The organism is Serratia sp. LTN-2 (assembly GCF_059740205.1).
The window spans coordinates 459,629-514,447 of sequence record NZ_JCAXDO010000003.1 but is presented as its reverse complement, the minus strand read 5'-3'; the positions used below and the strand labels follow the sequence as shown (position 1 = coordinate 514,447).

Here is a 54,819-nt window from a genome sequence, read left to right as displayed (position 1 = left end):
CGCCGGCCCGGTGCAGCGGCAGACGATGAATTCTCCGAACGGGAACGGCAGCGCCTGGCGGCGCTGTTGCAAGAGACTGACAGGAAGAAACCCTAATGGCTTTTTGGCTGATTATTTGCGTGTTGCTGGCCGGCGCCGCCGCGCTGCTGGTGGTGCCGGCGATGCACCGCGGCAAGCAGAGCGCCGCCACGCGCGATGCGTTGAACAAGGCGTTTTATCAGGATCGCCTCAGCGAACTGGAGCAGGATGAGCAGCAGGGCGTAGTGGCCGAGCGCCCGGAGCTGGTGAAAGAGCTGCAGCAGAACCTGTTGTACGACATTCCCGCCGAGCAGCAAGCGCTGCAGGCGAAGCCGATCAACCGCTGGGCGCTGGTGCCGGGCGTGCTGTTATTGTTGGTGGTGACGGTTGGCTTTTATCTGAAAACCGGCGGGCTGGCGCAGGTGTTGGATTGGCATCTGGTGCAGGCGCAAATGCCGGAATTGCGCGAGCGCGTCGCCAATGAGCGCGCCAAACCGCTGAGCATGGAAGAGATCGCCCGTCTTGGGCTAGGGCTGCGCACCGAGCTGCAGCAGGACGATCGCAACATCAACGACTGGATGATACTGGGGCGCGTCGGCATGGCGCTGAACAACGCCACCACCGCCACGCAGGCGTTTGCCCATGCTTATCAATTGGATCCGAATAGTCTGGAAGTGCGGCTCGGCTATGCCGAGGTCTTGACTCGCTCCAACGATCCGGAGGATAACAAGCAGGCGACGCAGCTGTTGCGGCGCATGATCGCGGAAAATCACAGCGATCCGCGGGTGCTGAGCCTGCTGGCGTTCAATGCCTTCGAACAGGGCGATTTCAAGCAGGCGATCGGCGCCTGGCAGGTGATGTTGCAGCTTCTGCCGGCCAACGATCCGCGCGCGGAAGTGATAAAGCGCAGCATTGCACAAGCAAAAGCCCAGGCAGGCGGAGAAACTGTTAAACTGAATGTGACCGTTTCGCTGTCACCGCAGGCGGCGAAAGCCATGTCGCCGCAGGGCACGCTGGTCATCTCGGTTACCGACGGCGTCAGCCCGGTGCCGGTGGCGGTAAAACAATTGCCGCTGAGCCGTTTTCCGCTGTCTTTCTCTCTGGATGACAGCAACGCCATGATGCCCGAGCGTCTACTCTCGGCGCAGCATCAGGTGCAGGTGCGTGTGCGCCTCTCACAGGACGGATTGGCCACGCCGCAGCCGGGAGACTGGTTCGGCGAAAGCTCGCTGCAGACATTCAGCGGTAAAGAGCAGGTTAGCGTTCAGATAAACAAGCAGGTCCCTGAAAAATAAGACCGAACGTGTTTTTATGGAGAAAAATATGAATTTTCGCCTGACTGGGGTGGCATTCGCAACGGTATTACTGGTGGGCTGTGCCAGCGCGCCAGACAACGAGCCGCAAGGGCGTTCCGATCCGCTGGAAGGATTTAACCGGACGATGTTCGACTTCAACTACAACGTCCTGGATCCTTATATCCTGCGCCCGGTCGCGGTGGCGTGGCGCGACTATGTGCCGATGCCGGCGCGTAACGGCATCAGCAACTTCACCTCCAACCTGGAAGAACCGGCCAGCATGGTCAACGCCTTCCTGAAGGGCGATCCTTACCGTGGGATGATCCACTTCAACCGTTTCTTCCTGAATACCCTGCTTGGCATGGGCGGCCTGATCGACGTGGCCGGCATGGCCAACCCGAAACTGGCGCGCGAAGAGCCGAACCGTTTCGGCAGCACCTTGGGCCATTACGATGTGGGTTACGGTCCGTATGTGATGTTGCCTGGCTACGGCAGCTTCACGCTGCGTGAAGACGGCGGTGATTTTGCGGATACGCTGTATCCGATGCTGAGCTACCTGACCTTCTGGATGTCGGCGGGCAAATGGGTGGTCGAGGGTATCGAAACTCGCGCCCAACTGCTGGATTCCGACGGCCTGCTGCGCAACTCCTCCGATCCTTATGTCATGGTGCGCGAGGCTTACTTCCAGCGCCACGATTTCATCGCCAACGGCGGTTCGCTCAAGCCGGAAGAGAACCCGAACGCCAAGGCGATTCAGGGCGAGTTGGACGAGATCGACTCGCAGTAATCTCTGGCCTTATGCCAAAGAAAACCCGCCATCAGGCGGGTTTTTTTATGCCGACGGCGAGCCGCGGGCAAAGAAAAAGCGCCCCGTGGGGCGCTTTGGCATATTTCTCAAGCGAGATTAGAAGCGGTAGTTGAAGTTGGCGCCGTACAGCCAGGCCTTGCCCACAGAGTTGAAGGTGTAAGGGCCTTCGTTGATGGTGACTTTCTGGCCGTGCATGTAGGACACGCCGACGTCAACCGAAGCGTCTTTGTTGAACGCATAAGAGGTACCTGCACTGACCCAGAAGCGGTCCTGATCCGGAATGGAGATGGAACGGTTCTGTGCCGGCACCGGGCTGTCATCGAAGGCAACGCCGCCGCGGAAGGTCCAGTTGTCGTCGTAGAAGTAAGTGGTACCCAGCGCGATGCGGTAAGCGTCGCGGAAGCCTTCATGCTTCTGGAACAGCGTTTGACCGTTGCTGCCGGTGGCTCTCAGCTCCTGGAACTGACTCCAGCTGGTGTAGGCCAGGCTGTAGTGGATGGCCCACTGCGGTGCCACTTTGTTGTAACCGGACAGTTCCCACATTTCCGGCAGGTTCAGATCCAGAGAACCTGGGATGGTGCTGCCGCTGGTGCCCCACGGTAAGCCCACGCCCAGCGCCTGGGTAATTGGGTTGTACTGTGCCGGCAGGCTGCTCTTGTAGTCACCGTCGAACTTGATTTTCACTTCAGAGCGATAGGTGAAGCCGTAACGGTTGTTTTCATCCACTTCGTACAGCAGGCCGGCGTTCCAGCCGAAGCCCCATTTATCGCCTTTCAGGTGAGAAATCTGGGTGTCGCCAGGGATTTGAGCAATCATCCCGGCTTGCTGAGGCGTTAATTTACCGGTTTGCAGGCCTTGACCGGCAAGCAGCTTCGGCAATTCACCAGCGTAGCGTTCCAGTTTGGCTCTGGCGTAGACGGCATCAAAGCCCAGGCCGAAGCTGAAATGTTGATCCAGGCGGTAAGCGCCGCTCAGGTTCAGGTTCAGGGTTTCCAGATCGGTTTTACCGCCGTAAGCGCCCGCGGTGTAGCCGTCGTTGAATTCGGTCGCCAGGCCGTAGTTGCTGGTGACAGAGCCGCCTACGGCGAACTGATCGTTAATCGGGTGAACGTAATGCAGGTTCGGCACCCAGGCGGTTGGCGCGATGTTTTTCGCATCCAGGCTGGCGCCGGAAGGAGATTTGCCGGTGATGTCTACGTCTGGATCGATGAAGACCGCGCCGATGGAGAGTTCCGGGCGGGTATACATCATCAACAATGCCGGGTTGCGGCTCGCGGAGGCCGCCGTATCCGCCATGGCGCCTTCGCCAGAATACGAACGTCCTAAACCAGCTGCTGAGAACTCGTTCAGCTGGAATCCTGCGGCAGACACGTTTGAAGAAATAATTGCCACTGCAGCTGCGAGAGCTGATTTAGTCAATAGGTTTTTCTGGCTCATGACCAAAACCTCATTATGTGTTTATTATTTAAACTATTGTTACACGAAGTAACAAGGAGCGCGGGATTGTAGGGTCCGTTATCGTTCAGACAAATCAGACCAGTGGCTGAAGTATAGGTCTGACCTGTGAAGATGTTGCAAGTTTGTTTTTGAAATATTTCTAACCTGATATCAAAAAAGAGATCCGCTTAACAAAAAGCCAGCGGTAAATAACAAAATTCTTACTATTCCTTAGCAGACGCTCATTTTTATTTGTGATTTCCATCACTTAAAACACCCAGTAAAAGTAAGTGCTAGTGATTGCCTGCGCGGAGGAGTAAAATACCCGCAGAATTTTGTGGCTTTGTGCCGGTGAGTAAAACGGCAATTTGGGCTGATAACAGAGGCCCTTGAGGAGAACCAATCATGTCAGATGCAATTAATAAATGCAGCGCCCAGGAAACCGCAGCCTGCTGCTGTGTGGATGTCGGCACCGTGATGGATAATACCGATTGCACCGCATCCTACAGCCAAGTGTTCAGCAATCAACAAGATGCGGAGGCGATGTTGGCGGCCCTGAGCGAAAAGGCGCGCGCGGTCGAATCCGACCCTTGTGACATCAGCAGTAGCATTAAACCGGTTGACGGCGGCGTGCAGTTGGAGGCCGATTTCACCTTCGCCTGCCAGGCGGAAACCCTGATCTTCCAGCTCGGCCTGCGTTAATCCCGCTTTACCCCCGGCGCCGCCTGTTGCGCGCCGGGGATTTCCTTTCCCGTATCCCTCCTGTAGAAAGTGCGCCTGCTCGCAGTTTTGATCTCTGCCGGTTTGCCAAATGTAACCGTTTGGTTAACAATGACCTCATCAGGTCAGACCTCTTTCTGCCCATTGCGCTGACGTTATTTTCTTCAGGAGCATTTATGAGTAAGGCACTGCCGTTGGTGACCCGTCATGGTGACCGCATTGCGATTGTGAATGGACTGCGTACCCCTTTTGCCAAACAGGCGACCGCCTATCACGGCATTCCGGCGGTGGACTTAGGGAAAACGGCGGTGAGCGAGCTGTTGGCGCGCAGCGGTATCGATCCGCAGCTTATCGAGCAACTGGTGTTCGGCCAGGTGGTACAAATGCCCGAGGCGCCGAACATCGCGCGTGAAATCGTGCTCGGCACCGGCATGAGCGTCCACACCGACGCCTACAGCGTGTCGCGCGCCTGCGCCACCAGTTTCCAGGCGATCGCCAACGTGGCGGAGAGCATCATGGCCGGCAGCATCAGCGTCGGCATCGCCGGCGGGGCCGACTCTTCTTCCGTCTTGCCGATCGGCGTCAGCAAAGCGCTGGCGCGCACGTTGGTGGACGTCAACAAGGCGCGCACGCTGTCGCAGCGCCTCAAGCTGTTCAGCCGGCTTAAATTCCGCGATCTGATGCCGGTGCCGCCGGCGGTGGCGGAGTATTCCACCGGCCTGCGCATGGGCGATACCGCCGAACAGATGGCGAAAAGCCACGGCATCACCCGTGAAGCGCAGGATGCGCTGGCGCACCGTTCCCACGAGCTGGCGGCCAAGGCCTGGCGAGAGGGCTGGCTGCGCGACGAGGTGATGACCGCCTACGTGCCGCCTTACCGCGCGCCGCTTTCTGAAGACAACAACATCCGCAAAGACTCCAGCCTGGCTTCCTACGCCAAGCTGAAGCCGGCGTTCGATCGCAAGCATGGCAGCGTCACCGCGGCCAACAGTACGCCGCTGACCGACGGCGCGGCGGCGGTATTGATGATGAGCGAATCGCGCGCCAAAGAGCTGGGGCTGCAGCCGCTGGGCTATTTGCGCAGCTTCGCCTTCGCCGCCATCGACGTGTGGGAAGACATGCTGCTGGGGCCCTCCTACGCCACGCCGCTGGCGCTGGATCGCGCCGGCATCGGTCTGGCGGATCTGACGCTCATCGACATGCATGAAGCCTTCGCCGCGCAAACGCTGGCTAACCTGAAGATGTTCGCCAGCGAAGCGTTCGCTCGCGAGAAGCTTGGCCGCAGCCAGGCGATCGGTGAGGTGGACATGGACAAATTCAACGTGTTGGGCGGTTCTATCGCCTATGGCCACCCGTTCGCCGCCACCGGCGCGCGGATGATCACCCAGACGCTGCATGAGCTGAAACGTCGCGGCGGCGGGCTGGGCCTGACCACCGCCTGCGCCGCCGGCGGGTTAGGGGCCGCGATGATCGTGGAGGTGGAATAATGAGCTTCGAGAACGCATTGCACGAACAGCGCGCCACGCCGTCGGCTTTTCAGCTGACGATTCGCCCCGACAACATCGGCGTGATCACCATCGACGTGCCGGGTGACAAGGTCAATACGCTCAAGGCCGAGTTCGTCGAACAGGTCAACGACGTGCTGATCCGGGCGCAGCAGCATACCGCGCTGGAAGGGCTGGTGATCGTTTCCGGCAAGCCGGACTCGTTTATCGCCGGCGCCGACATCACCATGATCGCCGCCTGCGCCAGCGCCAAAGAGGCGGAGACGCTGGCCAAAAAAGGGCAGAGCACGCTGGCGCAGATCGCCGCTTTTCCAGTGCCGGTGGTGGCGGCCATTCACGGCGCCTGCCTGGGCGGCGGCCTGGAGCTGGCGCTGGCCTGCCACGGCCGCGTCTGTTCGCTGGATGACAAAACCGCGCTCGGTCTGCCGGAAGTGCAGCTGGGTCTGCTGCCGGGCTCCGGCGGCACTCAACGTCTGCCGCGTCTGATCGGCGCCGCCAAGGCGCTGGATATGATCCTGACCGGCAAGCACATTCGCGCCCGCCAGGCGCTGCGCATGGGGCTGGTGGACGACGCCGTGCCGCCGTCGATTTTGTTGCAGACCGCTATCGAGCGGGTGAAGCAGGGCTGGAAGCATCAGCGCGAGCTGTCGTGGCAGGATCGCCTGCTCAACGGCCCGCTGGGCAGAAACCTGCTGTTCAGCATCGTGCGCAAGAAAACGTTGGCGAAAACGCATGGCAACTACCCGGCGGCGGAGCGCATCATTCAGGTGGTGCGCACCGGGCTGGATCACGGCAGCGCCAGCGGCTATGAGGCCGAAGCGCGCGCCTTCGGCGAATTGGCGATGACGCCGCAGTCGGCGGCGCTGCGCAGCCTGTTCTTCGCTTCCACCGCGCTGAAAAAAGAGCGGGGCGGCAATGCCAGGCCGCACGCCTTGCATCGCGTCGGCATTCTCGGCGGCGGCCTGATGGGCGGCGGCATCGCCTGCGTTACCGCCACGCGCGGCGGGTTGCCGGTACGCATCAGAGACATCAATGAAACCGGCATCAATCACGCGCTGAAATACAGCTGGGATGTGCTCGGCAAGCGGGTGCGCAGCAAGCGCATGCGTCCGGCGGAGCGGCAAAAGCAGATGATGCTGATCTCCGGCTCTACCGATTACACCGGCTTTGAGCAGGCGGATATCGTGGTCGAGGCGGTGTTTGAGGATCTGGCGCTGAAGCAGCAGATGGTGGCCGAAGTCGAAGCGCACTGTGCGCCGCATACCGTATTCGCCTCCAATACCTCCTCGCTGCCTATCGGCCTCATCGCCGAGAAAGCCCAGCGGCCGCAGCAGGTGATCGGTCTGCACTACTTCAGTCCGGTGGACAAAATGCCGCTGGTGGAAGTGATCCCGCATGCCGGTACCAGTGAAGAGACCATCGCCACCACCGTGGCGTTGGCGCACAAGCAGGGCAAGACCGCCATCGTGGTGGGCGACAGCGCCGGTTTTTATGTCAACCGCATCCTGGCGCCGTACATCAACGAAGCGGCGCGCTGCCTGCTGGAAGGCGAGCCGATGGAATCGCTGGACAAGGCACTGGTGGATTTCGGTTTCCCGGTCGGCCCGATCACGTTGTTGGACGAAGTGGGCATCGACGTCGGCACCAAAATCATTCCGGTACTGGTCGAGGCGCTGGGACCACGTTTCGCCGCACCGGCCGCGTTCGATGCGGTGCTGAAAGACGGGCGCAAAGGGCGTAAGAACGGCCGCGGCTTCTATCTCTACCCGAGCGAGGGGCAGCAGCGGCAGCGGCGTAAACGTGCGGATACCTCTTTGTATTCGCTGCTCGGCGTCACGCCGAAGGCGCATATGCTGCCGGCGACCATCGCCCAGCGCTGCGTGATGATGATGCTGAATGAAGCGGCGCGCTGCCTGGAGGAAGGCGTGATCCGCAGCGCGCGCGATGGCGACATCGGTGCGGTGTTCGGCATTGGCTTCCCGCCGTTCCTCGGCGGCCCGTTCCGCTATATGGACGAGCTCGGCGCCGAGAAGGTGGTGAAGACGCTGGAATACCTGCGCCAGCAGCACGGCGAGCACTTTACTCCGTGTGAACGCCTGCAGCGCATGGCGCAGCAGGGCGAGCGTTGTTACCCGTTGGGGAGCTGAACGCAGGGCGGCCCGATTTGCACTATAGTTGCAACAGGGCCGCGTTGTGATCGCCATCACTCCTTGCAACAGCGTCAGCCGGTGAGGCTGTACAGCATGGCTGCGGCAGCGGTAAGTTAGCTTGACCGCCATCAATAAATTTCATGGCGGCGAGGTTAAAATTTAACCCGTTGAATTGATTGTTCTGTGAGCAATCAGGGTTTGCCAGGGGAGGGTTGCTGTAAAAAACAGCATTTTCTTTAGGCAAACTTTCAGGCAAAATGCCCGGCCGCCATAAAGAGACGGCGCGTTATCGTTTTAAAGCTTTGGCTTTGGGGTTGTAAAACTCGGCGGTACAGCACGCACGGCGTTTCTGTATAGCGTTACTTTGTCAACAACAGCGGTGCAATATGCAAGTTTTGATTATGCGTCACGGAGAGGCGGCGCTCGAGGCAGCCAGCGATGCGGTAAGGCCCCTTACCCTGTGCGGCCGCGACGAGTCCCGTCAGATGGCGGCCTGGTTGAACACCAAGTCTGTGGATATTGAACGCGTGCTGGTCAGCCCTTATCTGCGGGCCGAACAGACGCTGGCGACGGTGCGTGAAGCCTTGACGCTGCCGGAGGGCGAAGAAGTGCTGCCCGAGCTGACCCCGGGCGGCAACGCCGAACAGGTCGGCAGCTATCTGCAGGCGCTGGCGATGCAAGGGGTGAGCTCGGTGCTTATCGTGTCGCACCTGCCGTTGGTGGGGTATCTGGTGGCCGAACTGTGCCCGGGCGAGTGCCCGCCGATGTTCGCGACCTCGGCGATCGCCAACGTCGATCTGCCGGCGGACGGCAGCTACGGCAAGTTTGAATGGCAAGTCAGCCCGTCGCAGGTAATGGCCAAGGTCTGAGCCGCGCGGTGCGAAAATAAACTCAGGGCGATGTCTGACATCGCCCTGAGTCGTTTCTGCGCAACGCTATTCCGCCAGCTCCACCAGCAGCAGGATGGCGGCATTGCCGCCCCATTCCTTCGGCGCCTGATGGAACGCCAGCACGTCGGGGTGCTGCGCCAGCCACAGCGGCGTTTGCTGTTTGAGGATGTGTTTGCCGTGCCCGTGCATCACACAGGCGCAGTGCACGTGCTCGCGTTTGCAGGCGGCGATCAGCGCCCCCAGTTCCTGCTTGGCCTGCAGCTGGGTCAGGCCGTGCAAATCCAGAAACAGCTCCGGCGAATAATCGCCGCGTCGCAGCTTCTTCAGCTCATACGGGCTGCTGCCGGGGCGCACGTAGCGCGTCGGGCCTTCCTCTTCCAGCTGCGGCTGGTATTCATCTGAAAAATAATAGCTGGCATCGACCTGCTCCTGCAGCAGCCGCTGCGGCGCAATCTGTTTGATCTTGGGCTTCGGCGGGCGGTGGACGATGGTGTCCTGGCGCAGTTTTTTTGCGCCCGCCACCGACTCTCTGAAGAGCTGTTGTTCGTCTTTGCTCAGAGGGGGCTTGTTCTTCATGCTTCATTCACCGGAAATCGTTTATTTCGCTAGTTTACCTTGTGAATGAGCGCTGTCGACGCAAAACTCGGGCCAGAGTGAAAAGCGCGAGGGGCGAGCGTGATTTGTCGCGGGCTTCATGGCAAACTATGCGGCTAAATCATGAAACACAGCGCCTGCCGGAGGGCAAATTGGACAAAATTTTCGTCGACGAAGCAGTGAACGAACTGCACACCATTCAAGATATGCTGCGCTGGACGGTAAGCCGCTTCAACGCCGCCAATATCTATTATGGTCACGGAACCGACAATCCGTGGGACGAAGCGGTGCAATTGGTGCTGCCAAGCCTGTTCCTGCCGTTGGACATTCCGGAGGACATGCACACCGCCCGCCTGACCTCCAGCGAGCGCCATCGCATCGTTGAGCGCGTGATCCGCCGCGTCAACGAGCGCATTCCGGTCGCCTATCTGACCAACAAGGCCTGGTTCTGCGGCATGGAATTTTACGTCGACGAGCGCGTGCTGGTGCCGCGTTCGCCGATCGGTGAGTTGATCAACGATCGTTTCAGCGCGCTGATCTCGCATCCGCCGCGCCATATTCTCGACATGTGCACCGGCAGCGGCTGCATCGCCATCGCCTGCGGCTACGCTTTCCCGGAAGCGGAAGTGGACGCGGTGGACATCTCCAGCGAGGTGCTGGCGGTGACCGAGCGCAATATTCAGGCGCACGGCGTCGAGCACCAGGTGATCCCGATCCGTTCCGATCTGTTCCGCGACGTTCCCGCGATCCAGTACGATCTGATCGTCACCAACCCGCCGTACGTCGATGCGGAAGACATGTCCGATCTGCCGCAAGAGTTCCGCTTCGAGCCGGAACTGGGTCTGGCTGCAGGCAGCGACGGCCTGAAACTGGTGCGCCGCATTCTGGCCTGCGCGCCGGACTACCTGACCGACGACGGCGTGCTGATTTGTGAAGTGGGCAACAGCATGGTACATCTGATGGAACAATATCCGGACATTCCGTTCACCTGGCTGGAGTTCGAAAACGGCGGCGACGGCGTGTTCATGCTGACCAAACAGCAGCTGGTGGATTGCAAGGATCACTTCAGCCTCTATCGCAGCTAAGCCGCATTTCCAGGCCCGCACGGCGGGCCTCATAAAGATAAAAGACTAACGGTAAGGAGCCGTGATGGCAGGAAACAGTATTGGGCAGATTTTCCGCGTCACCACCTTCGGTGAATCTCACGGGGTGGCGCTGGGTTGTATCGTCGATGGCGTGCCGCCCGGCATTCCGCTCACCGAAGCCGATTTGCAGCACGATCTGGACCGCCGTCGTCCGGGCACCTCGCGTTACACCACCCAGCGCCGCGAACCGGATCAGGTGCGCATTCTCTCCGGCGTATTCGAAGGCGTGACCACCGGCACCAGCATCGGTCTGATCATTGAGAACACCGATCAGCGCTCGCAAGACTACAGCGCCATCAAAGACGTGTTCCGTCCAGGGCATGCCGACTACACCTACGAACAGAAATACGGTCTGCGCGACTATCGCGGCGGCGGCCGTTCTTCGGCGCGTGAAACCGCCATGCGCGTCGCGGCGGGCGCTATCGCCAAGAAATACCTGCAGCAGAAATTCGGCGTGCAGGTGCGCGGCTATCTGGCGCAGATCGGCGACGTGACCTGCGAGCTGAAAGATTGGGAGCAGGTCGAACAGAACCCGTTCTTCTGCCCGGATCCGGACAAGCTGGAAGCGCTGGACGAACTGATGCGCGCGCTGAAAAAAGAGGGCGACTCCATCGGTGCCAAGGTCAGCGTGATTGCCGAAAATGTGCCGGTTGGCCTGGGCGAGCCGGTGTTTGACCGCCTCGACGCCGATCTGGCGCACGCGCTGATGAGCATCAACGCGGTGAAAGGCGTGGAGATCGGCGACGGGTTCGCCGTGGTGACCAAGCGCGGCAGCGAAAACCGCGATGAAATCACCCCGGAAGGCTTCCAGAGCAACCACGCCGGCGGCATTCTCGGCGGTATCAGCAGCGGCCAACCGGTGATCGCGCATCTGGCGCTGAAGCCGACCTCCAGCATCATGGTGCCGGGTCGCACTATCAATCGCCAGGGCGAAGCGGTGGAAATGGTCACCCGTGGCCGCCACGATCCGTGCGTGGGCATCCGCGCCGTGCCGATCGCCGAAGCGATGATGGCGATCGTATTGATGGATCACCTGCTGCGCCAGCGCGCGCAAAACGGTGATGTGGTTTCTGACGTGCCTCGCTGGTAATCACCATGAAAAACTGGATGTTGGGTCTGCTGGCCCTGACGGCCTCCGCTTCCGCCATGGCGCTGACGCCGTGGCAGAAAATCGACCATCCGGTGGCCGGCGCGCCACAGGCGGTGGGCGGTTTCGCCAACGGCTGCATCATCGGCGCGCAGCCTCTGCCGCTGAATTCACCGAACTACCAGGTGATGCGTACCGACCAACGCCGTTATTTCGGTCACCCGGATCTGCTGGCGTTCATTCAGCGCCTCAGCAGCCAGGCGAACCAGAAAGCGCTGGGCACGGTGCTGATCGGTGACATGGCGATGCCGGCCGGCGGGCGCTTCAGCAGCGGCCATGCCAGCCATCAGTCGGGGCTCGACGTCGACATTTGGCTGCAGCTGCCGCGCCAACGCTGGAGCGCGCAGCAATTGCTGAAACCGCAGCCGATCGACCTGGTGTCAGGCGATGGCAAGCAGGTGGTGGCGAGCCAATGGCAGCCGCAGATTGAGTCGTTGATCAAGCTGGCGGCGCAGGATGCGGAGGTGACGCGCATCTTCGTCAACCCGGCGATCAAGCAGCGTCTGTGCCTGGATGCCGGTGCCGATCGCGCCTGGCTGCACAAGGTGCGGCCGTGGTTCGGCCATCGCGCGCACATGCATGTGCGCCTGCGTTGTCCGGCCGGCAGCCTAGAGTGCCAGGAGCAGGATACGCCGCCGCCGGGCGACGGCTGCGGCGCTGAACTGGCGAGCTGGTTCGTGCCGCATCAGCCGAACGCGAAGCCGGGCAAATCCGTGCCGCCGCCGTTACCGCCGACCTGTCAGGCATTGCTGGATCACCATTTCTCAGCGGAATAACACATGGACTGGTTCGTCATCGGCCCCGAGATGCTCGGGGTGTTGTTTGCGGTAGCGCTGCTGGCGGGGTTTATCGACTCCATCGCCGGCGGCGGCGGGTTGCTGACGGTGCCGGCCTTGCTGGCGGTGGGGGTTCCTCCGGCGCAGGCGCTGGCGACCAATAAACTGCAGTCGGTCGGCGGTTCTTTCTCCGCCAGCCTGTACTTTATTCGCCGGCGTGCGGTGAACCTCAATGACCAGAAGCTGACGATATTTCTGACGCTGATCGGTTCGATCGTCGGCGCGATTCTGGTGCAGCATATGCGCGCCGATCTGCTGCGGCAGATGCTGCCGCTGCTGGTGATCGGCATCGGTCTCTATTTCCTGCTGATGCCACGATTGGGTGAGGAAGATCGTCAACGCCGCCTCGGCGCCTTGCCGTTCGGGCTGGTGGCCGGCGGTTGCGTCGGATTCTACGATGGCTTTTTCGGCCCCGGCGCCGGATCGTTCTACGCGCTGGCCTATGTGACGCTGTGCGGCTTTAACCTCGCCAAGTCTACGGCGCACGCCAAGGTGCTGAACTTCACCTCCAACGTCGGCGGGCTGACGCTGTTCATCATCGGTGGCAAGGTGGTGTGGAGCATCGGTTTGGTGATGCTGGTGGGGCAGGTGCTGGGGGCGCGTTTGGGCGCGCACATGGTGCTGACCCGCGGGCAGAAACTGATTCGGCCGATGATCGTGATCGTCTCGCTGGTGATGAGCCTCAAGCTGCTGTACGACAACCACGGCGCGGAGATTCAGCAGTGGTTGACTGCCTTCACGCACGGTTGACGATGAAAATGGGCGTCTGTTATGCGCCCATATCCCCCCGCCGGTTATCAGGTATAATGGCCTCTTTATTTTTGTGGTTATAGAGTTTTTTATGTCAGACACGCAGACCCGTCATCACTATGAACAGCTGATCGAGATCTTCAATCGGTGTTTCAGCGATGATTACAACACTCGCCTGGTGAAGGGCGACGACGAGCCTATCTACCTGCCGGCTGACGACGAACTGCCGTATCACCGCATCGTTTTCGCCCACGGCTTTTACGCCAGCGGCCTGCACGAAATCTCGCACTGGTGCATCGCCGGCGAAGCGCGCCGCCAATTGGTGGACTTCGGTTACTGGTATTGCCCGGACGGGCGCGACGCGCAAACCCAGAGTGAATTCGAAGCGGTGGAGATCAAACCGCAGGCGTTGGAATGGATGTTTTGCATGGCGGCCGGTTTCCCGTTCAACGTCAGCTGCGACAACCTGAACGGCGACTGCGAGCCGGACCGCATCGCGTTCCAGCGCAAGGTGCGCGCCCGGGTATTGACGCTGCTGGAGCAGGGAATACCCACACGGCCTGCGCGCTTTATTCAGGCGTTGCAATCGTTCTACAATACGCCACCGTTGGCGGCCGAGCATTTTCCGTATCCGGAAGATCTCAACTGACGCCACAGCCCGTTATTTAATGAGGAAATTTGATGATCGCAGAATTTGAAGCGCGCATTTTGGCGCTGATTGATGACATGGTAGAGCACGCCAGCGATGATGAACTGTTTGCCGGTGGCTACCTGCGCGGTCATCTGACGCTGGCGGTGGCCGAAGCGGAAGAGCAGGGCGAGCACACCGCCGAAGCGTTGAAAGCGCGGGTGGAAGAGAGCCTGCACAAGGCGATTGCCGCCGGGGAGCTCTCGCCGCCGGATCAGATCCTGGTGCGCGGCATGTGGGAAAACCTCTATCAGGCGGCAACGCCCGCCGCTTGACCGTTATGCCGGGGCGCGATTGCCGCGCCCCTTAGGGTTGATTAAACCACACGTCCTTTCAGCAGTTTCCGCACCCACATCCGATTCGGATTCAACGCCGCCAGCAACTGCGCATCGCCCGGCAACGGCTCGCCGAACAGCTGCGCCGCCAGAATTTCCGCCGCCAGCGGCGCCGAGCACAAGCCGCGCGAGCCTAATCCGCCGATAGCGAACAGGCCGGGATAAACCGGCGCATCGGCGACGGTTTCACCGCGCTGGTTCTGCCGCTGCAAATCCTGATACTGCATTAGCGTAGCCTGATAGTCCGGCAGTGCGCCGACCATCGGCAGATGATCGCGAGTGGCGCTGCGCACGCCGCAACGTGCCTGATGCGCGCTGACGTCAACCTGCTGCGGCCAGGCCTGTTCCGGCAGGCAGCGCAGCAGGCGTTCGCGGTTATCCTGCTGCTCCTGCTCGCGGTAGTCGGTGGCGGTGTCGCCGCGTTGGTAGCTGGCGCCGATGCAGTGCTGGCCGTTGTTGACGTTGACCGGCGTCAGATAGCCGTCATAGCACAATACCTGTTTCAGTTGGCCGAGCGCCTGTGAGGTCGGGATATGCGACACCTGCCCGCGCACCGAGTACAGCGGCAGAGCCTCTGTTGGCGCCAGCTCGGCTAACCGGTGCCCGTTGGCCAGGATCACCGTGGCATGACGATGGCTGTCACCGTTGGTGAAGTTGATACGCCAGCCGTTTTCTTCACGCGTCAGCGCCTGTGCATCGTGCCGGTAGCGGCAAATCAGGCCCTGACGCTGCGCCAGCGCGATAGCGCCGCGCGTCAGCTCGGCCGGGCAGAGCCAGCCGCCTTGCGGGTAGGTGATGCCGCCAAAGCCGGTATCGACGCCGCACAGTTCGCTGAGCGTCTCGCGGTCGGCCGCCATCGCCAGCGCCGGCGGCCAGTCGGTTTTCAGCATATTGGCGATCTTGGCGCCGCTCTTTTCGTCATAGGCCAACTGGCTGACGCCGCACCATTGGTGATCAAAGGCGACGCTTTGTTGCAGCAGGGCGTCGTATTGGCGGCGTGCGAAGGGAAACGCGGCGCTGAAGAAGCTCTCCAGCGCGTCGCCGCTGCCGTTCAGCAGGGGATAAATCGCCCCCTGGCGGTTGCCGGATGCGCCCTCGGCCGCCTGCTCGTCGGCGCAGTACAGCGTGACGCTGGCGCCGCGCCGCAGCAGGGCCAGCGCGGTGAGCGCGCTGGCGACGCCGCCGCCGATCAGGGCGATATCGGCGGTGTTGTCCGCCGCCGGCCGCCGATACCAGGGGGCCGGGTGGGGAGCGGGCTGCGCGTCGGCGGGCAGGCAACCGGCGAGCATCTCACGCTTTTGGCCGAAGCCTTTGCAGCGGTTGACCTGAAAACCGGCCTGTTGCAACCCGCGGCGCACGAAGCCGGCGGCGGTAAAGGTGGCAAAGCTGCCTTCCGGCCGAGCGAAGCGCGCCATGGCGGCGAACAGTTGCTCGGTCCACATGTCGGGATTTTTTGCCGGCGCGAAGCCGTCGAGGAACCAGGCATCGACCTGGTTATTCATGCTGGCGTCGAACTGCGGCAACAGTTCGTTGACGTCGCCGAACCACAGATCGAGCGTAATGCGGCCTTCGGCCAACAGCAGGCGATGGCAACCCGGCAGCGGCAGCGGCCATTGGGCGCGCAGTTCATCGGCATAAGGCGCCAGCTCCGGCCAGCGCGCATGCGCTGCCGCCAGGTCAGCCTGCTGCAGGGGGAATTTTTCGAAGCTGATAAAGTGCAGGCGCTGCAGCGCGGCGTGCGGCTCGGCCTGACGGAAGCCGGCGAAGGCCTGCCACAGCGTGAGGAAATTCAGCCCGGTGCCGAACCCGGTTTCCGCCACCACCAACAGCGAACGCGGGTGGGTGGCGAAACGTTGCGGCAGCCGGTTGCCGTGCAGGAAGACGTAGCGGGTTTCTTCCAGCCCATCCTGATTGGAAAAATAGACGTCATCAAACTGTTTCGAAACAGGTGTACCCTGTTCGTTCCAGGTTAGCGTTGCGGTTTGGATGGGGGCGTGGTTCACGGTCAATGGCTCGAAATTCAAGGGATGCCGCGAATTCTAACGGCGCTGGCGCCCCGGCGCAAACTGGACAACAATAAAGCTGAAAAACGCTGATCGGACTTGTTCGGCTTACATCTGTACGCTAAAGTGCGATGCAAAATCCCGTAGGTAAATAGTGGAAGAGGTATTGAATGAAACGTGCAGTGATTACTGGCCTGGGAGTTGTCTCCAGCATTGGTAATAACCAGCAGGAGGTCCTGGCAAGCCTGCAGGAAGGACGTTCTGGGATCACTTTCTCCCAGGAGCTGAAAGATTCCGGCATGCGTAGTCACGTATGGGGGCAAGTAAAGCTCGACACGACCGGCCTGATCGACCGCAAGGCGGTGCGTTTCATGAGCGACGCTTCCATCTATGCCTTCCTGGCGATGCAAGAAGCGATCGCTTCTTCCGGCCTGAAGGAAGAAGAGTATCAAAACAACCCGCGCGTGGGCCTGATCGCCGGTTCCGGCGGCGGTTCTCCGCGCTTCCAGGTGTTCGGCGCCGATGCGATGCGCAGCCCGCGCGGCCTGAAAGCGGTCGGCCCTTACGTGGTGACCAAAGCCATGGCTTCCGGCGTTTCCGCCTGCCTGGCGACGCCGTTCAAAATCCACGGCGTGAACTACTCCATCAGCTCCGCTTGTGCGACCTCCGCACACTGCATCGGCAACGCGGTTGAGCAAATCCAACTGGGCAAACAGGACATCGTGTTCGCCGGCGGCGGCGAAGAGTTGTGCTGGGAAATGGCCTGCGAGTTCGACGCGATGGGCGCGCTGTCCACCAAGTACAACGACACGCCGGAAAAAGCCTCCCGTACCTACGACGCCGATCGTGACGGTTTCGTCATCGCCGGCGGCGGCGGCATGGTGGTGGTTGAAGAACTGGAGCACGCGCTGGCGCGCGGCGCGCACATCTACGCAGAAATCGTTGGCTACGGCGCAACGTCTGACGGCGCCGACATGGTTGCGCCATCGGGCGAAGGCGCGGTGCGCTGCATGAAGATGGCGATGCAGGATCTGGATGCGCCGATCGACTACATCAACGTGCACGGCACTTCCACACCGGTAGGCGACGTGAAAGAGCTGGGCGCGATTCGCGAAGTGTTCGGCGACAATACCCCGGCTATCTCCTCCACCAAGGCGATGACCGGTCACTCGCTGGGCGCCGCAGGCGTGCAGGAAGCGATCTACAGCCTGCTGATGCTGGAGCACGGCTTTATCGCGCCGAGCATCAACATCGAAACTCTGGATGAGCAGGCGGCCGGCATGAACATCGTGACTCAGCCGACCCAGCGCGAGCTGACCACCGTGATGTCCAACAGCTTCGGCTTCGGCGGCACCAACGCCACCCTGGTGATGCGCAAACTGGCGAAATAATCCCGCCTGAGCGCCATCTCGCCATCAAGCCCGCGTTTTCGCGGGCTTTTTACTGCCCGAAGCCCGCCCGCCGGGCGCTCGGAGTTTTCCCAAATCACATCCCCTGACACATCATTACCTCGCCATTACATGCGTTGGGCATACAATAGCCGGGTAGCGTGATAATCGCTCGGTGTGGCTTTTTAAAGTGATCGAACATTGAGGCAAGAAGTATGAAAAAGTTAATTGCGGTTGGGTTACTGTCGGCCGTGTTGGCCGGATGCGCCACCGATTCTCCCTGCGTTCCGGTCTACGATGACCAGGGGCGTCTGGTGCACACCAACACCTGTATGAAAGGCACCACTCAGGATAACTGGGAAACCGCAGGCGCGATCGCCGGCGGTGCGGCGGCGGTTGCCGGTCTGACCCTCGGCATCATCGCGCTGACCAAGTAATCGGCGCGGCGCCTGCGAGCGCATGCAACAAGCCCGGCCATTGCGCGCCGGGCTTTTTTATCTTACTGCACCAAAAACGCCTTGAATTGCGGCGTCATCACGGCGCTGAAACCGTCATCGGTTTTACTGATCAGGTAGACCGCCAGCCCTTTCTCCTCTGCGAGCTTCAAGGCTTTCTCCGTGCCCAGCACCATCAGGCCGGTATCCCAGCCGTCGGCCTCGAGCGCGGTCGGCGCTATGACCGTGGCGGAAACCAGTCGATGGTTGATCGGCCTGCCGGTGCTCGGATCGATGACATGGGAGTAGCGCTGGCCGTTTTGTTCGAAGTAGTTGCGGTAGCTGCCGGCGGTGCTGATGCCGTAACCGTGCAGATCCACCAGCGCCTGCACCGCATTTTCACGGTCGGTCGGCTTCTGGATCGCCACCCGCCAGGGTTTTCCCTGGCCGTTGACGCCGCGTGAAGAGACCGCACCGCCCACCGACACCAGGTAGTTGGTAATGCCGTTACGGTTCATCAGGCGCACCAGTTCATCGGCGCCATAGCCTTCGCCCAGGGTCGAAAGATCGACATACATGTCCGGCAGATCTTTCTGCAGCCACTCTCCACGATTGTCGCTTATCAGTTTCAGGTGCTGCAGGCCGATGCGCTGCTTCGCCGCGTCGATTTGCGCCTGTTCCGGCACCTTGACCGGATGTTTGTCGGGACCGAATCCCCACAGATTCACCAAAGGGCCGACGGTGATGTCCATGGCGTCGCCGGTATCGCGACCGATGCGCTGGGCCATCAACACGATGTCCGCCATGCCGCGCGGGATCGGCTGCGGCTCGAGGCTGGCGCTGTGGTTAAACCGCGACAGCACCGAGTCGGCGCGGTAGGTGGAGATATCGTCGTTGGCCTGCTCGAGCACTTTGTCTATCTGCCGCTGCAGTTCTTGCTTGCCGATCGCGACGTCACCGCTGACTTTTACGCTGTAGAAGGTGCCCATGGTCTTGCCGTCGATATCGATTTGCGGGCGGGTGGAGGCATCGTCGCAGGCGGCGAGCAGGGCGCATAGGGCGCTCAGCAGCGCCCCTTTGGCGAACAGGGAAGCCATAACATGTCCTTTGAAAACGGGAAAGCCGCTACAAATAAAGTAAAGCGCGGCAAATGGAAAGCGGATAAAGGTAAAATAGCATTTTACTGGCGCTGCGGCCGCGCCTGAGCTAACGTCTTGCCCATGCTTTTCGCTGAGGTTTCAAGTTGCCGCCATGAGTTCAACCGCCATTTCCCGGCTTATCCATCCCTTTGTCAAAGACCGTTTCCTGCATGCGTTGCTGCTGGCCGGCGCAGCGATGTTCGCCTTTCATCCGCAGCCGCTGTCGGCGCTGAGCGATTTTATCGACGGCCGCACTATCATCACCCTGTTGGGGCTGATGTTGCTGACCAAGGGCGTTGAGGTCAGCGGCTATTTCGACTTCGTCGGCCGCAAGATCATCAACCGCTTGCACAGCGAACGGCGGCTGGCGCTGTTCCTGGTGTTTTCCGCCGCGCTGCTGTCGTCATTTCTAACCAACGACGTGGCGCTGTTTATCGTCATTCCGCTCACCATCACGCTGAAGAAGCTGTCGGCGCTGCCGATTGGGCGTTTGATCATCTTCCAGGCGCTGGCGGTGAACGCCGGCTCGTTGCTGACGCCGATCGGCAACCCGCAAAATATCCTGCTGTGGAGCCGCTCCGGCCTCTCTTTCCTCGGCTTCATCGGCCAGATGGCGCCGTTTGGCGCCGCGATGATGCTGAGCCTGCTGGCCCTGACCTGGTTCAGCTTCCCGGCGCGCGAGATCGTGAAAACGCCGAATACCGAGGGTTATCCCTATCAACGGCCGCTGTTGCTGAGCTGCGTGGCGTTGTATGCGATCTTTCTGCTGTGCCTCGATATCGATCTGCCGCTGTATGGGCTGCTGGCGGTATTCGCCGGCTTTTTGCTGCTGGCGCGCCGGGTGCTGTTGCAGATCGACTGGAGCCTGATTTTCGTGTTCGCCGCCATGTTTATCGATGTCGGCCTGTTCACCTGCTTGCCGCCGCTTCAACCGGCGTTCGCCGCCATCGCCGGGCTGAACGACGGCGGGGTATATGCGCTGGGCGTCGGGCTGTCGCAGATCGTCAGCAACGTGCCGGCTACAATCTTGCTGCTCAACTACGTGCCTTCCAGCGCGCAGCTGGCCTATGCGGTCAACGCCGGCGGTTTCGGGTTGGCGATCGGATCGCTCGCCAACCTGATTGCGCTGCGAATGGCGGGGGAGCGCAAGATTTGGCTGAGTTTCCACTACTACTCGCTGCCGCTGCTGGCGTGGGCCGCCCTGATCGGTTGGCTGTTAAGCTAACCCTGATTGCCGCTCTGCCGCGCGGACAGCAGGCAAATGCTGCGGGTCACCTGATAGGATTTCACGAAGGCGCTGACGGGTAAAAACTCGAAGCGTGAATGGAAGTTGTGCGCGCCGGTGAAATAATTGGGCGTCAGGATGCCGCGGCTCGAGAGCGCCGCGCCGTCGGTGCCGCCGCGCATCGGGATCACCTTCGGCGGGATGCCGTGGGCGGCGAGGGCGCCGAAGATCAGATCGATCGCGCGCCGGTCTTCGCCGATGGCGTTGCTGATGTTGCTGTAGATGTCGCTGACGCGGCAGCTGACATTGGCGCGCGGATAGTTGGCCGCCACCTGACGCACCGTTTCCTCAAGGCGGGCTTTACGCGCCTCGAACGCCGCCCGATCGAAGTCGCGAATCGACACCTTCAGCGTCGCCTGATTGGCGTTGGCGGCCAGATCCGTGAACCAGAAATAACCCTCGCGCCCTTCGGTGTGTTCCGGGGTGTCGTGCACGTCAAATCGGTTGATGATGTCGTTGGCGATGCGTATCGGGTTGATCAATACGTTTTTCGCCGACATCGGGTGCGCGGTTACCCCCTCTATGCGGATCTCCGCCGCCGCCGCGTTGAAGTTCTCGTACACCACTTCACCCAGTTCGCAGCAGTCGATGGTATAGGCGAAATCGACGGCGAAACGCTGCAGATCCAGCGCCTTGGCGCCGCGCAGGCCGATCTCTTCGTCCGGCACGAACGCCACCACGATGTCGCCGTGGCGATCGGCGGCGGTCAGGTTGGCCAGCAGCGTCATCACCACGGTGACCGCCGCCTTATTGTCGGCGCCCAGCACGCTGGTGCCGTCGCTGAACAGGATCTCTTCGTTCCGGTAGGGCAGGATCTCCGGATGCTCGGCGGTGCGCAGCCAGATGTCTTGCTCGGCGTTCAGGCATAAATCTTCGCCGGTGAAGCGCAGGCGCTGCGGGCGAATCTCCGGTGACAGGCCGACGTCCACGGTGTCGATATGGGTGATGAAGCCGATGCGCGGCGCGCCGGGTTGGGTGCCGGGCTTGCGGGCGGTCACGGTGGCGTGCTCGTCGATCTGCACGTCGGCCAGGCCGAGCCGGCGCAGCTCGTCCGCCAGCAGTTGCGCCATCTCATGCTGCCCCGGCGTGCTGGGCAGGGCGGTTGCGGCGGCATCGCTTTGGCTGGTCACCGCCAGGTAGCGGAAGAAACGTTCGGTGAGCTGTTCGGCAATCGGGCTGGTCATCGGGACTCCTCGCGGTTGGCAATCTACCGGTTTTAAAACGAAATCAGCCGTTTGTCCAACGGTGCAATGCGTAAACCGTCAGAATGCGAAGCATCGCGCAGAAACGAAAAATAGCGGCGCAACTAGGAAATAGTCGCAGGTTTCTGCGGCAAAATCGGTGTTAGCTGTGGGCCGGGAAGCGCCCGCATAACACTTATCTGTCCCTCAAGGAGAATTCATGCACACCGGTCACGCTTTGCTCATCACCTTACTGTCCCTGGGCATCTCTCACAGCGCCTGGTCGTCCGCCGATACCGGGCACGCCAACAGCAACGCCAACAGCCGCGAAGTGGCCAGCGCGTTGGGCGGCCTGAAAAATAAAACTTACGAACTGGAGCAGGCGCCGAAGATCCGCGTCGCCAGCTTCAACATCGCCGCCGGCAAGGTCAGCGACATGACCGCCATCGCCAAGGCGATTCGCGCGATGAACGTCGACGTGGTGGCGCTGCAAGAGGTGGATAAACTCACCGCCCGCAGCGGCCGTGTCGATCAGGCGGCGGAATTGGCGAAGCTGACCGGCATGCAGGCGGTGTTCGGCCGGGCGATCGATTTCGACGGCGGTGAATATGGCCTGGCGTTTCTGTCGAAGTATCCGCTGCACGACGCCGTGATCTATCCGTTGCCGTCCGGCCAGCGCGAACAGCGCATCGCCTTCAGCGCCAAGGTCGACGTGCCGGAGTTCCCGGCGCCGATCACCCTGTTCAACACCCACCTCGATACCAAGGAAGATCCGACGATGCGCCTGGATCAGGTACGGGAGCTGAACGATCGCACCATCGAAGTGCGCGGCATCAAGCTGCTGTTCGGCGACATGAACGACGTGCCGGGCAGCGTGACCTGGCTGGAGCTGAGCCGCTATTGGAACGACATCATGCCTAGCGGGCAGGATGGCCGCAGCTGGCCGGCGGAAAACGCCGAAATCAAGGTGGATTACATCTTTAGCGGCAATGCGCAGCACTGGCATCTGGACAGCCTGACGGTGCCGAACGCCAGCGGCGATTGGAACGGCATTCACTGGCCGGCGGTGAGCGACCACCTGCCGCTGGTGGCGGAGATGCGCCTGACCGAGCAATAAGCCGGCCGGCATCCCGTCGGGCCTGGCTAATCCACGGCGATCCGCGCCAGCCGCTCGACGGCGCTGCGGATCTCGCCCGGTGTGAGAGCCGAAAAGCCCAGTAGCCACCCGTCGCGCTGCGCCTGCGTCGTTTGGTACTGCGCCGAAAGCCCGGGCGTGAGTATGCCGAGCCGCCGCGCCTGCCGGCTGAGCGCCGCCTCCTGGCCGGGCGGCAGCCAAACGCTGAGCTGCAGGCCGCCGGCGGCGGGAACGGGCGTGGCGAAGTGGCTCAGTTTTTCGCGCATTTCCGCCAGCAACACATCGCGCCGGCTGCGGTAGAGCTGGCGCATGTAGCGGATATGCGCGGCGAAGTGCCCCTGGCGGATGAACTCGGCGGTAACCGCCTGCATCAGCTGCGCGCTGTGGCCGTCATAGACCGTGCGCGCGGTGACAAAGGGGGCGACCAGCGCAGGCGGGACGATCAGATACGCCAGCCGCAGGGAAGGGAACAGCGACTTGGAGAAGGTGCCGAGATACAGCACCCGGCCGCAGCGATCCAGGCCCTGCATCGCCGGTATCGGCAGGCCGTCATAGTGAAACTCGCTGTCGTAATCGTCCTCGATGATCCAGGCCTGTTGCCGTTCGGCCAGCGCCAGCAACGCCAACCGACGCGCCAGGCTGAGCGCCGCGCCGGTCGGGTATTGGTGCGAGGGCGTCAGGTAAATCAAACGCGGATCGGGCAAGGGCGGCTCAGCCCGCAGACCGTCGCTGTCCACCGCGACCGGCGTCAGGGCCGCGCCGGCGCTGATAAAGGCGTTTCTTGCTCCGGCGTAGCCCGGCTCTTCCATCCAGACGCTGTCGCCGCCGTCCAGCAACAACGTGGCGATCAGCTGCAGCGCCTGCTGTGAACTGGTCAGCACGATAACCTGCCGTGCATCGCAGACTACGCCGCGCGTTTGGTTAACGTGGGCGGCGATCGCTTCGCGCAGCGGCAAATAGCCCTGCGGATCGCCGTAGCGCAGCAGGCTTTCTCCCTGAAGACGCAGGCGCTGAGCGGTCAGTTGCTTCCACAAGGCGAGCGGAAACGCACGCAGGTCCGGCGAGCCGGCAGCGAAGGCCTGGGGATGTTGCGGATCGCGGCAACCGCCGGTTTGCACGATCTGTTGGCCGCGCCGCGAAAGGCGCGGCATGCCGGTGCCGGTGCCGCGCGTCGGCGGCGGCGATGTGGCGATGCGGATCGCCACGAACGTTCCCTGGCCGACGCGGCGCTGCAAGTATCCCTCAGCCTCCAGCTGGCCGTAGGCGGCTTCGACGGTCACCCTTGAGAGGTTCAGATCGCCCGCCAGCACCCGGCTGGAAGGCAGCCGTTGCCCAACGCCCAATGCGCCGTGATGGATGGCCTGCCGCAATGCGCCGCACAGGCGATCGCGCAGCGTGCCGGCAGCGTGTGGCGATTGCTGAAACAGCGTGATCAGCGTGTGCCGCATAATGGGTCTTGTCATGGGTGAGAAATGGGTATCAATCATAAGACCAAAATGGGGCACTATTGTCATCTGTCTTGATGTGTGGGAGTGAGCGGGATGTCGAAAGAATCATTGGTGCTGGCTTTTCCGCCGGCGGAGCCGGAAGAGAGCCTGGCTTACCTGGCGGCCAAATTGAGCCGCTATGCGGATGCCTGGGACGTGGCGGAAGATCTGCGCAATGGCGAGGATGGGATAGTGGTGATCGACACCCGCGCGGAGGCGCTGTACGCCGCCGGGCATATCCCCGGCGCGTTCAGTTTGCCGCATCGCCTGATGGACCAAGCCGGCACGGCGCACCTGGATCGCCAAAAGGTGTATGTGACCTACTGTGACGGCATCGGCTGCAACGGTTCAACCAAAGGCGCTTACAAGCTGGCGAAGCTGGGGTTCAGGGTCAAGGAGCTGATCGGCGGGTTGGATTTCTGGCTGCGCGACGGCCATCCGTTGGCCATCGGCGAGCAGCCGGGATCGCTGCGTGATAGGGCGGCCGCCGTGGATTGCGGCTGCGCCTGAGGCGTTAAAACACCAACGCCAGCACGACCGCCAGCGCCAGCAGCAGCAGGATCAGCGCCACGGCGGGCTTGCTGAGCGCTTTTTGCAGCGGCAGAGGCAGGGCGGCGATCAGCGGATTGAGCAGCGGCTGCGGCTCGACAGAGTGGCTGACGATAGGCTGGGCCTGGCCGGCCTTATCCAGACGGCGGGCAAACAGCTGATGAATGGCGTCGCTCATTTGCGGATGCGTCAGCGGCGCATTGGCGCCGCAGTTGAAGCGCACCTGGCAGTAGTCGTTCATCTGCTGCAGCTCTTGTTCATCCGCCGGCTGTTTGAGCGCCGCCAACAGGTTGTTCAGCGTCGGCGCGCTCTGAGGGCTGAGTGCCACCTTCACCTGCAAGAACTGGTTCAATAGCTGGAAGTGGCGCGCCGGCAGCGGATCGTTGGTTTTTACGCCCGCCAGATCGAACAGCGTTTGCCAGATTTTAGCCGGCGCTTCGCCGGTGGCGGCGCTGAGTTTGGTGACCTGCTGTTGCAGGCTTTGATGCTCTGCGGGCAGCAGCGGGCGATCGCTGGTGGCGGTTTGCTGCGGCTGGGGAATGGTCAGGCCGCCGGTCTGCAGCAGATTCAGCACCTGCTGCAGTTGCGGTGGGCTCAATTGGCTCAGCACCGTGTGGCCAAACTGCTGACGAATAAAATCGCTGACCGCCTGGCGATTGTTGCCCTGCGGCAGCAATTCGGCCAGCTGTTGCAGCAGCTGGCGCCCGGCATGGTTTTGCTGCGCCTGTGCCAGGCGCGTTTGCAGCAGCTGTTCCGCGGGTTGAAAATGGCGCGCCAGCAGTTCACCGCCGTTGTCGGCGCCGAGATCGTGGCGCAGCGAGGCCCAGATCTCGGCCGATTTTGTCGGGCTGAGCGTCATGATTTTCACGATCAGCTTTTCCAGCGTCGTGCGCTGTGCCGGAGAGAGGGGTTGATCGTCAGTGGCCGCCGTTTTGCCCGGGGAGGGAGGGCGTTCGCCGGCGATTGGGGCGCCCGGCCCACTCAAAGGTTGCATATCACCAGTCCTTCGCTGTGTATCCCCGCAGGGTGCCTGGAGGAGAGAATCATCATGGTACCCGGCGAAAAGCGCAGGCTTACTGACTATGATACCTGTAAATCGCCGCCATCAATACCGCCGCCCAGACATTTCTTTACCGACAAAACGTTGCTAATCGCGCCTGCGCCGCTAAGATAACCGCAGACCTGAACGTGAGGATGGCATGGTTAAACGGCAGCGGATTGCAAAATGGTTTTTATGCCTGGCTTGTCTGGTGGTGCTGACGTGCATGACCCAGCGCATGGCTGGCCTGCATGCGCTGCAGCAAACGCTGGGGATCCCGGCCGCCACCGCCGTTCAATCCGGCGATGAGGCCGCCGAAGCGCAGCCGACGCCCTGTGAGCTGAGCGCCAAGTCATTGCTGGCCGCGCCGCCGGTGATGTTCGAAGCCGTGCTGTTCGGATTGGGCTTGCTGCTGGTTCTGTTGGCACCGACCATCGCTGCGCGCCTGCGCATTCCTCCTCCTCGCGCCATTTCACCGCCCACCCTCAGGGTGCACCTTCGATTATGCGTCTTCCGTGAATGAGTTAATCGCCCGTTTTTCGCGGTGAATTAATCATTTATGGAGAATTAACATGTTGAAAATCATCAGGCTGGCCTGCGCTTGCCTGTTTATGCTGTGGCTGCCTGCTTCACAGGCGGCGGACAGCGGCTGGCTGCAAAATCCAACCAACGATCATGCCAAGGTGCGGCTGCGCGCCGACACGTCACAGCCGGGGGAGACCCGTCTGCTGCTGTCGGTCGAGCTGCAAAAAGGCTGGAAAACCTATTGGCGCTCCCCGGGCGAAGGCGGCATCGCGCCGGCGATAGTCTGGCAAGGCAACCCGCCGCCAGCGACCTGGCACTGGCCGACGCCGCAGCGTTTCGAGGTGGCCGGCATTTCCACCCAGGGCTATCACGATCGGGTCACGCTGCCGATCGTGATGCCAGGTCAGGTATCCGGCCCGCTGGCGGGCACCCTGACGCTATCCACCTGCAGCAATGTCTGCATTCTGACCGACTACCCGTTCAGCCTGGATCTGACGACGCCGAACGATCCTCAGTTTAACCACGACTTCGCACAGGCGATGGGGCAGGTGCCGATCGCCGCCGGGGTGGTGGAGAGCGTCAAGGCCGGTTACCGCAGCGGCGAGCTGCAGATTGCCGCCGAACGCGCCGCCGGTTGGCGGCAGCCTGCGCTGTTCTTCGATACGCTGGCGGATGCCGATCTCGGCAAGCCGCAGGTCGAGACCGACGGTGCTCAACTGCTGGCGCGAGTGCCGGTCAGCGATGGCTGGGGCGATGCGGCGCCGGATCTGCGCGGCAAAACGCTGACGTTGGTGATCGACAACGGCGGTATGGCGCAGCAGATCACGCTGCCGATTGGCGATCCGCTGGTCGCGCCCGCCGCTGCGGCGTTCCCGCTATGGCAGGCGGTATTGATGGCGCTGGCGGGCGGGTTGATCCTCAACCTGATGCCGTGCGTGCTGCCGATACTGGGCATCAAGCTCGGTTCGATCCTGCAGGTGGAGCGGCGCGATCGGCACAGCGTGCGTTTGCAGTTCCTGGCGTCGTCGCTGGGCATCGTCGCCTCGTTTATGGCGCTGGCCTTGCTGATGACGCTGCTGCGGCTCGGCAACCATGCGCTCGGCTGGGGCATTCAGTTCCAGAATCCGTGGTTTATCGGCTTTATGGTGCTGGTGACGCTGCTGTTCAGCGCCAACCTGTTCGGCCTGTTCCATCTGCGCCTCTCGTCCGATCTGAATACGTCACTGGCGACCCATAACGGGCACGGCCTGAGCGGCCATTTTTGGCAGGGCGCTTTCGCTACGCTGCTGGCGACGCCGTGCTCGGCGCCGTTTCTCGGCACGGCGGTGGCCTTCGCGTTGGCGGCGTCACTGCCGGTGCTGTGGGGCATGTTCATTGCGCTCGGCATCGGCATGAGCCTGCCGTGGCTGCTGATTGCCGCCTGGCCGTCGCTGGCGCTGCGGTTGCCGCGCCCCGGCCGCTGGATGAATACCGTCAAGCTGGCGATGGGGCTGCTGATGCTGGCGTCGTCGCTGTGGCTGCTGAGCCTGCTGAGCAATCATATCGGCGCGCAGGCCACGCTGTGGCTGGGGGCGTTGGCGCTGCTGGCGTTGCTGTTGGCGGTATGGCGTCAACAGGGGGCGCGGTTGGCGGCCAAACTGGCGGCGGGCACGTTGGTGTTGGCGGGCGTGGCCCTGCTGGCGGGATCGCTGACCGCCGGCCTGTGGCGCCAGCCGTTGCAGGATCGGGTGCCGTGGCAACCGCTGAGCGAACAGGCGATTACCGAGGCACTGGGCCAGCATAAGCGAGTGTTCGTCGATGTGACCGCCGACTGGTGCGTGACCTGTAAGGCCAACAAATTCAATGTGCTGTTGCGCGATGACGTGCAGAGAGCGCTGAGCGCCGACGATGTGGTTGCGCTGCGCGGCGATTGGAGCCGTCCGTCGGCCGACATCAGCGCCTTTCTGCAAAAGCGCGGCAGCGTCGCCGTGCCCTTCAACCAAATCTATGGCCCCGGCAGCCCGGACGGCGTGGTGTTATCCCCGCTGTTGACCCGTGACGCCGTGCTGCAAACGCTTTCCGATGCCAAAGGAACCGAAAAATGAAAAAATTACTGATTTTAATGATGATTATCGCCGCCCCGGCGTGGGCCGCCGAACCTTTCACTCCGGCGCAAGAGGCGCGTATCAAAGAGATGATCCGTGAAACGCTGGTGTCCAATCCGGACATTCTGGCGCAGGCGGTGGACGCCTGGCAGCAGCAAACCGCTGGCGAGCAAATCAGCCAGGCTATCAAGCAGAATGCCAAAACGCTGTACCAGGATCCGGCCAGCCCGCGTCTGGGCGCCGCCAACCCCAAACTGACGCTGGTGACCTTTACCGACTATAACTGCCCGTACTGCAAGCGTTTTGATCCGATGCTGGAGAAGATCGTCAAGCAATACCCGGATGTGGCGCTGGTGGTGAAACTGCTGCCGTTCAAGGGCGAAAGCTCGGTCAGTTCGGCGCGCGTGGCGCTCACCACCTGGCAACAGCACCCGGACCAATTCTGGGCCTTGCACCAGCGGCTGATGGCGAAAAAAGGCTTCCATGACAACGCCAGCATCGCCGCTGCGCAAGAGAAAACCGGCGTCAAGGCGGTGGCGCCCAGCGAACAGAGCATGACCACGCTGCGCACCAATATGGAATTGGCGGAGCAATTGGGCGTGCAGGGGACGCCGGCGACGCTGATCGGCGATCGGATGTTGCCGGGAGCGGTGTCGTATGAAGAGCTGGAAGCGATGGTGAAACAGCAGTTGGCGAAGGCCAAAAATGGCTAAGCTCAAGCGCTGGGGGCGCGAGTTGTTGCTGCTGGCGCTGATCGCGCTGGCGGTGGTGACGGTGATGGATTGGCTGAACGCGCCGCAGGCGCCGCCGGCCTTCGATGCCCAGACGCTGACCACGCTGGACGGCGAGAAGGTGTCGTTGGCGCAGCTCAGCCACGATCGGCCGCTGCTGGTTTACTTCTGGGCCAGTTGGTGCGGCGTTTGCCGCTTCACCACGCCGGACGTCGCCCGCTTGCAGGCGGCGGGCGGCAACGTGCTGACCGTCGCGCTGCGCTCGGGTGACGATGCCCAGGTGAAGCAGTGGCTGGCGCGCAAACGGCTGGCGCTGCCGGTGGTCAACGATCCGGCCGGCGCGCTGTCGGCGCAGTGGCGGATTGGCGTCACGCCGACCTTCGTGGTGATCTCGCAGGGCAAGGTGGTGCAAAGCACCACCGGCTGGACCAGCTACTGGGGCATGAAGCTACGGCTGTGGTGGGCCGCCGTCTAATCGGCGTTTTTCTCCGTTATTACCTCCTCAATCGCCCGGCACAGCCGGGCGATTCCTTCTTCAATCTGCGGCGGCGAGTTGGCGGCAAAGTTCAGCCGCAGGCCGTGTGCGCCCAGCTGTTCGTGAGCGTAAAAGCATTCACCGCGCGCGAAGGTGACGCCGTACCGCCAGGCCACCGGCATCAGTTCGGCGGTGGTCACCGCCTCCGGCAGCGTCAGCCAGATAAACAATCCCCCCTGCGGCGTTTCGAAGCGGCACCCCGGCGGCAACCGCCGTTGCAGCGCGTCGACCATCACGTCCAGGTGGCGGCGATAGACGCGCCCGGCGCGCCGCAGCTGCTTGTCGTAACGGCCGACGGTGACGAAGGCGTCCAGCGCCCGCTGGATCAGGCTGGAGCTGGTGAAGCTATCGACGTGCTTGCGCCGCGCGAAGCACTGATAGTGTTCGCTGTCCGCCACCAGATAGCCGATGCGCATGCTGGGCAGCAGCATCTTGGAAAAGGTGCTGACGTAGATCACCGCGCCCGGCTGCGCCAGCGCGCGCAGCGACGGCAGCTGTTTGCCCTGATAACGCAGATCGCCGACGAAGTCGTCCTCCAGGATCACCACCCCGGCCTGTTGGGCGATCGCCAGCAGGCGCCGCCGGCGGGCCTCGCTCAGGCAGCGGCCGGTCGGATTGTGGAAGTTCGGGATGGTATAGATCAGTTTGGGGCGGTGGCGTTCCAACAACTCCGGCAGCAAATCCACCCGCATGCCGTGGCGGTCGCCGGGCACGGTGACGATATTGATGCGGTGCTGGCGCAGCAGGCCCAGTGCTTCAGCGTAGGTCGGTTCTTCGACGATCACCGAATCGCCCGGTGCCAGCAGGCTTTGCACCACCAGGCTGATGGCGTGCTGCGAACCGTTGGTGATCAGCACCTGTTCCGCCTGCGTGGGGATGCCCTGGGCGCTGAGAATACGGCTCAGCGTATCGCGCAGCGGGTAGTAGCCGCAGTATTCGCCGTAGCTGAAGGCCTCTTCCGCATGGCGGCTGAGCACCGACAGCAGCACTTTGCGAAACGCCTCCAGCGGAAACACCTTAGGGCTGCCGACGCCGGCGGCGAAGTTGATCAGCCCCTCCGGCAGCGGCGCGTCGGCGTAGCCGTCCAGCCGTGAGGTGAGGGTGGTGAAACTCTCCAGCGGGAAAGGCGTATCGCTGCTCGGCCGGGTCGGGCGCGCCTGCGTCTGCGGATGGGCAACATAGGCGCCGCTGCCGCGCCGCTGGTGCAGAAATCCTTTGGCCGCCAGTTCGGCGTAGGCGTTATCCACCGTCAAACGGCTGACCGCCAGTTCGGCTGCCAGCGTGCGCGTCGAGGGCAGTTTGTCGCCATCGACGAACACGCCGGTGAGGATGGCGCGCCGCAACGCTTCTTCGATCTGCAAATAGAGCGGAACGTCCTGCTCGCGATCTAACGGGATATGCATGCGAAATTGGCTCGGTTATGGAGAGTGATTTTTACTATACCCCATGCTAGCACGGCTTCAAGCGCCGAAAAGTGGCCTGCATGACAACGCCGTAAAGTGGCTATAGTGGGAAAAAATGGCCGCGTTACACTGTGTGCCTGAGTATGTTTGTCGCCATTTTTCCGAGGATCCCATGTCATTACCGTCAGGCGTTTCCGCCCGGCCGGCGCTGCCCGGCGCGCGTCTCTTGCAGGGCAGCCACCAGGGTTACGTCATCGCCATTATCAGCGCTATGCTGCTGGCTTTTACCGCCATCATCATCCGTGCGCTGACCGAGTACTATCACCTGCCGACCTTCGTGTTGGCGTTCTGGCGTGCGGCGTTGGTGGCGCTGGTGCTGTTGCCGCTGCTGTTGCTGGTGAAGCCGCAGTGGGCACGCCTGCGCCGTGAACAGGTGGTGTTTTACGCGCTTTACGGCCTGTTGCTGGCGCTGTTCAACAGCCTGTGGACGCTGTCGGTGGCGTTGAACGGCGCGTCGGTGGCGACGATCCTGACCTACTGTTCGGTGGGGTTTACCGTGTTCCTCGGCTGGGTGATGTACAGCGAACGCCTGACGCTGCGCCAGCTGCTGGTGATCGCCATCAGCCTGGGCGGCTGCTTCCTGGTCAGCAACGGCGACAGCATGGGCAACAGCCACTTCGATCTGCTGGGGTTGTTGGTGGGGATGCTGTCGGGCATCGGCTATACCCTGTATACCCTCGGCGGGCGGGTGGCCAGCGAACGCGGCTATCCGGTGTGGAACACCATCCTGTACGTATTCGGTTTTTCGGCGCTGTACCAGCTGGCGTTCAACGCGGCGCTGACGGCGTTCCCGTTGGCGGCGTTCCACGGCATGGCCGGCGATTTGTGGTTCCTGTCGCACGGCGCACAGGGCATCCAGTGGAGCGGCTGGCTGTTGCTGCTGGCATTGGCCGCCGGGCCGACGCTGTTGGGTTTCGGGCTGTATAACATCAGTCTGAAAACGCTGCCGCTGGCGGTGGCCAACCTGATCCTGTCGCTGGAGCTGGTGTTCACCGCGGTGATCGCCTATTTCCTGCTGGGGGAAAGCATGAATCAGCTGCAGCTGCTGGGCAGCGCGCTGGTGATGGGGGGCGTGCTGCTGTTGAAAAGCAAGACCGCTGAGGCGTGATGGGTTACCATTGCGCCTCGCAAGAGAGGCACTAATGATGAATAACCCGAGATTGAAACGAGCGCTTATCGCTTGATCTGCCGTGTTGAGTGAACGACAACACGGCCACAGACACTCCGTTCCGTGGCTTTTATTCCCGCAACAAGAGAATACGCCATGTCCGAAAAACACTGGTCTCAAACCGAACTGCTGCATCAGACGGTGACCAACCCGAATATCATCGTCAAAGGCACCCACAGCTACTACAGCGATTGCTGGGATAACGGCTTCGAACGCTCGGTGGTGCGCTATCTGCACGGCGATGCGGTCAGCCGCCAATGGCAGCCGCTGGGTGAAATAGACCGCCTGCTGATCGGCGATTATGTATGCATCGCTGCCGAAGCAGTGATCTTGATGGGGGGCAACCACACCCACCGCATCGACTGGCTGAGCCTGTACCCGTTTATGGCAACCATCCAACAGGCATACCGTCCCAAAGGCGATACCCGGCTGGGCGACGGCTGCTGGATTGGCATGCGGGCGATGTTGATGCCGGGGGTAGCGATAGGCGAAGGGGCGATCGTCGCTGCCGGCAGCGTGGTGGCCGGCGACGTGGAGCCTTACGCCATCGTCGGCGGCAATCCGGCGAGGTTTATCCGTTGGCGATTCGCGCCGGAAATCATCGCGCGTTTGCTTGCCTTGCGCATCTATGACTTGTCCGGGGCGGAGTTTGCGGCGATCCAGCCGCTGCTTGCCGATAACGATATCGGGGCGTTGGAAAGAAGAATGGCGGCCTTAGGCCGTTAAACATAACGGGCGGGGGATCCCCGCCCGTTTCGCATTACTCGGCCTTGGCCTCGGTCGCCAGATGGCGGCGTTTGCGCATCAGGCGCAACAGCGGCGGCAGCGCCAGCACGGCCACCGCCAGCACCAGCAGCGTTTGCGCGATGCTGCTGCTCCACAGGATGCCGAATTCGCCGTTGCTGATCGACAGCGCGCGGCGCAGGTTTTGCTCCAACATCTCACCCAGCACAAAGCCCAGAATCAGCGGCGACATCGGGAAATGCATTTTGCGCAGGATGTAGCCGAACACCCCCAATCCGACCATCAGCAGCAGGTCGAAGGTGGTGCTGTGCACCGCATAAACTCCCACCGCCGACACTGCGGCGATCGCCGGTACCAGGAACCACAGCGGGATGGTCAGCATGCGGGTGAACAGACCGACCAGCGGCAGGTTCATGATCAGCAAGATGACGTTGGCGATCAGCAGTGCGGCGATCAGCCCCCAGACGATATCCGGCTGTTCGGTGAACATCGCCGGGCCGGGGGTGATGTTGTACAGCGTCAACGCGCCCATCATCACCGCTGTGGTACCGGAGCCCGGCACCCCCAGCGTCAGCATCGGAATGAACGAACCGCAGGCCGAGGCGTTGTTGGCCGCTTCCGGCGCCGCGACGCCGCGGATATCGCCTTTGCCGAAGGTGTCGCTGTTGCCGCTGATTTTCTTCTCGGTCATGTAGGTCAGCGCGCTGGCGATGGTGGCGCCGGCACCCGGCAAAATGCCGACGAAGAAGCCGATCACCGACGAACGCAGGGTAGGGCCTGCGCACTGTGCCGCCTCTTTGCGGTTGAACAGCAGCCGGCCGGTTTTACGCACCAGCTTCTGACCGGCGCTGGTGCTCTCCAGCATCAGCAGGATTTCACTGACCGAGAACAGGCCGATTACTACCACGATAAACTGCACGCCGTCGGAAAGGTGCACGCTGTCGAAGGTAAAGCGGTAAACGCCGGTGTTGGCGTCGACGCCTACCGTCGCCAGCCCCAGGCCGATCAGCGCCGCCAGCAGCGATTTCAGCGGGTTCTGGCTCATCATGCTGCCGAGGCAGGCGATAGCGAACACCATCAGAGCGAAATACTCCGCCGGGCCGAAGGCCAGCGACCAGCGTGCCAGCAGCGGCGCGAACAGGATGATGCCGCCGATGGCGATCATCGAGCCGACGAACGAGCTGACCGCCGAGATGGACAGCGCCACGCCGGCGCGCCCCTGCTGGGCCATTGGGTAGCCGTCCAGCGCGGTCATGATCGCCGCCGCGTCGCCCGGCACGTTGAGCAGAATCGACGAGATGCGTCCGCCGTACTCGCAGCCGATATACACCGTCGCCAGCAGGATCAGCGCCGATTCGGCCGGCAGTTTGAGGGCGAACGCCAGCGGCAGCAGGATCGCCACGCCGTTGATCGGCCCCAGCCCCGGCAGCAGGCCGACGATGGTGCCGACAAAGCAACCGATCAGGGCGATAATCAGGTTCTGCGGCACCAGCGCCACTTCGAACCCTTGGGTCAAATACATCCAGGTATCCATCATCGCTCCCGTTAGCTCAGCCAGGCGCCGAGCGGCAGTGTGACATCGAGAAGTTGGTCAAAGGCGTAATACAGCGCGGCGCCCATGACGACGCCGGAGATGGCCGCCGCCGGCAGGCTGGCCTGAAACAGCAGGCCGATGCTGAACGTAAGCAGCGCGGTCGCCAGCGGGAAGCCCAGCCATTCAAAGCCCCAGGCATACAGCACCAGGGTGATCACCAGCACCAGCAGCCGCTGCAGCACCTTGTTGTGCGGCCACTCCACCGCCTGCGGGCGGCGCAGCAACAGCAGGGCCGCGCACAGCGCCATCAGGCTGAGGATCGCCAGTGGGAAAGGGCGCGGCCCCAGCGGTTCATAGCTGTATTCGCTCTGGATGCCCCAACCGATGAACAGCCCGCCGATACACAGCAGCAGCCAAAAGCCGGCAAAAATACGATCGCTCATGGTTTTCCCCTGCGGTTATTTGGCCAGGCCGAACACTTTCGCCTGCTCACGGTATTGGGCAACCTGGTTCTTCACGTAGGCGTCCAGCTCTTTGCCGGTCATGTTGAACTCAAACAGGCCGCGCAGATCGCGCTGCTGCTTGAATTCGTCGGTCGCCATCATTTTCTGGAAGGTGTCGATCCACCACTGATACTCCTCATCGCTGACCTTCGGCCCGACGTAGAAGCCGCGAATGATTGGCCACACCAGGCTGTATCCCTGCTCTTTGGCGGTGGGAATGTCGGCCAACTGGCCCGGCAGGCGTTGCTCGGCATACACCGCCAGCACGCGGATCTTGTCGCCCTGCAGGTAAGGCACCATTTCGCTCAGGTCGCCGGAGACCGCCTGGATGTGGTTGCCCAGCAGCGCGGTCACCGGCTCGCCGCCGCCTTCGAACGCCACGTAGCGCATCTTGCGCGGATCTACGCCGACTTCGCGCGCCAGCAGCGCGGTTTTCATCCAGTCCTGGCTGCCGATGGAGGCGCCGGCGCCGAACACCACGCTGTTGGGATCTTTTTGGAAGGCGTCCATCAGGTCTTTCAGCGTTTTGTAGGGCGAGTCGGCGCGCACCGCAATCATGCCGTAGTCGGTGCCGACCGCCGCCAGCCATTTCACGTCGTCCACGTTGTAGCGACCGAACTTGCCCTGAGAAAGGTTGAGCAACGAGCCGCCGGAGAACGCCACCACGGTGCCGAACTCCGCCGGTCGCTGTGCGACGATGGCGTTGTAGGCCACCGCGCCGACGCCGCCGGGCATATAGGTGACGCGCATCGGTTTATCGATGGCCTTGGTGTCCTGCAGCGATACCTGAATCAGCTTGCAGGTCAGATCGAAGCCGCCGCCGGGCTTGGCCGGCGCGATGCATTCGGTGCGTTTGGGCGCTTCCACGGCAAAGGCCTGATTGGCCGCCAGCAGCAGGGCGGCGGCGGTAAAGGTACGGGTCATTATTTTTTTCATTGTGACTTGCCCTCGGTATTGTTCTGGTTGTGAATCCCGCCGGGTGCGGTTGCAGGATTGTTAAAACAACAACCTTTCATTTACCTTTCAGCGGACGGAAAAGTTTCCAGTCTGTGATTGGGGTCTCTTGTCGCGAGCGAATAGCGGGTGGGCTACCATAGAAAGGAAGAGAAGAACAGGGCGCAAAACCGGCTAAAACCCTGCGTAATATCAGGTTCGGCGTTTTGCTTTCGCGATAAAATCATGAGCACTGAAATGAATAGAGACGCAGTGATATGTTTTCGTTAGGGAAATTGTTTGGCGGTAGGGACAGCGCCAAAGTGTGCGCGATTAAACGGTTGCCTGAAGTCTATGCTGAGATGGCTGGGGAAAACGCGCAATGTCGTTTGAAACGCCTGCGCGCCGATATAGGCGTATTCGAGCTGCATTTTGTCAACGCCGACGGTGAAAAGTATGTCTGTGCGATGACCGCCTGCGTGACCGGCATCGATCTGGTGTTTGCCGCCAACAACCGCTCCGTGCTGGTGTCTTCGCCGTTTACCGCCGACAAGCTGCGCCCGGTGTTGGATATTGCTCTTGCCGATAGCCCCATCCCGCTGATCTGACCCCACCTACGATCGCGCGCCACTACGCATAATTGTGTGCCAGCTCTCAAAACTGGCGGCGCAGCGCTCTTTTATCCCCTTATTTTCCATGCCATTCTCTGTTATCGGCCTGTTAACAGGCGCTGCATCGGCGCCGGGTTGTTCAGGTAAATCAATGGAATGGGAACATGCGACTGTTATTGGTTGAAGATCACCCCGAGCTGTCTCACTGGTTGCAAAAAGCGCTGACCGGCGCCGGGTTTGCCGTCGACGTCGCGCCGGACGGCGTGGCGGCCGACCACCTGTTGCTCAATGAACGCTATGCGCTGGCGGTGCTGGATGTAGCGCTACCGCGTTTGAACGGGCTGGAGCTGCTGGCGCGTCTGCGCAAGCGCGGGCAGGATCTGCCGGTGCTGCTGCTGACGGCGCGCACCGACGTGACCGATCGGGTGAAAGGCCTGAACCTGGGGGCGGATGATTATCTCACCAAGCCGTTCGAACTGGACGAGCTGGAGGCGCGCATTCGGGCGTTGCTGCGCCGCAGCGTCGGCGCCGCGCAGCCGGCTTTGCAGTATGGCGCGCTGACCTACCACGACGAAGGCTACTTCCTGCTGGAGAGCCGGCCGCTGGCGCTGACGCCGCGCGAACTGTCGGTGTTGACCGCATTGATGCACCGGCGCGGCCGCCCGGTGGCCAAGCAGCAGCTGTTTGAGCAGGTGTTTACGTTGTCCGACGAGGCTAACCCGGAGAGCATCGAGCTTTACGTACACCGTTTGCGGAAAAAGCTGCAGGGCAGCGACGTGGCGATCGTCACGCTGCGCGGTCTGGGCTACAGCCTGGAACTGTGCAATGCGGTGGTTTAACGCGCCGCGTTCGCTGTTCTATCAACTGCTGCTGTTTTTTGGCCTGCCGCTGCTGGCGTTGGGCGGCATCTCTATCTACACCCACTATTTCAGCGCCATGAGCGCCGCCACCCTGGCTTACGATCGCACGCTGCTGGCGTCGGCGCGCACCGTGGCGGAGCGGCTGGTGGTGCGCGAAGGCAAGCTGGCGGTCGATGTGCCCTATGTGGTGCTCGACAGCTTCGAGCGCAACATGAACGATCAGCTCTATTACGAGGTGATCTCGCCGCAGGGGCAAAGCATCTCGGGCTATGACGATCTGCCGTCGCTGCCGCCCCACATCCCGCGCTCCACGCTCTACCCGGCGCTGGTGCATTTCTATGATGCGGAATACCTCGGCCGGCCGATCCGCGTGGCGGCGCTGTTTCAACCGGTCAACGAGTCGGGCGTAAGCGGCATGGCGACCATCCTGGTGGCGGAAACCCTGGAATCGCGCCGTTACCTGGCGCGACAGATGATGATCGCGGCGCTGTTGAGCCAGGGCACGGTGGTGGTGTTGACCCTGATCCTGGCGTTCGCGCTGCTCAAGCGAGTGTTGAAGCCGATGCGCAAACTCTCCGGCATCATGCTGCGGCGCGATCCGGGCGAGCTGACGCCCTTGCCGCGGGTTCTTCCGTGGTCGGAGATGCAGCCGCTGCTGGTGGCGTTCAATCGTTACATCGAACGGCTGCGGCTGATGGTGGCGCGTCAGGAGCGCTTTAGTGCCGATGCTTCCCACCAGCTGCGCACGCCGTTGACGGTATTGAAGACCCAGGTCGGGGTGGCGCTGGCCAGCGATCGGCCGCAGCAGTGGCGTGAAAGTCTGCAGGCGATGAGCGCGACGCTGGATAATACCGTGGCGCTGACCGACCGGCTGCTGCACCTTTCACGCCTGAAGGCCAGCGAGCACCAGGCCGAGCGTAAACTGCAGCCGGTCAATCTGGTGCAGGTGCTGCGCGACGCCTGCTTCTCTCGCCTGCCGCAGGCGCGCAGTAAGCAGATCGATCTCGGTTTCGAAGGCGAGGCGGCGTGTCAGGTGGCAGGAGAGGCGTTGCTGCTGGCCGAACTGTGCGCCAACCTGTTGGACAACGCGCTGAAATACACGCCGCGTCAGGGCGTGGTGACCGCTCGTCTTACTCAGGATAAGGCGGCGGGGGAAGGCGTGCTGGAGATTGAAGACAGCGGCCCCGGCATCGCCTTGCAGGACAAGGCGTTGGTGCTGCAGCCGTTTCACCGGCTGGACAACGTGGGCGATCAGCCGGGAGCCGGTTTAGGGCTGGCGTTGGTGAAAGACATCACCGCGTATCACGGCACCCGCCCGGAGCTGCTGAGCTCCGCCGCGCTGGGCGGCCTGTTGGTGCGGGTGCGTTTCAGGTTGCTGCCTTAAGCCTGTTCTTTGCAGGATTCGGCGTTGGCCGCCGGGGCTTTGGCTTTACGCGTCAGTGGCGTGCGCAGCCGCTGCGACAGGATCACGCCCAGCAGGGTGATGCCGCCGCCGATCAGGTGGTAACCGTGCAGCTGCTCATGCAGGAACAGCACGGCGATGGCGGCGGTGAACACCGGCGCCAGGTTCATGAAGATCGAGGCGGTATTGGCGCCCAGTCGCATCACGCCCTGGATCCACAGGAACGGCGCGATGATTGAAGCCGGAATGCCGGCGAACAGCACCAGCGGCAGGTTATGGCCGTTCAGTCCAACATCCTGCGCCATCAGGAAGTTAGGCAGCAACAGCAGCACGCCGAACAGGATCTGCACGTACAGCGATTGCCAGTTCGGCAGCGCGATGGCCCAGCGTTTGGTCAACACGCCATACAGCGCGTAAGAGGCGGTGGCGAGCAGCATCATCAATTCCCCCTTGCCGATGCCATGTTGCAACAGCACGCCGGGCTGGCCGCCGCTGACCAGCCAGATCAAACCGCAGAAGGAGAGTATGCTGCCGAGCAACACGCCGACGGTCGGCGCAATGCGCAGCAGTACGATGCTGATGAGGATGGTCAGCAGCGGGATCAGCGACACGATGATGCCCATAAACAGCGCGCTGACGCTGTGCGCCGCGTAATAGGCCAGGCTTTGATACAGCACCATGCCCAGCAAGCCGAGGATCATCAGTTTCCACCAGTTGGCGCGCACCTGCGCCCAGTTGCGCAACACGCCCGGCAGCACGAACGGCGTCAGCGCGATCAGCGCCAGCAACCAGCGGTAAAGTGAAATGGCCGCCGGATCGATGGCGGTGGCGGAGAGTTTGCTGACGACGGCGTTAATCGACCAAATCAGCACGGCCAACAGCGGGAAGAGCATATTCATGATAATTATTCTCAATAACGTCCAACATGCTGGCTAGTCTACGCGTGTCCGGTTTATCATATATAGCGATATCCAGACAAAAATCGGTGTAAACAAGACAAATCACGGGACGAAACCATGCCAGAAATCCGCCATTTCCCCGAGTCGCTGATCCCGGCACCCAACCCGGTGCAGTTCCGCTGCGAGGAGTTTAACGCACGCACCGAATTCCAGCCGCACAGCCATACCTGGGGCCAGTTGATGTGGGTCAAAGCCGGGGTGATGGTGCTGCGCATCGGCGGGCAGCGCTTTCTGGCGCCGCCGGAATTCGTGCTGTGGGCGCCGGCCGGCATCGAACACTCCTGCTATAACCAGCGGCTGGCGCAGTGCCGCATGGTGGACATCACGCCGGCGCTGTGCGTCGGCATGCCGGCCGACCCTTGTCTGGTGAGCGTGACGCCGATATTCCGCGCCATCGCCGAGGATTTCTATGCGCGCAAGCAGTACATCCCACAGGCGGAAGAGGATTTGCGCCTCTGTCAGGTGCTGATCGATCAGCTGCGCCTGTCGCCGCGCCAACAAACCTATCTGCCGTCGTCGGACGACAAGTTTTTGGCCCCGGTGCTGGAAGCGCTGGAGCATTGCCCGGCGGACAACACCTCGCTGGCGGCCTGGGCGGCTCGGGTCTACACCACCGAGCGCACCCTGTCGCGCCGCTGCCAGCAGGATCTGGGCATGTCGTTCAGCGAATGGCGCCAGCGCCTGCGTTTCCTGCACGCCGTGTCGCTGCTCGAACAGGGAAAAACCGTGCAGGAAGTGGCGTTGGACGTCGGCTACAGCTCCGCCTCGGCGTTTATCGTCATGTTCCAGCAGATCGCCGGCACCACCCCTGAGCGCTTTCGCCGTGCCTGATTCAGTGGCACACTATTTCGCAGACCAATAGCCGTAAACCGTCGGAGAACGCAGTGAAGATTCTGGTTGATGAAAATATGCCGTATGCGGCCGAGCTGTTCAGCCGCCTGGGCGATGTGCAGGCGGTGCCTGGCCGCCCGATCCCGCGCGAGGCGCTGGCGGGTGCCGACGCGCTGATGGTGCGTTCGGTCACCAAGGTAAATGAAGAATTGTTGGCCGGCAGCCGCATTGGCTTTGTCGGCACCGCCACCGCCGGCACCGATCACGTCGATGACGCCTGGCTGCAGCGGCAGGGCATCGGTTTTTCCGCCGCGCCGGGCTGCAACGCCATCGCGGTGGTCGAGTATGTGTTCTCCGCCTTGATGCTGCTGGCTGAACGCGACGGTTTCCACCTGCGGGATAAAACCGTCGGCATCGTCGGCGTGGGCAACGTCGGTTCGCGCCTGGACGCACGCCTCAAAGCACTGGGCGTGCGCACGCTGCTGTGCGATCCGCCGCGCGCCGATCGCGGCGACGCCGGGGAATTTTTGCCACTGGAGAAACTGGTGGCCGAAGCCGACGTGCTGACCTTCCACACGCCGCTGAATAAATCCGGCCCATACCATTCGCTGCATCTGGCGGATGCCGACCTGCTGGCGGCGCTGCCGGACAACCGCATTCTGATCAACGCCTGTCGCGGGCCGGTGGTGGATAACGCCGCGCTGCTGCAGGCGTTGGAAAAGGGCAAAAAACTGAGCACGGTGCTGGACGTGTGGGAACCGGAGCCGGACCTCTCCTTGCCGCTGCTGGCGCGGGTGGATATCGGCACTGCGCACATCGCCGGGTATACGCTGGAAGGCAAGGCACGCGGCACCACCCAGGTGTTCGAGGCTTTCAGCCGTCATCTGGGGCAGCCGCAGCAGGTAGCGCTGGCCTCGCTGCTGCCGCCGCCTGAGTTCAGCCAGATCCGCCTCAACGGGCCGCTGGATGAAGCGCGGTTAAAACGATTGATGCACTTGGTGTATGATGTGCGCCGCGATGATGCGCCGCTGCGCAAAGTCGCCGGGCAACCGGGCGAGTTCGATCGCCTGCGCAAGCACTACCAGGAGCGCCGCGAGTGGTCTTCGTTGGTCGTGCAATGCGATGACAGCGCCAGCGCCGAGCTGCTCGGCAAGCTGGGCTTCAGCGTGGCGTAGGCCATCTCGTCAACGCGTAAGGTTGTCTTAAGCCAACGCCGCTACAGTGAGCGGCAAAGATTATCGGGCGGTGGCTGCACTGCCCGTCTGCTTTTATGAATGAAATACTCTGGAGAAAACCCCAATGTCTGACGGCTGGAATATCGCGCTGCTCGGCGCCACTGGCGCGGTAGGTGAAGCGTTGCTGGAATTGTTGCAGGAACGCCAGTTCCCGGTGGGTGAGCTCTATCCTCTGGCAAGCGAGCGCAGCGCGGGCGCCAATGTGCGCTTCAACGGCAAGTCCATTCTGGTGCAAAACGCCGAAGAGTTCGACTGGTCGCAGGCGCAGCTGGCCTTCTTCGTCGCCGGCAGCGAAGCTTCCGCGCGCTATGCTGAAGAAGCCGGCAATATGGGCTGTCTGGTGATCGACACCAGCGGCCTGTTCGCCATGGAGCCGGATGTGCCGCTGGTAGTGCCTGGCGTTAACCCGCAGGTGCTGGCGGATTACCGCAACCGTAATATCGTCGCGGTGGCCGACAGCATGGTCAGCCAACTGCTGACGGCGATCAAACCGCTGACCGAACAGGCGGGGCTGTCGCGTCTGCACGTCACCACGCTGATGTCGGTATCGTCGCGCGGCAAGGCGGCGGTGGACGATCTGGCCGGCCAAAGCGCGCGTCTGCTGAATGGCATCCCGGTCGAGGAGGGCGTCTTCGGCAAACAGCTGGCGTTCAACCTGCTGCCGCTGATTGCCGACGAACAGGGCAGCGTGCGCGAAGAGCGCCTGATCGTCGATCAGGTGCGCAAGGTGCTGCAGGATGAAGGTTTGCCGATCTCGGTGAGCTGCGTGCAGTCGCCGGTGTTTTATGGCCACGCGCAGGTGGTGCACCTGGAAGCGCTGCGTCCGTTGTCCGCCGAGGAGGCGCGCAGCGAGCTCGAAGAGGTCGAGGACATTCAGCTGAGCGAAGAAGACGATTACCCGACGCAGGTCACCGACGCTTCCGGCAGCGATGCGCTCAGCATCGGCTGCCTGCGTAACGATTACGGCATCCCCGAGCTGTTGCAATTCTGGACGGTGGCGGACAACGTGCGCTTCGGCGGCGCGTTGATGGCTGTCGAAACCGCCGAGCGTCTGGTGCAGGAGCAGATGTACTGATGTCTGAGGTGGTCTCGTCCGCTCAGCCGACGCTGAAGATCGCGCTGGGCATCGAATATGACGGCAGCCGTTATTACGGCTGGCAGCGGCAGCAAGAAGTGGCCAGCGTGCAGGAGCGGCTGGAGCAGGCGTTGAGCAAGGTGGCGGATGCGCCGATCAACGTGCTGTGCGCCGGGCGCACCGACGCCGGCGTGCACGCCACCGGGCAGGTGGTGCATTTCGAAACTACCGCGCGCCGCAAGGACGCCGCCTGGACGATGGGGGTGAACACCCATCTGCCGCCGGACATCGCGGTGCGCTGGGTGAGCCCGGTCGCCGACGATTTTCACGCGCGTTTCAGCGCCACCGCGCGCCGTTACCGCTATATTATTTTCAACCATCGCTACCGGCCGGCGGTGCTGCAGCAGGGGGTGACGCATTTTTATCACCCGCTGGACGCCGATCGCATGCACCGGGCGGCGCAGGCGCTGCTGGGCGAGAACGATTTCACCTCGTTCCGCGCGGTGCAATGTCAGTCGCGCACCCCGTGGCGCTTCGTAAAACACGTTAAGGTTACGCGCTATGGCGAATATATTGTGGTAGATATCAAGGCGAATGCCTTTGTGCATCACATGGTTCGCAATATCGTCGGCAGTCTGATGGAGATCGGCTGCGGCAATCAGGATGAGAACTGGATGGCCGAATTGCTGGCGCTGAAGGATCGCAATCTGGCTGCGGCGACGGCACGAGCCGAGGGACTGTATCTGGTTTCCGTGGACTATCCCGACCACTTTGGCATACCGCGGCCGCCGATGGGGCCGCTGTTTTTACCCGACGATTAAACGCCGGCACGCCTGAAAGCGTCGCTCCCTTGTGCTTCTGCCGGGTGATTGAAACACTCGGCATCAATGAGAGAATTTATGGATATCATCAAGTTTATTATTGATTTCATTCTGCATATTGATGTGCATCTGGCCGAACTGGTCGCACAATACGGCATGTGGGTCTACGCTATTCTGTTCCTGATCCTGTTTTGCGAAACCGGTCTGGTGGTGACGCCGTTCCTGCCGGGGGATTCTTTACTGTTCGTCGCCGGCGCGCTGGCGGCGTTGCCGACCAACGATCTGAACGTGCACACCATGGTGGCGTTGATGGTGGCGGCGGCGATCCTCGGCGATGCGGTGAACTATACGATCGGGCGGCTGTTCGGCGAGAAGCTGTTCAGCAATCCGAATTCGAAAATCTTCCGCCGCAGCTATCTGGACAAGACGCATCAGTTCTATGAGAAGCACGGCGGGAAAACGATTATTCTGGCGCGATTCGTGCCGATCGTGCGCACTTTTGCGCCGTTCGTCGCCGGTATGGGGCATATGTCCTATCGCCACTTCGCCGCCTACAACGTGATTGGCGCACTGGTTTGGGTGCTGCTCTTCACTTATGCTGGCTACCTGTTCGGCGATCTGCCGGTGGTGCAGGAGAACCTGAAACTGCTGATCGTCGGGATCATCATCGTTTCGATTCTGCCGGGCGTGATTGAAATTTGGCGCCACAAGCGCGCGGCCGCCCGCCAGCAAAAACAGTAAAAACATCGCTCAACCTGTCGGTTCGACCAGTTTTTTGTCCACAGCGTCGGGCCGATATGGTTTAATGAGCGACATTATGGTCTGTTCCTGCGAACAACCCTGAAGCCGATGCCTCAGTCGCCGCGCTTGCCGCGCCGCGAACGGGCATTTTTTCATTGGGGTGTTTTCGGGGGGATTGTTAAAGCATGAACAGCGGACTGGCGTGTGCCAGGTTCAAACAGAAAGGTCATCGATGAGCTGGATTGAACGAATTCTTAACAAGAGCAATATCACACAAACCCGTAAGGCGAGCATTCCTGAAGGGGTCTGGACCAAATGCGACAGCTGCGGCCAGGTTCTCTACCGCGCCGAGCTGGAGCGTAATCTGGAAGTGTGTCCGAAGTGCGACCACCACATGCGTATGGGCGCGCGCGCGCGTTTGCATACCCTGCTGGACGAAGGCAGCGAAGTGGAGCTGGGCAGCGATCTGGAGCCGAAAGACGTTCTGAAATTCAAGGATTCCAAGCGCTATAAAGATCGCCTGGTCGCCGCGCAGAAAGCGACCGGCGAGAAAGACGCGCTGGTGGTGATGAAGGGCACGCTGTACGGCATGCCGATCGTCGCGGCGTCCTTCGAGTTCGCCTTTATCGGCGGTTCGATGTCTTCCGTGGTCGGCGCGCGTTTCGTGCGCGCGGTTGAGCAGGCGCTGGAGGACAACTGTCCGCTGGTGTGCTTCTCCGCCAGCGGCGGCGCGCGTATGCAGGAAGCGCTGATGTCGCTGATGCAGATGGCGAAAACCAGCGCGGCGTTGGCCAAAATGCAGGAGCGCGGCTTGCCGTACATCTCCGTGCTGACCGACCCGACCATGGGTGGCGTTTCCGCCAGTCTGGCGATGCTGGGCGATATCAACATCGCCGAGCCGAAAGCGCTGATCGGCTTCGCCGGCCCGCGCGTGATCGAGCAGACCGTGCGCGAGAAACTGCCGCCGGGCTTCCAGCGCAGCGAATTCCTGATCGAAAAAGGCGCGATCGACATGATCGTTCGCCGTCCGGAAATGCGCCAAACGTTGGCGAGCATTCTGTCGAAGCTGACTAACCAGCCGCAGCCGCATTTCGATGAGGCCGCGACGGTGATTGAACCGGAGCAGCAGGCCGACGCCTGAGGCAAAGACAGATCCCGCCCGGGTTCAGCCGCCACTTTGTGGCTAAGTGACGGCTGAAGCCCGTTTCCTGCCGGCCGCGGTTCATTACGCCGCGGCAGGCCGGTTGGCGGCGGTAACGAAGCGCATCGCCTTTACCGCGGTGAGGGTGGTGCCCTGATGGATTAATGAACCCAAGTTCAGTGACGGGACTCATGCAAAACCACCAAATTCCCCAAGCCACGTCGCCATTGAGCTCGTGGCTTTACTATCTGGAGCGTCTGCACAGCCAGGCGATCGAACTCGGCCTTGAGCGCGTACAGCGCGTCGCGGCGCATCTGGATTTACTGACTCCCGCTCCTACGGTGTTCACCGTTGCCGGCACCAACGGCAAAGGCACCACCTGTCGCACTCTCGAAGCTATTTTGCTGGCCGCCGGCCTGCGCGTCGGCGTCTACAGTTCGCCACATCTGGTGCGCTATACCGAGCGCGTGCGCATTCAAGGGGAAGAGCTGAGCGAAGCGGAGCACAGCCGCTCGTTCGCTGCCATTGAAGCCGGCCGCGGCGAAACGTCGCTGACCTATTTCGAATTCGGCACCCTGTCGGCGTTGCAGCTGTTCAAACAGGCGCGGCTCGACGTGGTGATCCTGGAAGTGGGCCTGGGCGGGCGTCTCGACGCCACCAACATCGTCGATCCGAGCGTGGCGGTGATCACCAGCATCGCGCTCGATCACACCGATTGGCTGGGCGACGATCGTGAAAGCATCGGCCGTGAAAAGGCCGGTATTTTCCGCAGCGGCAAGCCGGCGGTAGTGGGCGAACCCGACATGCCGGACAGCATTCGCCAGGTCGCCGAAACGCTGGGCGCGCCGCTGTATCGCCGCGGTGAAGCCTGGCGCTTCAGCGAGCAGGGCGATCGCTGGCAGTGGCAGGGCGGCGATACGCTGCTGACCGATCTGCCGACGCCGAACGTGCCGCTGGCCAATGCCGCTACCGCACTGGCGGCGCTGAACTGCTCCCCGCTGGAAATCGACGAACGGGCGATCTTCACCGGGCTGCAGCAGGCGACGCTGCCGGGGCGCTTCCAGATCGTGCGGCGGGAGCCGACGCTGATCCTCGATGTGGCGCACAATCCGCACGCCGCCGGTTATCTGGCCGGGCGCCTGGCCAGCCTGCCGCGCGAAGGCGGCAAGGTGCGTGCGGTGGTGGGCATGCTGTCGGACAAGGACATCGCCGGCACGTTGGCCTGCCTGAGCGAGCAGGTGGATGAATGGTACTGCGCGCCGCTCGACGGGCCGCGCGGTGCCAGCGTCGAACAGCTGGCGCAACATCTGACGGAACCGCGCCGTTTTGCCGATGTCGAAACTGCCTGGCGGCAGGCTATGCAGGATGCTGATAAACAGGATATTGTGATCGTCTGTGGATCGTTCCACACCGTTGCGCAGGTGATGGCGGCGTTAGACGAGATGCGGGGAGTGTGAGTGGCGAGTAAATTTCAGAACCGACTGGTCGGAACCGTGATTCTGGTGGCGCTGGGGGTAATCATCCTGCCAGGGTTGCTGGACGGCAAGAAGAAGCATTACGAGGACGAATTCGCGGCCATTCCTTTGGTGCCGAAGCCGGGCGACGTCGAAGAGAACGACGTGCTACCGCCGGTGACGCAGCCGTTACCGGCGCAGCCGCCGGAAGGGGCGGGCGCGTTGGTCGAGCAGCAGGCGGCCAACGAAGCGGCGGCGCAACAGGCGGCGCGGCAGAATGCTCAGCAACCGACGCTGGTGGCGCCACCGCCGGTCGAGACGCGTCCTCAGCCGGCACCGCAGCCTAAGCCGAAACCGGTAGAAACCAAACCGGTGGAAGTGAAACCGAAACCGGCGCCGCAGCCGAAGCCGGTGGAAGTGAAGCCGGTACCGAAACCGGAGCCTAAGCCGGAGCCGAAACCTGAACCGACGCCGCAGCCGAAACCGGCGGAAGAAAAAGCGCCGGCCGGGCAAGCCTATGTCGTGCAGCTCGGCGCGTTGAAAAACGCCGCCAAGGCGAACGAGATTGTCGCCTCGCTGCGCCTTTCGGGCTATCGCGCCTTTACCGTGCCGTCGACGCCGGTGCAGGGGCAGATCACCCGTATCTACGTCGGGCCGGATGCCTCTAAGCAGAAGCTGCAGGCGGCGCTGCCGTCGCTGAACTCGATCAGCGGGCTGAGCGGGCAGGTGAAGCCGTACGGCCGTTAAACCTCGCAGGGGCGCAGCACGATGCGCCCCTGAATTAAGGAGTGGTGGAGAGAAAGCGAGAAAAACCGCGCCTTTTGCAGGCGAAATCACCTATGTAGGCGCGGCGATTAGGAATTTTTTGATCGCCGCTTTTTATTTGTAACGTGGTAGGAAATCCCCTACGCAAACGTTTTCTTTTTCTGTTAGAATTCGCCGCGAATTGGATGCAGGGGCGATTCATTATTGGAATAGTTCATGGTCTGGATTGATTACGTCATTATAGCGGTGATTGGATTTTCGGCTCTGGTGAGCCTGATCCGAGGGTTTGTTCGCGAAGCATTGTCACTTGTGACATGGGGATGTGCGTTTTTTGTTGCCAGCCATTTCTACTCTTACCTTGCGGTCTATTTCACTCGTTTTGAAGATGAACTGGTGCGAAACGGCATCGCGATCGCGATTTTGTTCATCGCGACCTTGATCGTAGGGGCTATTGTTAACTATGTGATTAGCTCACTGGTAGAGAAAACCGGGTTGTCGGGCACCGACCGCGTGTTGGGCATCTGCTTCGGCGCGCTGCGCGGAGTGTTGATCGTCGCGGCGATCCTGTTCTTCCTGGATACCTTTACCGGCTTCTCACAAAGCGCCGACTGGAAACAGTCGCAGCTCATTCCCCAGTTCAGTTACGTCATCAGGTGGTTCTTTGACTACCTGCAGAGCACGTCGAGTTTCTTGCCGACCCAATTGCCGGGGCGGTAGCGCTGATGAGGAAAAGACAACATGTGCGGTATTGTCGGTATCGCCGGTTTCATGCCGGTAAACCAGTCGATTTATGATGCGCTGACGGTGCTCCAGCACCGTGGCCAGGATGCCGCAGGCATCGTCACCATTGACGCCCACAACGGGTTCCGTTTGCGTAAAGCCAACGGCCTGGTGAAGGATGTGTTTGAGGCGCGCCATATGCAACGCTTGCAGGGCAACATGGGCATTGGCCATGTGCGTTACCCGACGGCCGGCAGCTCGAGCGCCTCTGAGGCCCAGCCTTTCTACGTCAACTCGCCGTTCGGCATTACGCTGGCCCATAACGGCAATCTGACCAACGCCCATGAGCTGCGCCAAAAGCTGTTCGAAAGCGGCCGTCGCCATGTCAATACCACCTCCGACTCGGAAATCCTGCTGAACGTGCTGGCCAGCGAGCTGGATCGCTTCCCGCACTATCCGCTGGAGGCCGACAACATCTTTACCGCAGTCGCCGCGATGCATCAGCAACTGCGCGGCGCTTACGCCTGTGTGGCGATGATCATCGGCCACGGCCTGCTGGCGTTCCGCGATCCGAACGGCATTCGCCCGCTGGTGATCGGCAAGCGCACGCTGGAGGATGGCCGCAGCGAGTACATGGTGGCTTCCGAGAGCGTGGCGTTGGATACCCTGGGCTTTGAGTTCCTGCGCGATGTGGCGCCGGGCGAAGCGGTGTACATCACCACCAAAGGCCAGCTGTTCACGCGCCAGTGCGCAGAGAACCCGAAAACCAACCCGTGCCTGTTCGAATACGTCTATTTCGCGCGCCCGGATTCCTTTATGGACAAGATCTCGGTCTACAGCGCCCGCGTGCGCATGGGCCAGAAGCTGGGTGAGAAGATCGCCCGCGAATGGGAAGATCTGGATATCGACGTGGTGATCCCGATCCCGGAAACCTCCTGCGATATCGCACTGGAGATCGCGCGCATTCTCGAGAAGCCATACCGCCAGGGCTTTGTGAAGAACCGCTATGTTGGCCGCACTTTCATCATGCCGGGCCAGCAGGCGCGTCGTCAGTCGGTGCGCCGCAAGCTGAACGCCAACCGCGCCGAATTCCGCGACAAGAACGTGCTGCTGGTGGATGACTCCATCGTGCGCGGCACCACCTCGGAGCAGATCGTCGAAATGGCGCGCGAAGCGGGCGCCAAGCGCGTCTATCTGGCTTCCGCCGCGCCGGAAGTGCGTTTCCCTAACGTCTACGGCATCGACATGCCGAGCGCCAACGAACTGATCGCCCACGGGCGTGAAGTGGATGAAATCCGCCAGATCATCGGCGCCGACGGGCTGATCTTCCAGGACCTGGACGATCTGATCGAAGCGGTGCGCGAAGAGAACCCGGATATCACCCAGTTCGAATGCTCGGTGTTCAACGGCATCTACGTGACCAAAGACGTCGACCAAAGCTATCTGGAATACCTGGAGTCGCTGCGCAGCGACGACGCCAAGGCGCTGCGGGTGCAAACCGAAGCGGAAAATCTGGAACTGCACAACGAAGGCTAATCGCCCGCGTTGATCCCCCCAAGGTGCAGCGCCGCGTTTGCGGCGCTGCACCTTGCTCCTGTGACTTGCTTATCCCTCGCCATTGCGGCAAAGTCTGCCTGATCTTACTTTTTACGGCAGAGGCCATTTTCCATGAAACGACTCATCATCGGCATTTCCGGCGCCAGCGGCGCGATCTACGGCGTGCGCCTGTTACAGGTTTTGCGCGACGTCGCAGAGGTGGAAACCCATCTGGTGATGAGCAACGCGGCAAGGCAGACGCTGGCGCTGGAAACGCCGTACAGCCTGCGTGAAGTGCAGGCGTTGGCCGATGTGGTGCATGATGCGCGCGATATCGCCGCCGGTATATCCTCCGGCTCCTTCAAAACCCTCGGCATGGCCATCCTGCCTTGCTCGATCAAAACGCTGTCCGGCATCGTCAACAGCTACAGCGACGGGCTGCTGACCCGTGCTGCCGACGTGGTGCTCAAAGAGCGCCGTCGTTTGGTCTTGTGCGTGCGCGAAACGCCGCTGCATCTGGGACACCTGCGGTTGATGACCCAGGCGGCGGAGATGGGCGCGGTGATCATGCCGCCGGTGCCGGCGTTTTACCACCAGCCGAAAAGCGTGGAAGACATCATCGATCAGACCGTCAATCGGGTGATCGACCAGTTTGATATCGAACTGCCGACCGATCTGTTCACCCGCTGGCAGGGTGCTAATTAACAGTTTTATCCCTAAATTGGTACATTTGTGCAACACCGCACTGAATTGGGGCGGCGCATGCACCATAATGATCCTACTTCATCACGCTCACTGTTTCATGGCGCCGTCTTGTCGCGGCTGCCAGTGACGCGGCCCTGACCGGCCGATTTAATTTTGCGGTTATCGTCCCAGGAAACAGTATTGTGAAGGCCGGAGCCGTTCCCTCCTGCCGTAGCACCTAATGTGGCACGATTACTGCAAATTGATTTGGTGGGGAAAGTAATGCCCGTAGTGGCATCAAAAAAATCAATTTGAGGGTAATTTATGAAAAAGCGGGTTTTGATTCTGCCGTTAGTTCTGGCTTTGAGCGCCGCCAGCAGCGCCTTTGCCGCCATTCCTTCAACGCTGAAGATTGGCACCGATCCGACTTACGCACCGTTTGAATCCAAAAACGCCAAAGGCGAATTGGTCGGCTTTGACATCGATTTGGCCAAAGAGCTGTGCAAACGCATCAATACCCAATGCACCTTCGTGGAGAGCGACTTTGACGCGCTGATCCCATCCCTCAAGGCGAAGAAGATCGACGCCATCATCTCTTCGCTGTCCATCACTGAAAAACGCCAGCAGGAAATCGCCTTTACCGACAAGCTGTATGCCGCCAACGCGCGTCTGATCGCGCCGAAGGGCTCCAAGCTGTTGCCGACCGCTGAAGCGCTGAAAGGCAAGAGCGTGGGCGTGCTGCAGGGCACCACCCAGGAAGCTTACGCCAACGCCATGTGGCAGCCGAAGGGCGTCACCGTGGTGCCTTACCAGAACCAGGATCTGGCCTATGCCGACCTGGCCTCCGGCCGCATCGACGCCGCCTTCCAGGATGAAGTGGCAGGCAGCGACGGCTTCCTGAAACAGCCGCCGGGCAAAGACTATGCGTTTGCCGGTGAATCGGTGAAAGATGACAAGTTCTTCGGCGTCGGCACCGGCATGGGGCTGCGCAAGACCGATACCGAGCTGAAAGCGGCGCTGGACAAAGCCTTCGCCGAGATGCGTAAAGACGGCACCTACGATAAATACGCGAAAAAGTACTTCGACTTTGACGTCTACGGCGGGTAATCCGCTTCCCGTTCCATGCTGTGACTGCGGGGCCGGTGCGCCGGCCCCGATGGTTCGGATCCTAGACCACAGGGTGAAGTAGATGCTGCAAGGCTATTCCCAACTGATTTTAGAGGGGGCTCTGGTGACGCTGGAGCTGGCCCTCAGTTCCGTAGTGCTGGCGGTGGTGATCGGTCTGATCGGCGCCGGTGGCAAATTGTCTCATAACCCCTTTATCTCCGGTCTGTTCGGCGCTTATACCACGCTGATCCGCGGCGTGCCCGATCTGGTGCTGATGCTGCTGATCTTTTACGGTCTGCAAATCGCGCTGAACAATATCACCACGCTGCTGGGCTTCGCGCAGATCGATATCGATCCGCTCGGTGCCGGCATCATAACCCTCGGCTTTATCTACGGCGCTTATTTTACCGAGACCTTCCGCGGCGCCTATCTGGCGGTGCCGAAAGGGCAGATCGAAGCGGCGACGGCCTACGGCTTCAGCGGCGCGCAGATCTTTCGGCGCATTCTGTTCCCGGCGATGATGCGTTTCGCCTTACCGGGCATCGGCAACAATTGGCAGGTGATCCTGAAGGCGACGGCGTTGGTGTCGATCCTTGGCCTGAACGACGTGGTGAAAGCCACGCAGCTGGCGGGGAAAGGCACCTATCAGCCGTTCTTCTTCGCCATCGTGGCCGGCGTGGTGTACCTGGTTTTCACTACCGTTTCCAACGGCGTGCTGCTGTGGCTTGAACGGCGTTACTCACTGGGCGTCAAGAGGGCCGAACTATGATCGAAATCCTGCAACAGTACTGGCAGTCGCTGCTGTGGAGCGACGGCTACCGCTTTACCGGCGTGGCGGTCACGCTGTGGTTGCTGATTGCTTCGGTGGTGATGGGCGGGCTGCTGGCGATCCCGATGGCGGTGGCGCGCGTGTCTCCCATTCGCTGGGTGCGTTTTCCGGTGTGGCTCTATACCTACGTGTTTCGCGGCACGCCGCTGTACGTGCAGCTGCTGGTGTTCTACTCCGGCATGTACAGCCTTGAGATCGTGCGCGGCAGCGAGTTTCTCAATGCGTTTTTCCGCAGCGGGCTCAATTGCACCATTCTGGCGCTGACGCTCAATACCTGCGCCTATACCACCGAGATCTTCGCCGGGGCGATCCGCTCGGTGCCGCACGGTGAAATCGAGGCCGCCAACGCCTACGGTTTCTCGCGCTTCAAAATGTATCGCTGCATCATCTTGCCTTCGGCGCTACGCACCGCGTTGCCGGCCTACAGCAACGAAGTGATCCTGATGCTGCACTCCACCGCGCTGGCGTTTACCGCCACCGTGCCGGATCTGCTGAAGATCGCGCGCGATATCAACGCCGCGACCTATCAGCCGTTTTACGCTTTCGGCATTGCGGCGGTGCTGTACCTGATCATCTCCTACGTGTTAATCAGCCTGTTCCGCAAAGCTGAAAAACGCTGGATGGCCCACGTTAGTCACTGATAAATGACGGGAAGAAAAACCATGTCTGAGAATAAATTAGCCGTCACGGAACTGCACAAACGCTATGGCGATCACGAAGTGCTGAAGGGCGTTTCGCTGGCGGCCAACGCCGGGGATGTGATCAGCATCATCGGCTCCTCCGGCTCCGGCAAAAGCACCTTTCTGCGCTGCATTAACTTCCTTGAAAAGCCGAGCGAAGGCTCGATCAGCCTGAACAACCAGGACATTCGCATGGTGCGCGACAAGGACGGCCAGCTGAAGGTGTTCGACAAGAAGCAGCTGCAGCTGCTGCGCACCCGCCTGACCATGGTGTTCCAGCACTTTAACCTGTGGAGCCACATGACGGTGCTCGAGAACGTGATGGAGGCGCCGGTGCAGGTGTTGGGGCTGAGCAAGGCCGAAGCGCACGATCGTGCGGTGCGCTACCTGGACAAAGTGGGCATCGATGAGCGGGCGCGCGGCAAATACCCGGTACACCTGTCGGGCGGTCAGCAGCAGCGCGTCTCTATCGCCCGCGCCTTGGCGATGGAGCCGGAAGTGCTGCTGTTTGACGAGCCGACGTCGGCGCTGGATCCCGAATTGGTGGGCGAGGTGCTGCGCATCATGCAGAAGCTGGCGGAGGAGGGGAAAACCATGGTGGTGGTGACGCACGAAATGGAGTTTGCGCGCCACGTCTCCAACCACGTGATCTTTCTGCACAAAGGGTTGATTGAAGAGCAGGGGCCGCCGGCCGAGCTGTTCGGCAACCCCAAAAGCCCGCGCCTGCAGCAGTTCCTGTCCGGCGCGTTGAAGTAACCTCAGATCAGCGGGCTTCGGCCCGCTGATTGATCACGTCATCCAACGCCTGTTCCAGCTCCAGATAGCGGAAGTGAAAACCGGCTTCTTCCAGGCGTTTCGGCACCGCCCGTTGGCCGCCGAGCACCAGCACCGCCGCTTCCCCCATCAACAGCCGCATGACGAACGCCGGCACCCGCAGAAACGCCGGGCGATCGAGCACGTTGGCCAATTGGGCGGCGAACTGTTCATTATGCACCGGGTAGGGCGCGACCATGTTGAACGGGCCGGTCAGGGTCGCGTGATCCAACAGATAAATAATGCCGTTGACCATGTCTTCGAGATGGATCCACGGCAGGTATTGGCGGCCGTCGCCGATCGGGCCGCCCAGTCCGAAGCGGAACGGCGGCAGCATTTTGGCCAGCGCACCGCCCTGCGGCGCCAGCACCACGCCG

General features: G+C 61.6%; 55 protein-coding genes (2 of these 55 only partly in view). 42 read left to right on the top strand and 13 right to left on the bottom strand.

The genetic code is table 11. From position 1 onward, the window contains the following. The 3 genes in view from AC6BYQ_RS09585 to mlaA are tightly spaced (at most 28 nt apart) and all read left to right on the top strand, a layout consistent with a single transcriptional unit that may run on beyond the window. A protein-coding gene (locus tag AC6BYQ_RS09585; protein WP_019453785.1) for a cytochrome c-type biogenesis protein crosses the window boundary here: on the top strand, positions 1-96 show its end. Its footprint begins 372 nt before the window's first position; only the last 96 of its 468 coding nucleotides appear in the window; the start codon falls outside the window, past its left edge; it ends in the stop codon at positions 94-96. Next, positions 96-1,313 (top strand): c-type cytochrome biogenesis protein CcmI, encoded by a 1,218-nt coding sequence (gene ccmI, locus AC6BYQ_RS09580; protein ID WP_498056779.1) that lies wholly within the window; start codon positions 96-98, stop codon positions 1,311-1,313. Before AC6BYQ_RS09585 ends, ccmI begins: the two co-directional genes overlap by 1 nt. A 28-nt stretch (positions 1,314-1,341) precedes the next feature. Further along, positions 1,342-2,100, top strand: a complete 759-nt coding sequence (gene mlaA / locus AC6BYQ_RS09575) for a phospholipid-binding lipoprotein MlaA (protein WP_019453783.1) — start codon at positions 1,342-1,344, stop codon at positions 2,098-2,100. A 117-nt stretch (positions 2,101-2,217) separates the two neighbouring features. Here the strand turns inward: mlaA and fadL are convergent, their stop codons facing one another. Further along, the gene (fadL, locus tag AC6BYQ_RS09570; RefSeq protein WP_025160155.1) at positions 2,218-3,558 is read right to left on the bottom strand and encodes a long-chain fatty acid transporter FadL; all 1,341 of its coding nucleotides are present in this window, start codon (positions 3,556-3,558) and stop codon (positions 2,218-2,220) included. A 405-nt stretch (positions 3,559-3,963) separates the two neighbouring features. On the opposite strand from fadL, the gene AC6BYQ_RS09565 reads away from it, so the two are divergent. From AC6BYQ_RS09565 to sixA, 4 genes are all read left to right on the top strand, one after another. After that, entirely contained in the window at positions 3,964-4,260 is a 297-nt protein-coding gene (locus tag AC6BYQ_RS09565) for a YfcZ/YiiS family protein (protein ID WP_072145088.1), read from the top strand. A 194-nt stretch (positions 4,261-4,454) separates the two neighbouring features. Continuing rightward, positions 4,455-5,765: an acetyl-CoA C-acyltransferase FadI gene (gene fadI, locus AC6BYQ_RS09560; RefSeq protein ID WP_498056778.1), complete on the top strand. Its 1,311-nt coding sequence runs from the start codon at positions 4,455-4,457 to the stop codon at positions 5,763-5,765. After that, positions 5,765-7,930, top strand: coding sequence for a fatty acid oxidation complex subunit alpha FadJ (gene fadJ / locus AC6BYQ_RS09555; protein WP_498056777.1), 2,166 nt, complete (start codon positions 5,765-5,767; stop codon positions 7,928-7,930). Before fadI ends, fadJ begins: the two co-directional genes overlap by 1 nt. A 389-nt stretch (positions 7,931-8,319) precedes the next feature. Further along, on the top strand, positions 8,320-8,802 hold the full coding sequence (gene sixA / locus AC6BYQ_RS09550) for a phosphohistidine phosphatase SixA (protein WP_004936230.1): 483 nt from the start codon (positions 8,320-8,322) through the stop codon (positions 8,800-8,802). A gap of 66 nt (positions 8,803-8,868) precedes the next feature. Here the strand turns inward: sixA and smrB are convergent, their stop codons facing one another. Continuing rightward, positions 8,869-9,399, bottom strand: a complete 531-nt coding sequence (gene smrB, locus AC6BYQ_RS09545) for an endonuclease SmrB (protein ID WP_019453777.1) — start codon at positions 9,397-9,399, stop codon at positions 8,869-8,871. A 170-nt stretch (positions 9,400-9,569) separates the two neighbouring features. Between smrB and prmB the strand changes: the two genes are divergently transcribed. From prmB to AC6BYQ_RS09515, 6 genes are all read left to right on the top strand, one after another. Beyond that, positions 9,570-10,502 (top strand): 50S ribosomal protein L3 N(5)-glutamine methyltransferase, encoded by a 933-nt coding sequence (prmB, locus tag AC6BYQ_RS09540; protein ID WP_074055876.1) that lies wholly within the window; start codon positions 9,570-9,572, stop codon positions 10,500-10,502. 64 nt (positions 10,503-10,566) lie between these two features. After that, complete coding sequence (gene aroC / locus AC6BYQ_RS09535; RefSeq protein ID WP_019453775.1) at positions 10,567-11,652, top strand: chorismate synthase; 1,086 nt, start codon at positions 10,567-10,569, stop codon at positions 11,650-11,652. A 5-nt stretch (positions 11,653-11,657) separates the two neighbouring features. Further along, a complete protein-coding gene (mepA, locus tag AC6BYQ_RS09530; protein ID WP_025160158.1) occupies positions 11,658-12,485 on the top strand; it encodes a penicillin-insensitive murein endopeptidase in 828 nt (275 codons plus the stop codon). A 3-nt stretch (positions 12,486-12,488) separates the two neighbouring features. Next, a complete protein-coding gene (locus AC6BYQ_RS09525; RefSeq protein WP_019453773.1) occupies positions 12,489-13,295 on the top strand; it encodes a sulfite exporter TauE/SafE family protein in 807 nt (268 codons plus the stop codon). 91 nt (positions 13,296-13,386) lie between these two features. Then, complete coding sequence (locus AC6BYQ_RS09520) at positions 13,387-13,944, top strand: elongation factor P hydroxylase (RefSeq protein WP_063919797.1); 558 nt, start codon at positions 13,387-13,389, stop codon at positions 13,942-13,944. Between the two features lie 32 nt (positions 13,945-13,976). Then, a complete protein-coding gene (locus AC6BYQ_RS09515) occupies positions 13,977-14,258 on the top strand; it encodes a YfcL family protein (RefSeq protein ID WP_016926855.1) in 282 nt (93 codons plus the stop codon). 41 nt (positions 14,259-14,299) lie between these two features. Here AC6BYQ_RS09515 and mnmC read toward each other — a convergent pair whose 3' ends face one another. After that, the gene (mnmC, locus tag AC6BYQ_RS09510) at positions 14,300-16,321 is read right to left on the bottom strand and encodes a bifunctional tRNA (5-methylaminomethyl-2-thiouridine)(34)-methyltransferase MnmC2/FAD-dependent 5-carboxymethylaminomethyl-2-thiouridine(34) oxidoreductase MnmC1 (RefSeq protein ID WP_498056776.1); all 2,022 of its coding nucleotides are present in this window, start codon (positions 16,319-16,321) and stop codon (positions 14,300-14,302) included. A gap of 170 nt (positions 16,322-16,491) precedes the next feature. On the opposite strand from mnmC, the gene fabB reads away from it, so the two are divergent. Further along, a complete protein-coding gene (gene fabB, locus AC6BYQ_RS09505; protein WP_016926857.1) occupies positions 16,492-17,712 on the top strand; it encodes a beta-ketoacyl-ACP synthase I in 1,221 nt (406 codons plus the stop codon). Between the two features lie 212 nt (positions 17,713-17,924). After that, positions 17,925-18,146: a putative periplasmic lipoprotein gene (locus AC6BYQ_RS09500; RefSeq protein WP_004936201.1), complete on the top strand. Its 222-nt coding sequence runs from the start codon at positions 17,925-17,927 to the stop codon at positions 18,144-18,146. A gap of 62 nt (positions 18,147-18,208) precedes the next feature. Here AC6BYQ_RS09500 and apbE read toward each other — a convergent pair whose 3' ends face one another. Further along, positions 18,209-19,240 (bottom strand): FAD:protein FMN transferase ApbE, encoded by a 1,032-nt coding sequence (apbE, locus tag AC6BYQ_RS09495; protein WP_498056775.1) that lies wholly within the window; start codon positions 19,238-19,240, stop codon positions 18,209-18,211. A 154-nt stretch (positions 19,241-19,394) separates the two neighbouring features. Between apbE and AC6BYQ_RS09490 the strand changes: the two genes are divergently transcribed. Then, the gene (locus AC6BYQ_RS09490) at positions 19,395-20,507 is read left to right on the top strand and encodes an SLC13 family permease (RefSeq protein WP_498056774.1); all 1,113 of its coding nucleotides are present in this window, start codon (positions 19,395-19,397) and stop codon (positions 20,505-20,507) included. On the opposite strand, the gene pepT is transcribed toward AC6BYQ_RS09490, so the two are convergent. After that, entirely contained in the window at positions 20,504-21,751 is a 1,248-nt protein-coding gene (gene pepT, locus AC6BYQ_RS09485) for a peptidase T (RefSeq protein ID WP_498056773.1), read from the bottom strand. The genes AC6BYQ_RS09490 and pepT overlap by 4 nt on opposite strands. 217 nt (positions 21,752-21,968) lie before the next feature. On the opposite strand from pepT, the gene AC6BYQ_RS09480 reads away from it, so the two are divergent. After that, positions 21,969-22,865: an endonuclease/exonuclease/phosphatase family protein gene (locus AC6BYQ_RS09480; protein WP_498056772.1), complete on the top strand. Its 897-nt coding sequence runs from the start codon at positions 21,969-21,971 to the stop codon at positions 22,863-22,865. Between the two features lie 26 nt (positions 22,866-22,891). Here AC6BYQ_RS09480 and pdxR (AC6BYQ_RS09475) read toward each other — a convergent pair whose 3' ends face one another. After that, complete coding sequence (pdxR, locus tag AC6BYQ_RS09475; protein ID WP_498056771.1) at positions 22,892-24,331, bottom strand: MocR-like pyridoxine biosynthesis transcription factor PdxR; 1,440 nt, start codon at positions 24,329-24,331, stop codon at positions 22,892-22,894. 93 nt (positions 24,332-24,424) lie between these two features. Here pdxR (AC6BYQ_RS09475) and AC6BYQ_RS09470 point away from each other — a divergent pair, with 93 nt between their 5' ends. Beyond that, positions 24,425-24,880: a rhodanese-like domain-containing protein gene (locus AC6BYQ_RS09470; RefSeq protein WP_019453764.1), complete on the top strand. Its 456-nt coding sequence runs from the start codon at positions 24,425-24,427 to the stop codon at positions 24,878-24,880. A gap of 4 nt (positions 24,881-24,884) precedes the next feature. Here AC6BYQ_RS09470 and flk read toward each other — a convergent pair whose 3' ends face one another. Then, positions 24,885-25,913 (bottom strand): flagella biosynthesis regulator Flk, encoded by a 1,029-nt coding sequence (gene flk, locus AC6BYQ_RS09465; protein WP_498056770.1) that lies wholly within the window; start codon positions 25,911-25,913, stop codon positions 24,885-24,887. A gap of 205 nt (positions 25,914-26,118) precedes the next feature. Here flk and AC6BYQ_RS09460 point away from each other — a divergent pair, with 205 nt between their 5' ends. From AC6BYQ_RS09460 to AC6BYQ_RS09445, 4 genes are read left to right on the top strand one after another with little or no spacing between them, the layout of a single operon-like run. Next, positions 26,119-26,481 carry a hypothetical protein gene (locus AC6BYQ_RS09460; protein ID WP_019453762.1) on the top strand — a complete coding sequence of 121 codons (363 nt, stop codon included), beginning with the start codon at positions 26,119-26,121 and terminating at the stop codon, positions 26,479-26,481. Between the two features lie 49 nt (positions 26,482-26,530). Beyond that, the gene (locus AC6BYQ_RS09455; RefSeq protein ID WP_498056769.1) at positions 26,531-28,567 is read left to right on the top strand and encodes a protein-disulfide reductase DsbD family protein; all 2,037 of its coding nucleotides are present in this window, start codon (positions 26,531-26,533) and stop codon (positions 28,565-28,567) included. Next, positions 28,564-29,280 carry a DsbA family protein gene (locus AC6BYQ_RS09450; RefSeq protein ID WP_498056768.1) on the top strand — a complete coding sequence of 239 codons (717 nt, stop codon included), beginning with the start codon at positions 28,564-28,566 and terminating at the stop codon, positions 29,278-29,280. Before AC6BYQ_RS09455 ends, AC6BYQ_RS09450 begins: the two co-directional genes overlap by 4 nt. Beyond that, a complete protein-coding gene (locus tag AC6BYQ_RS09445; protein ID WP_019453759.1) occupies positions 29,273-29,773 on the top strand; it encodes a protein disulfide oxidoreductase in 501 nt (166 codons plus the stop codon). The genes AC6BYQ_RS09450 and AC6BYQ_RS09445 overlap by 8 nt, the downstream gene beginning before the upstream one ends. Here the strand turns inward: AC6BYQ_RS09445 and pdxR (AC6BYQ_RS09440) are convergent. Then, positions 29,770-31,236 carry a MocR-like pyridoxine biosynthesis transcription factor PdxR gene (gene pdxR, locus AC6BYQ_RS09440; protein ID WP_498056767.1) on the bottom strand — a complete coding sequence of 489 codons (1,467 nt, stop codon included), beginning with the start codon at positions 31,234-31,236 and terminating at the stop codon, positions 29,770-29,772. The genes AC6BYQ_RS09445 and pdxR (AC6BYQ_RS09440) overlap by 4 nt on opposite strands. A gap of 172 nt (positions 31,237-31,408) precedes the next feature. On the opposite strand from pdxR (AC6BYQ_RS09440), the gene AC6BYQ_RS09435 reads away from it, so the two are divergent. Both AC6BYQ_RS09435 and AC6BYQ_RS09430 read left to right on the top strand, forming a co-directional pair. Beyond that, complete coding sequence (locus tag AC6BYQ_RS09435) at positions 31,409-32,404, top strand: DMT family transporter (RefSeq protein WP_197668082.1); 996 nt, start codon at positions 31,409-31,411, stop codon at positions 32,402-32,404. A gap of 156 nt (positions 32,405-32,560) precedes the next feature. Beyond that, the gene (locus AC6BYQ_RS09430) at positions 32,561-33,190 is read left to right on the top strand and encodes a CatB-related O-acetyltransferase (RefSeq protein WP_498056766.1); all 630 of its coding nucleotides are present in this window, start codon (positions 32,561-32,563) and stop codon (positions 33,188-33,190) included. A 34-nt stretch (positions 33,191-33,224) separates the two neighbouring features. On the opposite strand, the gene AC6BYQ_RS09425 is transcribed toward AC6BYQ_RS09430, so the two are convergent. Genes AC6BYQ_RS09425 through AC6BYQ_RS09415 form a run of 3 tightly spaced genes read right to left on the bottom strand, consistent with a single transcriptional unit; the run spans position 33,225 to position 36,181 of the window. Next, the gene (locus AC6BYQ_RS09425) at positions 33,225-34,742 is read right to left on the bottom strand and encodes a tripartite tricarboxylate transporter permease (RefSeq protein WP_004936157.1); all 1,518 of its coding nucleotides are present in this window, start codon (positions 34,740-34,742) and stop codon (positions 33,225-33,227) included. Positions 34,743-34,753: 11 nt separating this feature from the next. After that, positions 34,754-35,185 (bottom strand): tripartite tricarboxylate transporter TctB family protein, encoded by a 432-nt coding sequence (locus tag AC6BYQ_RS09420; protein WP_019453755.1) that lies wholly within the window; start codon positions 35,183-35,185, stop codon positions 34,754-34,756. Positions 35,186-35,200: 15 nt separating this feature from the next. Then, the gene (locus AC6BYQ_RS09415) at positions 35,201-36,181 is read right to left on the bottom strand and encodes a Bug family tripartite tricarboxylate transporter substrate binding protein (protein WP_025160161.1); all 981 of its coding nucleotides are present in this window, start codon (positions 36,179-36,181) and stop codon (positions 35,201-35,203) included. Between the two features lie 359 nt (positions 36,182-36,540). On the opposite strand from AC6BYQ_RS09415, the gene AC6BYQ_RS09410 reads away from it, so the two are divergent. The 3 genes from AC6BYQ_RS09410 (at position 36,541) to AC6BYQ_RS09400 (ending at position 39,033) form a co-directional block, all read left to right on the top strand. Further along, positions 36,541-36,786, top strand: coding sequence for a hypothetical protein (locus tag AC6BYQ_RS09410; RefSeq protein WP_254806584.1), 246 nt, complete (start codon positions 36,541-36,543; stop codon positions 36,784-36,786). Between the two features lie 167 nt (positions 36,787-36,953). Further along, positions 36,954-37,628: a transcriptional regulator TctD gene (tctD, locus tag AC6BYQ_RS09405; RefSeq protein ID WP_019453752.1), complete on the top strand. Its 675-nt coding sequence runs from the start codon at positions 36,954-36,956 to the stop codon at positions 37,626-37,628. Beyond that, positions 37,615-39,033, top strand: a complete 1,419-nt coding sequence (locus AC6BYQ_RS09400; RefSeq protein WP_498056765.1) for a sensor histidine kinase — start codon at positions 37,615-37,617, stop codon at positions 39,031-39,033. Before tctD ends, AC6BYQ_RS09400 begins: the two co-directional genes overlap by 14 nt. Here AC6BYQ_RS09400 and AC6BYQ_RS09395 read toward each other — a convergent pair. Beyond that, complete coding sequence (locus AC6BYQ_RS09395; RefSeq protein ID WP_019453750.1) at positions 39,030-39,950, bottom strand: DMT family transporter; 921 nt, start codon at positions 39,948-39,950, stop codon at positions 39,030-39,032. The genes AC6BYQ_RS09400 and AC6BYQ_RS09395 overlap by 4 nt on opposite strands. A 117-nt stretch (positions 39,951-40,067) precedes the next feature. Here AC6BYQ_RS09395 and AC6BYQ_RS09390 point away from each other — a divergent pair, with 117 nt between their 5' ends. The 15 genes from AC6BYQ_RS09390 (at position 40,068) to hisP (ending at position 54,385) form a co-directional block, all read left to right on the top strand. Further along, on the top strand, positions 40,068-40,841 hold the full coding sequence (locus AC6BYQ_RS09390) for an AraC family transcriptional regulator (protein WP_019453749.1): 774 nt from the start codon (positions 40,068-40,070) through the stop codon (positions 40,839-40,841). A gap of 53 nt (positions 40,842-40,894) precedes the next feature. Further along, positions 40,895-42,016, top strand: coding sequence for a 4-phosphoerythronate dehydrogenase PdxB (gene pdxB, locus AC6BYQ_RS09385; protein ID WP_019453748.1), 1,122 nt, complete (start codon positions 40,895-40,897; stop codon positions 42,014-42,016). A gap of 124 nt (positions 42,017-42,140) precedes the next feature. After that, complete coding sequence (locus tag AC6BYQ_RS09380) at positions 42,141-43,151, top strand: aspartate-semialdehyde dehydrogenase (RefSeq protein ID WP_498056764.1); 1,011 nt, start codon at positions 42,141-42,143, stop codon at positions 43,149-43,151. Next, complete coding sequence (gene truA / locus AC6BYQ_RS09375) at positions 43,151-43,972, top strand: tRNA pseudouridine(38-40) synthase TruA (protein WP_019453746.1); 822 nt, start codon at positions 43,151-43,153, stop codon at positions 43,970-43,972. The genes AC6BYQ_RS09380 and truA overlap by 1 nt, the downstream gene beginning before the upstream one ends. A gap of 78 nt (positions 43,973-44,050) precedes the next feature. Further along, positions 44,051-44,713 carry a DedA family protein gene (locus AC6BYQ_RS09370; RefSeq protein ID WP_064289764.1) on the top strand — a complete coding sequence of 221 codons (663 nt, stop codon included), beginning with the start codon at positions 44,051-44,053 and terminating at the stop codon, positions 44,711-44,713. A 232-nt stretch (positions 44,714-44,945) separates the two neighbouring features. Continuing rightward, on the top strand, positions 44,946-45,854 hold the full coding sequence (accD, locus tag AC6BYQ_RS09365; protein ID WP_498056763.1) for an acetyl-CoA carboxylase, carboxyltransferase subunit beta: 909 nt from the start codon (positions 44,946-44,948) through the stop codon (positions 45,852-45,854). Between the two features lie 191 nt (positions 45,855-46,045). Beyond that, entirely contained in the window at positions 46,046-47,311 is a 1,266-nt protein-coding gene (gene folC / locus AC6BYQ_RS09360; protein ID WP_063919786.1) for a bifunctional tetrahydrofolate synthase/dihydrofolate synthase, read from the top strand. Next, a complete protein-coding gene (gene dedD, locus AC6BYQ_RS09355) occupies positions 47,312-48,055 on the top strand; it encodes a cell division protein DedD (RefSeq protein WP_019453743.1) in 744 nt (247 codons plus the stop codon). It begins immediately after the preceding gene. A 234-nt stretch (positions 48,056-48,289) separates the two neighbouring features. Then, a complete protein-coding gene (gene cvpA, locus AC6BYQ_RS09350) occupies positions 48,290-48,790 on the top strand; it encodes a colicin V production protein (RefSeq protein WP_004936119.1) in 501 nt (166 codons plus the stop codon). A 21-nt stretch (positions 48,791-48,811) separates the two neighbouring features. Then, positions 48,812-50,329: an amidophosphoribosyltransferase gene (gene purF / locus AC6BYQ_RS09345; RefSeq protein ID WP_019453742.1), complete on the top strand. Its 1,518-nt coding sequence runs from the start codon at positions 48,812-48,814 to the stop codon at positions 50,327-50,329. Between the two features lie 132 nt (positions 50,330-50,461). Next, positions 50,462-51,034, top strand: a complete 573-nt coding sequence (locus AC6BYQ_RS09340; RefSeq protein ID WP_019453741.1) for a UbiX family flavin prenyltransferase — start codon at positions 50,462-50,464, stop codon at positions 51,032-51,034. 303 nt (positions 51,035-51,337) lie between these two features. Beyond that, a complete protein-coding gene (hisJ, locus tag AC6BYQ_RS09335) occupies positions 51,338-52,120 on the top strand; it encodes a histidine ABC transporter substrate-binding protein HisJ (RefSeq protein ID WP_019453740.1) in 783 nt (260 codons plus the stop codon). A gap of 82 nt (positions 52,121-52,202) precedes the next feature. Continuing rightward, a complete protein-coding gene (locus AC6BYQ_RS09330; protein ID WP_019453739.1) occupies positions 52,203-52,889 on the top strand; it encodes a histidine ABC transporter permease HisQ in 687 nt (228 codons plus the stop codon). After that, positions 52,886-53,590: an ABC transporter permease gene (locus tag AC6BYQ_RS09325; RefSeq protein WP_074055797.1), complete on the top strand. Its 705-nt coding sequence runs from the start codon at positions 52,886-52,888 to the stop codon at positions 53,588-53,590. The genes AC6BYQ_RS09330 and AC6BYQ_RS09325 overlap by 4 nt, the downstream gene beginning before the upstream one ends. Before the next feature lie 21 nt (positions 53,591-53,611). Further along, the gene (gene hisP / locus AC6BYQ_RS09320; RefSeq protein ID WP_019453737.1) at positions 53,612-54,385 is read left to right on the top strand and encodes a histidine ABC transporter ATP-binding protein HisP; all 774 of its coding nucleotides are present in this window, start codon (positions 53,612-53,614) and stop codon (positions 54,383-54,385) included. A gap of 7 nt (positions 54,386-54,392) precedes the next feature. Here the strand turns inward: hisP and AC6BYQ_RS09315 are convergent, their stop codons facing one another. Further along, a protein-coding gene (locus AC6BYQ_RS09315; protein ID WP_498056762.1) for a TIGR01777 family oxidoreductase crosses the window boundary here: on the bottom strand, positions 54,393-54,819 show its 3' end. 488 nt of this gene lie beyond the right edge of the window; the window shows 427 of its 915 coding nt (coding positions 489-915); the start codon falls outside the window, past its right edge; the stop codon is at positions 54,393-54,395.

What these genes read in the sequence shown, in the direction of transcription:
- ccmI (WP_498056779.1), top strand. Translation starts at nt 96, where the DNA reads ATGGCTTTTTGGCTGATTATTTGCGTGTTGCTGGCCGGCGCCGCCGCG.
- mlaA (WP_019453783.1), top strand. Translation starts at nt 1,342, where the DNA reads ATGAATTTTCGCCTGACTGGGGTGGCATTCGCAACGGTATTACTGGTG.
- fadL (WP_025160155.1), bottom strand. Translation starts at nt 3,558, where the DNA reads ATGAGCCAGAAAAACCTATTGACTAAATCAGCTCTCGCAGCTGCAGTG.
- AC6BYQ_RS09565 (WP_072145088.1), top strand. Translation starts at nt 3,964, where the DNA reads ATGTCAGATGCAATTAATAAATGCAGCGCCCAGGAAACCGCAGCCTGC.
- fadI (WP_498056778.1), top strand. Translation starts at nt 4,455, where the DNA reads ATGAGTAAGGCACTGCCGTTGGTGACCCGTCATGGTGACCGCATTGCG.
- fadJ (WP_498056777.1), top strand. Translation starts at nt 5,765, where the DNA reads ATGAGCTTCGAGAACGCATTGCACGAACAGCGCGCCACGCCGTCGGCT.
- sixA (WP_004936230.1), top strand. Translation starts at nt 8,320, where the DNA reads ATGCAAGTTTTGATTATGCGTCACGGAGAGGCGGCGCTCGAGGCAGCC.
- smrB (WP_019453777.1), bottom strand. Translation starts at nt 9,399, where the DNA reads ATGAAGAACAAGCCCCCTCTGAGCAAAGACGAACAACAGCTCTTCAGA.
- aroC (WP_019453775.1), top strand. Translation starts at nt 10,567, where the DNA reads ATGGCAGGAAACAGTATTGGGCAGATTTTCCGCGTCACCACCTTCGGT.
- mepA (WP_025160158.1), top strand. Translation starts at nt 11,658, where the DNA reads ATGAAAAACTGGATGTTGGGTCTGCTGGCCCTGACGGCCTCCGCTTCC.
- AC6BYQ_RS09525 (WP_019453773.1), top strand. Translation starts at nt 12,489, where the DNA reads ATGGACTGGTTCGTCATCGGCCCCGAGATGCTCGGGGTGTTGTTTGCG.
- AC6BYQ_RS09520 (WP_063919797.1), top strand. Translation starts at nt 13,387, where the DNA reads ATGTCAGACACGCAGACCCGTCATCACTATGAACAGCTGATCGAGATC.
- AC6BYQ_RS09515 (WP_016926855.1), top strand. Translation starts at nt 13,977, where the DNA reads ATGATCGCAGAATTTGAAGCGCGCATTTTGGCGCTGATTGATGACATG.
- fabB (WP_016926857.1), top strand. Translation starts at nt 16,492, where the DNA reads ATGAAACGTGCAGTGATTACTGGCCTGGGAGTTGTCTCCAGCATTGGT.
- AC6BYQ_RS09500 (WP_004936201.1), top strand. Translation starts at nt 17,925, where the DNA reads ATGAAAAAGTTAATTGCGGTTGGGTTACTGTCGGCCGTGTTGGCCGGA.
- apbE (WP_498056775.1), bottom strand. Translation starts at nt 19,240, where the DNA reads ATGGCTTCCCTGTTCGCCAAAGGGGCGCTGCTGAGCGCCCTATGCGCC.
- AC6BYQ_RS09490 (WP_498056774.1), top strand. Translation starts at nt 19,395, where the DNA reads ATGAGTTCAACCGCCATTTCCCGGCTTATCCATCCCTTTGTCAAAGAC.
- pepT (WP_498056773.1), bottom strand. Translation starts at nt 21,751, where the DNA reads ATGACCAGCCCGATTGCCGAACAGCTCACCGAACGTTTCTTCCGCTAC.
- AC6BYQ_RS09480 (WP_498056772.1), top strand. Translation starts at nt 21,969, where the DNA reads ATGCACACCGGTCACGCTTTGCTCATCACCTTACTGTCCCTGGGCATC.
- pdxR (WP_498056771.1), bottom strand. Translation starts at nt 24,331, where the DNA reads ATGCGGCACACGCTGATCACGCTGTTTCAGCAATCGCCACACGCTGCC.
- AC6BYQ_RS09470 (WP_019453764.1), top strand. Translation starts at nt 24,425, where the DNA reads ATGTCGAAAGAATCATTGGTGCTGGCTTTTCCGCCGGCGGAGCCGGAA.
- flk (WP_498056770.1), bottom strand. Translation starts at nt 25,913, where the DNA reads ATGCAACCTTTGAGTGGGCCGGGCGCCCCAATCGCCGGCGAACGCCCT.
- AC6BYQ_RS09460 (WP_019453762.1), top strand. Translation starts at nt 26,119, where the DNA reads ATGGTTAAACGGCAGCGGATTGCAAAATGGTTTTTATGCCTGGCTTGT.
- AC6BYQ_RS09455 (WP_498056769.1), top strand. Translation starts at nt 26,531, where the DNA reads ATGTTGAAAATCATCAGGCTGGCCTGCGCTTGCCTGTTTATGCTGTGG.
- AC6BYQ_RS09450 (WP_498056768.1), top strand. Translation starts at nt 28,564, where the DNA reads ATGAAAAAATTACTGATTTTAATGATGATTATCGCCGCCCCGGCGTGG.
- AC6BYQ_RS09445 (WP_019453759.1), top strand. Translation starts at nt 29,273, where the DNA reads ATGGCTAAGCTCAAGCGCTGGGGGCGCGAGTTGTTGCTGCTGGCGCTG.
- pdxR (WP_498056767.1), bottom strand. Translation starts at nt 31,236, where the DNA reads ATGCATATCCCGTTAGATCGCGAGCAGGACGTTCCGCTCTATTTGCAG.
- AC6BYQ_RS09435 (WP_197668082.1), top strand. Translation starts at nt 31,409, where the DNA reads ATGTCATTACCGTCAGGCGTTTCCGCCCGGCCGGCGCTGCCCGGCGCG.
- AC6BYQ_RS09430 (WP_498056766.1), top strand. Translation starts at nt 32,561, where the DNA reads ATGTCCGAAAAACACTGGTCTCAAACCGAACTGCTGCATCAGACGGTG.
- AC6BYQ_RS09425 (WP_004936157.1), bottom strand. Translation starts at nt 34,742, where the DNA reads ATGGATACCTGGATGTATTTGACCCAAGGGTTCGAAGTGGCGCTGGTG.
- AC6BYQ_RS09420 (WP_019453755.1), bottom strand. Translation starts at nt 35,185, where the DNA reads ATGAGCGATCGTATTTTTGCCGGCTTTTGGCTGCTGCTGTGTATCGGC.
- AC6BYQ_RS09415 (WP_025160161.1), bottom strand. Translation starts at nt 36,181, where the DNA reads ATGAAAAAAATAATGACCCGTACCTTTACCGCCGCCGCCCTGCTGCTG.
- AC6BYQ_RS09410 (WP_254806584.1), top strand. Translation starts at nt 36,541, where the DNA reads ATGGCTGGGGAAAACGCGCAATGTCGTTTGAAACGCCTGCGCGCCGAT.
- tctD (WP_019453752.1), top strand. Translation starts at nt 36,954, where the DNA reads ATGCGACTGTTATTGGTTGAAGATCACCCCGAGCTGTCTCACTGGTTG.
- AC6BYQ_RS09400 (WP_498056765.1), top strand. Translation starts at nt 37,615, where the DNA reads ATGCGGTGGTTTAACGCGCCGCGTTCGCTGTTCTATCAACTGCTGCTG.
- AC6BYQ_RS09395 (WP_019453750.1), bottom strand. Translation starts at nt 39,950, where the DNA reads ATGAATATGCTCTTCCCGCTGTTGGCCGTGCTGATTTGGTCGATTAAC.
- AC6BYQ_RS09390 (WP_019453749.1), top strand. Translation starts at nt 40,068, where the DNA reads ATGCCAGAAATCCGCCATTTCCCCGAGTCGCTGATCCCGGCACCCAAC.
- AC6BYQ_RS09380 (WP_498056764.1), top strand. Translation starts at nt 42,141, where the DNA reads ATGTCTGACGGCTGGAATATCGCGCTGCTCGGCGCCACTGGCGCGGTA.
- truA (WP_019453746.1), top strand. Translation starts at nt 43,151, where the DNA reads ATGTCTGAGGTGGTCTCGTCCGCTCAGCCGACGCTGAAGATCGCGCTG.
- AC6BYQ_RS09370 (WP_064289764.1), top strand. Translation starts at nt 44,051, where the DNA reads ATGGATATCATCAAGTTTATTATTGATTTCATTCTGCATATTGATGTG.
- accD (WP_498056763.1), top strand. Translation starts at nt 44,946, where the DNA reads ATGAGCTGGATTGAACGAATTCTTAACAAGAGCAATATCACACAAACC.
- folC (WP_063919786.1), top strand. Translation starts at nt 46,046, where the DNA reads ATGCAAAACCACCAAATTCCCCAAGCCACGTCGCCATTGAGCTCGTGG.
- cvpA (WP_004936119.1), top strand. Translation starts at nt 48,290, where the DNA reads ATGGTCTGGATTGATTACGTCATTATAGCGGTGATTGGATTTTCGGCT.
- purF (WP_019453742.1), top strand. Translation starts at nt 48,812, where the DNA reads ATGTGCGGTATTGTCGGTATCGCCGGTTTCATGCCGGTAAACCAGTCG.
- AC6BYQ_RS09340 (WP_019453741.1), top strand. Translation starts at nt 50,462, where the DNA reads ATGAAACGACTCATCATCGGCATTTCCGGCGCCAGCGGCGCGATCTAC.
- hisJ (WP_019453740.1), top strand. Translation starts at nt 51,338, where the DNA reads ATGAAAAAGCGGGTTTTGATTCTGCCGTTAGTTCTGGCTTTGAGCGCC.
- AC6BYQ_RS09330 (WP_019453739.1), top strand. Translation starts at nt 52,203, where the DNA reads ATGCTGCAAGGCTATTCCCAACTGATTTTAGAGGGGGCTCTGGTGACG.
- AC6BYQ_RS09325 (WP_074055797.1), top strand. Translation starts at nt 52,886, where the DNA reads ATGATCGAAATCCTGCAACAGTACTGGCAGTCGCTGCTGTGGAGCGAC.
- hisP (WP_019453737.1), top strand. Translation starts at nt 53,612, where the DNA reads ATGTCTGAGAATAAATTAGCCGTCACGGAACTGCACAAACGCTATGGC.